This is a genomic window from Frigidibacter sp. RF13 (assembly GCF_026626305.1).
GTDB lineage: Bacteria > Pseudomonadota > Alphaproteobacteria > Rhodobacterales > Rhodobacteraceae > TMP-24.
Window position 1 is genome coordinate 112,337 of sequence record NZ_JAPNUE010000005.1, and the last position, 55,339, is coordinate 167,675.

The window sequence follows — 55,339 nt, forward strand, 5'->3', positions numbered from 1 at the left end:
CCCAGATAGCGGCGCATGAGTCAGTCGTAGCTGCGCTTGTCCTCGATCACTTTGCCATCGTTCGGCAGGCTGCCGGGCGGCACCAGTTCCACCCGCGCGCGCATCTTCAGCGTTTCTAGGATGCTACCGTCGTAGAGTGCCGGATTGGTGGCGCGGGTCTCGATCTGCACGGTCATCACATCCCTCTCGCCGTCGCGGGTGGCGATCACCCGGGCGCGGCCGACCTCGGCGTGGCGCCTGACGAAAGCGGCAACCTGTTCGGGGCGGACGAACATGCCCTTGATCTTCGTCGTCTGGTCGGCGCGGCCCATCCAGCCCCGGACCCGCCGCCCCGTCCGCCCGCAGGGGCTTTGGCCGGGCATGATGGCCGACAGATCGCCGGTCGCAAAGCGCGTGAGCGGATAATCCGGGTTCAGCGTCGTGACGACCACCTCCCCCACCTCGCCATCCGGGACCGGATCGCCGGTGCCGGGACGGACGATCTCGACCAGCACACCTTCGTCAAGGATCATCCCCTCCATCGCGGGGCTCTCATAGGCGATGTTGCCAAGGTCGGCGGTCGCATAGCACTGAAGGCAGAAAATGCCGCGATCCTTATATTCCTGCCTCAGGCTCGGGAAGAGCGCGCCACCCGAGACGGCGGCGCGGGCGATCTTCAGCCGTTCGCCCATCTCGTCGGCTTTGTCGAGGATCACCTTCAGATAGTCCGGCGTGCCTGCATAGGCGGTCGTGCCGATATCGGCGGCGGCGCGGACCTGCAACTCGGTCTGGCCGGTGCCCGCAGGCAGGACCGAAGCGCCCACGGCACGCGCGCCGTTTTCAAAGATCATGCCTGCGGGTGTCAGGTGGTAGCCGAAGCAATTCTGCACGATGTCGCCGGGCCCGACGCCCAGCGCATGCAGGAAACGCCCCATCCGCCACCAGTCACGGGTGACCCCGCCCGGTTCGTAGATCGGGCCGGGCGACTGGAAATAGTGGACCGCGCCTCCGGGAACGAGGCCACCAAAGGGCGGCTTCGCGCGCTGCATCTCGACCAGCGCCGATTTTCTGAGAACCGGCAGATGCGCGAGGTCCGCGAGGTCGGCAAGCGGCGCCTCGCCCACGCGGGCGCGCAGCGCATTCAACGCCTGAAGCTGGGCGGCGGCGCGGGCATCGGCGCTTCGGGTTTCGAACGCATCGTAATGGCCAGCGGGGGCTTCCGCCGCGACCGACCTTGCCGGGGAAACGGTCATGACAGCCACCTCTTGCGCCGCCGGTAGGATCTTACATCGCGGAAGGAATTGCGGCCCTTGTCGGACACACCGAGATAGAATTCCTTCACATCCGGGTTCTCGCGCAGGTCCCTTGCCGGCCCGTCCATCACCACCCGTCCGTTTTCGAGAATATAGCCGTAATGGGCATAGCGCAGCGCCACGTTGGTGTTCTGTTCGGCCAGAAGGAAGGTCACGCCTTCTTTCTCGTTCACCGCCTTCACGATCTCGAAAATCTGTTCGACGAGCTGGGGGGCGAGGCCCATGGAAGGTTCATCGAGCAGGATCATCTCGGGCCGCGACATGAGCGCGCGCCCGATGGCGCACATCTGCTGCTCGCCGCCCGACGTATAGCCCGCCTGGCTGCGGCGGCGTTCCTTCAGGCGCGGGAAATAGCGGTAGACCATGTCGAGATCGGCGGCGATGGCACCCTTGCCGTCGGTGCGGGTATAGGCGCCGGTCAGAAGATTTTCCTCGACGGTCAGATGGCCGAAGCAATGGCGGCCCTCCATCACCTGGATGACGCCGCGCTTCACCAGATCGGCGGGGCTGAGGTCCTGCACGCGCTGGCCGCGATAGGCGATCGTGCCCTTGGTGACCTCGCCGCGTTCGGAGTGCAGCAGGTTCGAGATCGCCTTCAATGTCGTGGTCTTGCCCGCGCCGTTGCCACCCAGAAGCGCGGTGATCCCGCCTTCGGGCACCTTGAGCGACACGCCTTTCAGGACCAGCACGACGTGATTGTAGATCACCTCGATATTGTTGACCTCGAGAAGCGTCCCGGCCGTCACATCCCCGGGTCTTGCGTCCATGTCGAGCATGGGGCGGGCCTTTCAGATTTGATCCAAAGGACCCCGGCCCTGGTCGGGCCGGGGAAGAGGGTCATGGCGCCTAGTTGCAGCGCTCGGCGATGTTGTTTTCGGCCGCGAAGGCGGCGCTGTCGGCATCGACGAGCGGCTGGATCACCTCTTCATCGGGCGCGATGAAGGGGGTGATCAGGTTCCATTTCTTCGCCGACGCATCCCACTGCTGGATCATCGCCTGGCCGGGGCCGCCGTGATCGGTGCAGCTGGCCGCGAAGGGCTGGCCGAAGTTCGGCAAGCCAAGCTCGGCCATCCGCGCCTCGGTGATTTCCAAGGCCTCGAAGCCGTCGCGCAGTTCGACCGCCGTGATCGCCGCATGGCCGGTCATCTCCTGCGTCTTGCGGATCGCCTCAGAGATCACCATCGCCGCATACATGCCGCGCGAATAGAGCACGGTGCCGACCTGATCGCCCGCGCCGGATGCCTTGCCCGCGCCGACCACGAACTTTTCCAGATCGGCATAGACCGGGTAATCCATCCCCGAGCCGTGCATGGCGAGCGACTTGTAGCCATTCGCCGCATCGCCTGCAGGCAGCACATCGTTCTCAGAGCCCGACCACCAGACACCGATGAAATTTTCCATCGGATAGTTGATGTTGGCGGCTTCCTGGATCGCGACGGCGTTCATCACGCCCCAGCCCCACATCAGCACATAATCAGGCTTGTCGCGGCGGATCTGAAGCCACTGGCTCTTCTGCTCCTGGCCGGGGCTGTCGACGGGCACTTCGATCAGCGTGAACCCGTGCTTGGCCGCAAGCGCGGTCAGGGTCGGGATCGGTTCCTTGCCATAGGCCGAGTTGTGATAGACAAGCGCGATCTTCTTGCCGCTCAGGTCGCCGCCATTCTCGCCCAGAAGATAGCCCACGATGTCGGAGGCGCCGTCCCAGTAATTGGCGGGATAGTTGAAGACCCATTCGAAGATCTTGCCGTTCGCCGCCGAGGTACGCCCGTAGCCGGGGGTATAGAGCGGGATCTTGTCGACCGAGACTTTGGGAATGAGCTGGTAGGTGATGCCGGTCGAAAGCGGGTTGTAAACGAGCGCGCCGTTGCCTTTGGTGGCCTCGTAGCACTCAACCCCCTTCTCGGTGTTGTAGGCCGTCTCGCATTCGGTCACCACGACCTTCTCGCCGCCGATGCCGCCGTCACGCTCGTTCAGAAGCGTGAAATAGTCATTGAACCCGTCGGCATAGGGGATGCCACCCGCCGCGAAAGGGCCGGTGCGGTAGCTGAGGTTGGGGATATTGAGATCGGCGAGCGCGGGCGTGGCGCAGGTCAGCGCCAGGGCCGCGAGAGCTGTCAGTCTTGTCTTCATTGTCTCCTCCCAGAGGTTCGTTGGACGTCAGGTTTCAGGTTCGCTTGTCGGCCGGATGCCGATCTTTTCAGGTTGGGCGGCCCTCAATGCGGGAAGGGCCAGAGCCGGAGTTTCTCTTTCGCAAGCCGCCAGAGCTGCGCGAGCCCGTGCGGCTCGACGATCAGGAACAGGACGATGAGCCCGCCCACGATCATCAGTTCGATATGGGCGGCAAGATCGGTGGGCCAGCCGAGCGTTCCGACGAGCAGGTTCTTCAGCAGGACCGGCATCAGGACGAGGAAGGCCGCGCCCGCGAACGACCCGAAGATCGAACCGAGGCCGCCGATGATCACCATGAAGAGCACGAGGAACGATTTCTGGATGCCGAAGGCCTCGCCCACTTCGGCGGCACCGAGATAGACCGCGAAGAACAGGGCGCCTGCGACGCCGATGAAGAAGGACGAAACAGCGAAGGCGGAAAGTTTGGTGGTAAGGGGGTTCACCCCGATGATCTCGGCCGCGATATCCATGTCGCGGATCGCCATCCATTTTCGCCCGATGGTGCCGCGCGTGAGGTTCCGCGCCAACCAGGCGAGCGCGAAGAGGATCACGAGGCAGAAGAGATATTTCGCGGCCGGCGTCGTCGCGGCGCCGGTGACGGCCTGACCGAAGATCGTGCGTTCGGGCGCATTGATCTGGCCCGAGGCCGAATAGTTGTAGAACCACGGCACCTTGTTGAAGAGCCAAACGAGGAAGAACTGCGCGGCGAGCGTCGCGACGGCGAGGTAGAAGCCCTTGATGCGCAGGGACGGCAGGCCGAAGAGCACCCCCACCAGCGCCGTCACCCCGCCCGCCAGAAGGACATGGATCAGGATCGAGACCTCGGGGAAGGCGGTCATCAGCTTGTAGCAGGCATAGGCGCCCACGGCCATGAAGCCGCCGGTGCCAAGCGAGACCTGCCCGCAATAGCCGGTGAGGATGTTGAGCCCGATCGCGGCGATCGAATAGATCAGGAAGGGCACGAAGACCGCATTCGCCCAGTAATCGTTGATCAGGAAGGGCACGATGCCGAACGCCACCGCAAGCACGGCATAATAGCGCCAGCGGTCGAACCTGATCGGAAAGGTCTGGCTGTCATCGACATAGCGCGTCTTGAAATCGCCTGCCTCGCGGTAGAACATCAGCCTTTCCTCCCGCTGTCGGTCCTATTGCCCCGGCGCCGAGGGCTGCCCGCCCCCGGACCACCGGGGACATTTGCACCACAGTGAAGGGGCATCTGGGGAACAGTCTTCGTCATCGCTGCACCATGCTCAGTCATTCGCGCCCAGCTCCCGTGCGAGATAGGTGTTGCCGGCGCCCACCAGGGCGGCAAGCGCCCAATAGTGGAACAAGTCGCCGAAGGAGCGCATCAAGCCGGTGAGATAGATGACACGCATCTCGGTCATAAGGCTCGCATCCATGCCAGCTCCGGCAGCGGTCGCACGTAGTTCAGCAATATTTGCAATGGTCTGGAGCAGCCCGTAGACCAGCAGCAGCGTAGGAAACGTCCGAAAAATGAGGAATAGTTTCGTCATCATACCCTCTCGATGATTCTTTCACCGAAGAGACCCTGCGGCCGGAATACGAGGAACAGAAGCGCCAGCACATAGGCGAACCAGTTTTCGGTCGCGCCGCCGATCATCGGGCCGATGAAGAACTCGAACAATTTCTCGCCCATGCCGATGATCAGCCCGCCGACGATGGCGCCGGGGATCGAGGTGAAGCCGCCGAGCATCAGGACCGGCAGCGCCTTCAAAGCGATGAGCGAGAGCGAGAATTGCACCCCCGATTTCGCGCCCCACATCACGCCTGCGACGAGGGCGACGATCCCGGCGATGGACCAGACCATGACCCAGATGAAGCGGAGCGAAATTCCGACCGACAGGGCCGCCTGATGGTCGTCCGCCACCGCGCGAAGCGCCCGGCCGTATTTGGTGAATTGCGAGAAGAGCGTGAGCGTGAGGACGAGGAGCGCGGCCACGACCGTCGCCACGATATCCAGCCGGTCGATGAAGAAGCCGTAGCCGAAAAGCCTGTCGGTGACACTTTCGACCGTGTCGGAGATGCCCTGCGGCAGGCCGACGTCCAGCTTCTTGATATCGGCGCCCCACATGATGTCGCCGAACCCTTCGAGGAAATAGGCAAGCCCGATCGTCGCCATGAAAAGGATGATCGGCGCCTGATTGACCAGATGCTTGAGGATCAGCCGCTCGATCAGGATCGCCAGAAGCACCATCACCGCCCCGGTCAGCAGGATCGCCACGACGGCGGGCAGGTGCCAGCCGAACTCATGGATCTGCGTGCCGAAGATGGCGTTGATCAGATGGGCGAAGGGCACCTGACCGTTCTGGAAACCAACAAGCGTCAGCGCCGCGAACAACGCCAGCACCCCTTGGGCATAGTTGAAGATTCCGCTTGCCTTGAAGATCAGGACGAACCCCAGCGCCACCAGTGCATAGAGCACCCCGGCCATCAACCCGTTGAGCCCTGCCTCCGCCGCATAGAGGAGTTGTTCACTCATGGGCGACCCCCAGATAGGCGTTGATCACATCGGGATTGCTGCGCACCTCGTCGGGCGTGCCATCACCGATCTTCTTGCCGTAATCCATCACGACGACGCGGTCGGAGAGATCCATCACCACGCCCATGTCATGTTCGATCAGCGCGATGGTGGTGCCGAATTCGTCATTCACATCGAGGATGAAGCGGCACATGTCTTCCTTCTCCTCGACATTCATGCCCGCCATCGGCTCGTCGAGCAGCAGAAGTTTCGGTTCTGCCGCAAGGGCGCGCGCTAGTTCGACGCGCTTCTTCAGGCCGTATGGCAGGCGGCCGACCGGCGTTTTCCGAATATTCTGAATCTCAAGAAAATCGATGATCTTCTCGACTTTCTCGCGATGTGCGGTCTCTTCCTTCTCGGCGCCGCCCCACCAGATCGCCTGACTGAGGAGCCCCGAGCGCATCAAGGTCAACCGCCCGGTCATGATATTGTCGAGAACCGACATGCCGTCGAACAGCGCGATGTTCTGGAAGGTTCGGGCAATGCCCTGGCGGGCCACCTGATAGGGTTTCATCGGCGGGCGTTTGGCGCCGCGGAACCAGACCTCGCCCTCCTGCGGGACATAGAAACCCGAGATCACGTTCAGCATCGAGGATTTGCCCGCGCCATTGGGCCCGATGATCGCGCGGATCTCGCCTTCACGGATTTCGAAGGAAATATCTGTGATCGCCTTCACGCCGCCGAAGCGCAGCGTGATGTTCTTCATCTCCATCAGGACCGGGCCGATCCTGCGGCCGTCAGCGGCAACGTAGCCTTCGGGGGTCATCACATTCATTCCGCCGCCATCCTTTCCGCACCGCCTGCCACCGCCGCGTCGGCGATGGTGAGCGTGGCCTTGATCGCGCCCTTGCGGCCGTCCTCGTAGGTCACTTCGGTTTCGGTGTAGATCCGGTCCTTGCCGGCATAGAGGGCATCGATCAGATCGGCATATTTCTCGGCGATGATGTTGCGGCGCACCTTGCGGGTGCGGGTCAGCTCGCCGTCGTCGGCGTCGAGTTCCTTGTGCAGGATCAGGAAGCGGTGGATCTGGCAGCCCGACAACATCGGGTCTTCGGCGACCGAGCGGTTCACCTCTTCGACATGGCCGCGGATCGTCTGGTAGACCTCAGGGTGGGCGGCCAGCTCCTGATAGGAGGAATAGGCGATATTGTTGCGCTCGGCCCAGTTGCCGACGGCGTTGAGGTCGATGTTGACGAAAGCGGTGCAGAAGGACCGCCCGGCACCGAAGACCACGGCTTCGAGGATGTTGGGATAGAACTTCAGCTTGTTCTCGACGTACTTGGGCGCGAAAAGCCGCCCGTCGGCCATCTTGCCCACATCCTTGGCCCGGTCGATGATGCGCAGATGCCCGGTACCTTCCTCGAAGAAACCGGCGTCCCCCGTCGCGACCCAGCCCTCGGCATCCTTGGTCGAGGCGGTCGAGGCCTCGTTCTTGTAATAGGAAACGAAGGTTCCGGGCGAGCGGTAGAAGACCTCGCCCGTATCGGCGATCCGCACCTCCACCCCCGGCGAGGGCACACCGACCGTGTCGGACCGGACCTGCCCGTCGGGTTGCTGGGTGATGAAGACCGAGGCCTCGGTCTGGCCGTAAAGCTGTTTCAGGTTGATGCCGAGTGCCCGGTAGAAATCGAAGATCTCCGGCCCGATCGCCTCGCCCGCCGTATAGCCGACGCGGATGCGCGAAAAGCCGAGCGTGTTCTTCAGCGGCCCGTAGATGAACAGGTCACCCAGCGCGTAGGACAGGCGGTCGCCAAGACCAACGGGATTGCCGTCGAGGATCGCGGGACCCACCCGGCGGGCGACCGCCATATAGCGGTGAAAGAGCCAGCGCTTGAAGCGGCCTGCATCCTCCATCCGGATCATCACCTGCGTCAGCTGGCCTTCGAAGACGCGCGGCGGCGCGAAGAAATAGGTCGGCCCGATCTCGCGCAGGTCTGTCATCATCGTCACGGCACTTTCGGGGCAGTTCACGCAGAACCCTGCCCACATCGCCTGACCGATGGAAAAGATGAAATCGCCAACCCAGGCCATCGGCAGATAGGCCAGAACCTCCTCGCGCTGGCTCAGATGGTCGAAGGCGGCGGAGTTCTTCGCCGTTTCGATGATGTTGCGGTTCGACAGAACCACGCCCTTCGGCTTGCCGGTGGTGCCGGAGGTATAGAGCATCACGCAGGTATCGTCGTAACCGATACGCCCGATGCGCGCGGCAAGTTCCGCCTCGAACCGGTTGTGCGCGGCGCGGCCCTCGGCCAGCACATCCTCAAGCGCGTTCAGGCGGGAATGGTCGTATTTCCGCATGCCGCGCTTGTCGACATAGATGACCTGCTCGATATGCTTGAGGCGCTCCTGCACATCGATGACCTTGTCGACCTGTTCCTGATCGCCACAGACGACAAACCGCGCGCCCGCATGGTCGAGCACATAGTCCATCTCTTCGGCGACCGCGTCCTGATAGAGCGGTACGGGCACCGCGCCGCACATCTGCGCCGCGACCATCGACCAGTAAAGCGCAGGGCGGTTGCGGCCGACGATGGCGACATGGTCGCCCGGGTTTAAACCCAGCGCCAGAAACCCCATGGCGAGCGCGCGGGTTTCCTCATGCGCCTCGGCCCAGGTCCAGCTTTGCCAGATGCCGAATTCCTTTTCCCGATAGGCGGGGCGCGAGGCATGACGGCGCGCGTTCAGCGCCATCAGCGCCGGGATGGACCGCCCTTCGGCCGCCGCGTCACTTTCGTTCATCCGTCTCCTCCCCAGGACACCCGTGGCCCGGGTGCCGTCTGTCCGCGTCAGGGCCTGCTCTTGCCGGTCTCCTGCAGCGTGGCGCCGTTTGTGGGCGCCAATGCTTTCTCTACTATTTCGCGAATCTTACGAATTGTTACCGGCCAGGTTTAGGGCTTTTCGTCACGCCGCATCGGGTGCTAGCCAAAGGGCGGAGGACCCAGCATGAAACCGGGCGACGAAACGCTCGCGCAGCTGACGCGGGCCGGGCTCAATCTGATCCAGCAGGCGCTGTCGATCTTCGACAGCGATCTGCGCCTTGTCCTCTGCAACCGCCGCTACCGGGAAATGTTCGATTTTCCGGATGTTTATGTTACGCCCGGCGCCAGCTTTGAAGAGACGGTCCGCTATCTGGTCGAGCGTGGCGAATACGGGCCTGTCGCCGACTCCGAAGAGGCGGTGCGGACACGGGTCGATGCGGCGCTTGCCTTCGTGCCGCACTATCTGGAACGCGCCCGCCCTGACGGACGATGGATCTCGGTCGAGGGGGCGCCACTGGCCCAGGGAGGCTGGGTCACTGTCTATACCGACATCACCGAGATCAAGCTGCAGGAGCAGATGCTGCGCAGCCGGTCCGAGGAACTGTCCGACCGGCTCCTCGCCCATTCCGAGCGCCTCGCAGCCACGAACCGGGCGCTTTCGGCCGCCAACAGCGCGCTTGAAGAGGCCAAGCGCGAACTGACAGAGATGGAGGCGCGGACCCGTCTCACCACCGAGATGATGCCTGCGCACATCGCCCGCGTCGGACCTGACCTGCGCTATACATTCTCTAACCGCAAGCTCAGCTCGGTCATCCCCGGGCGCCCGTCGGATATCATCGGTCTGACCGGGCGCGAGGCGTTGGGCGAGCCCTCCTTCGCCCGGATCGAACCCTATCTCGCCCGCGCGCTCGATGGCGAAGCGAGCGTCTTCGAATTCACCGATGAAGAGTCCGGTCGCCGCATCCGCGCAGCCTTCACGCCCGACCGGACGGGCGATGGGCCGATCCATGGCGTCTATATCCTGTCGATGGATGTGACCGAGGAAACCCAAGCGCGGGCTGCGCTGACGCAGACCCGCAAGCGGGAACTGGCGGCGCAGCTGACCTCCGGCCTCGCCCATGATTTCGCCAATCTCCTGACCATCATCCTCGGCCTGCAATCGCGGCTCGACCGGCTCGACCTGCCGCCCGATGCGTCGGCGCTCGTGGCCTCGACCCGCGCAGCAGCGCGGCGCGGAGGCGCGCTTCTCGACCGGATCGCGACCATCTCGGGCCGAAGGGAACCGCGCCCCGTCGCCACCGACCTTGCGGCCTTCATGGCAGATCTTGGCGCGCTTGCCCGTCCGGCGCTGCCGGAATCTGTCGTGCTGGAGATCACGGCCGACACTTTCGACGCACCCGTGATGCTCGACGCGGGCGGGCTGCAGGATTCGCTCCTGAACCTCATCCTCAACGCGAAGGATGCGATCGGCGACCAGCCCGGCCGCGTTCTGGTTGCGGCGCGCCCGGTGCGTGACACCTGGATCGAGTTCGCGGTCAGCGACACGGGCCCCGGATTTTCCGAAACCGCGCTCGACCGGGCGATCGATCCCTTCTTCACGACCAAGGGCGGCGAAGGCTCTGGGCTCGGCCTCTCCATGGTCTATGACCAGACCTCGCTGTCGGGCGGCACTGTGAAGCTCGAAAACCTGCCGGAGGGCGGCGCCCGCGTCGCCTTGCGGCTGCCCTACAGAAGGGGCTCAAGAAGCCCGCGCACCGGCCTTGTCCTGCTGGTCGAGGATAATGAGGACATCCGCACCAACGTGCGCGAGATGCTTCGCGCCATTGGCCATAGCGTGCTGGAAGCCGCGAGTGCCGACGAAGCGCATTCGCTCATCGCGCTGCCGGGGCTCGACATGGTGCTGACCGACATCACGCTGCCCGGCAAATTGACCGGCGTCGATCTGGCAGAGCAGGTCGCATCCGCCGGGACCGGACCGGCGGTCGGTCTCATGACCTCGCTCCCTCCCGCCAATCCGCTCCGCGCCCGCGCGGCTGCCCGCTTTCCGGTTCTGGCAAAGCCGTTCGATGCGGCGATGCTTGCGACCTTCCTCACCTCGGTGCGGCCATGACCCAGCCTCTGGTCGCCATCCTCGACGACGAGCCCGACATCCGCCAGATGCTGACCGAGGCGCTGACCGAGGCCGGGTTCCGCACCCAGGCTTTCGGGCGGGCGGCGGCGTTCGAGGCGGCGCTGAAACGGATGACGCCCGATGTCTGCCTTGTCGACCTCGGGCTGCCGGACAAGGACGGGCTGGCGCTCGTCCACGGGCTGGCGCTGGAAAGCGGGGCGGCGATCATCATCATCTCGGGCCGCGCGCAGGTGCAGGACCGGGTGACGGGGCTTGAACTCGGCGCCGACGATTATATCGTGAAACCCTTCGATCCGGCCGAAATCGTCGCCCGCGTCCGCGCCCGCCTGCGTCGCCCGAAGGCGGCCAGCGACCGCGCCGCCCAGACCGCCCGCTTCGCGGGCTGGACGGCCGATTTCAACCGCTTCTCGCTGCTGTCTGCCAGTGGCACCGAAGTGCCCTTCTCGAACGCCGAAGGCCAGGTGCTGCGCATGTTCCTTGACAGCCCGAACCGGCTGATCACCCGCGCCCATATGCAGGAAGTGCTCGGCGGCAGTGCGGGCGAAAGCTTCGACCGGGCGATGGATGTCCGCATCTCGCGCTTGAGAACCAAGCTCGGCGAGGATCCGAAGAACCCCGCGCTGATCAAGACGATCTACGGGGCGGGCTATATCTTCCTGGGCGAGGTGACCTGGGCGTGACGCCAGGGTTCGAAAATCCTTCGCGAAGGATTTTCGGCTGCATTGTGGCGACCACGCTCCAAACCGGTGCAGCCGCTGTTCTGTTGTTCGCCCTTGCCTTTCCTTGGCTTTTCGGCCTATAGCGCCCCCGTCGAACAGGCCGGAAGTGCCCTGGGGCTTTTGAGGACGCGCAGGGTCGGCCTACACCGGCCCTGATTGTTTTCGGAAAACCCCATGCCCGGCAAGACCCATGAAAGACCGGCGGAGACAACCGCTTGGCCCGTAACATTGTTGAAAAGGAACTGAAACCGCATGTGCGCTAAGAACGCTATGGAAGAATTCGAAGCCCTCCTGAAGGAAAGCTTCGAGATCGACACGCCCGAAGAGGGTTCGGTCGTCAAAGGCAAGGTCATCGCCATCGAGGCAGGCCAGGCCATCATTGATGTCGGCTACAAGATGGAAGGCCGCATCGACCTCAAGGAATTCGCGAACCCCGGTGAACAGCCCTCGATCAGCGTGGGCGACGAGGTCGAGGTCTATCTCGACCGCGTGGAAAACGCGCGTGGCGAGGCTGTCATCAGCCGCGAGAAAGCCCGCCGCGAAGAAGCCTGGGATCGCCTCGAAAAGGCCTATGCCGCGGAAGAGCGCGTCGATGGCGCCATCTTCGGCCGCGTCAAGGGTGGCTTCACCGTCGATCTGGGTGGCGCTGTCGCGTTCCTTCCCGGCTCGCAGGTTGACGTCCGCCCCGTGCGCGACGCCGGCCCGCTCATGGGCATGAAACAGCCGTTCCAGATCCTCAAGATGGACCGCCGCCGGGGCAACATCGTCGTCTCGCGCCGCGCGATCCTCGAAGAGAGCCGCGCCGAACAGCGCGCCGAGGTTATCGGCAACCTCTACGAAGGCCAGACGGTCGATGGCGTGGTCAAGAACATCACCGAATATGGTGCGTTCGTCGACCTCGGCGGCGTTGACGGCCTTCTGCACGTCACCGACATGGCCTGGCGCCGCGTCAACCACCCGTCGGAAATCCTGTCGATCGGCGAGACCGTCAAGGTTCAGGTCATCAAGATCAACAAGGAAACCCACCGCATCTCGCTCGGCATGAAGCAGCTGCAATCGGATCCGTGGGATTCGGTCGAAAGCCGCTTCCCGCTGGGGTCCGTCCACCACGGCCGCGTCACGAACATCACCGACTACGGTGCATTCGTGGAACTGGAAGCGGGCGTCGAGGGCCTCGTGCACGTTTCGGAAATGTCCTGGACCAAGAAGAACGTCCACCCCGGCAAGATCGTTTCGACCAGCCAGGAAGTCGACGTCATGGTGCTGGAAATCGACAGCGCTAAGCGCCGCGTGTCGCTCGGCCTCAAGCAGACCATGCGCAACCCGTGGGAAGTCTTTGCCGAAACCCATCCCGTGGGCACCGTCATTGAAGGCGAAGTCAAGAACATCACCGAATTCGGTCTGTTCGTCGGCCTCGCCAACGACATCGACGGCATGGTCCACCTCTCCGACCTCAGCTGGGACCAGCGCGGCGAAGAGGCGATCCAGTCCTACCGCAAGGGCGACGTGGTCCAGGCAGCCGTCACCGAGGTCGACGTCGAGAAAGAGCGTATCTCGCTCTCGATCAAGTCGCTCGGCGCCGACACGTTCTCGGATGCGGTTGACGGCGTGAAGCGCGGCTCGGTGATCACCGTGACCGTGACTGCGGTCGAGGAAGGCGGGATCGAGGTGGACTACAACGGCATGAAGTCGTTCGTCCGCCGCTCGGACCTCGCCCGCGACCGCGCCGACCAGCGCCCCGAGCGCTTCCAGGTCGGCGACCATGTCGATGTCCGCGTCACCAACGTCGATTCGAAGACCCGCAAGCTCGGCGTCTCGATCAAGGCGCGCGAGATCGCCGAAGAGAAGGAAGCCGTGGAACAGTACGGTTCGTCCGACTCGGGCGCCTCGCTCGGCGACATCCTCGGCGCGGCGCTGAAGGGCGGCAAGTAAGCCCCAGCGATCCGATTTAGAGGTCGAAATCCCCGCCGCACAGCGGCGGGGATTTTCTTTTCAACCGGTCCATTCCGACAGGCCCGTCACCAAGTCGTCGATGCATCTGGGTCCTGCATCCAGTACCAGCTTTCGCCAAGGGACATCCGGTGGCGTGCAGGCGTTGCGATATTGATCGCGCAGCAGCGAAACGGCTGGATCGCTCCGCCCTTCGTTTCGTAACCAGCGGTCGGTGCCGTCTGATCGGAACATGCCGTAGGCATCTGAAGTTCCAAACTCAACGACAGCGCCGGCCACCCTGCAGTCGGGCAATTCATCCGAGATCGCCTGACACAACAGGCCCTGATAGGCCGGCAGCGCGCCCGCTTTGAATGGCGACCCGTCCACTTCGTCAAGTTTCCACCATTGCATCGCCTGCCTTCGCGCTTCGCTACCTTTTGGCGCACAGACAAGATGCACGACTTCCCCAAATTCACCGACCCCGGTGTGAAAGTCGATGAAGCCGACGTGGCTTGCTTTGCCTGCATGCGCCTGAAGGATGCGCCGAAAATTGGTATTCGCCCATTCCGGCCCTGTCCCCGCATAGTAGAGCCCATCCGGGTGATCAGTTTGCCCGCTGAGTATGTCGTTTTCCAGATGCCAGCCATGGGTATCCAGATAAGCCCGATAACTTCGGTACGCGTTCAGCATCTCTTGGGCATCCATCGGCGAGCAATGCAGAAACTGTGCCAACTCGCGATAGGCAAGATTTTCACGGACCGACCAAGCCGAAAGGAAATTGCGATTCAAGTCCACGTTGTTTTCCGTGGTGCGGGTCTTGAAAGAAAAGCTCCAAGGGTTCACCGCATGGACCAGAGCCACCCCGACACCAGTCGGTAAGGTCGTCCGGCCATCTAGCCAGCGGCACATTATGGCCGAGGCGGCATAGCCTTCGGCCCCATGGGTGCCAGCAATAACCAGGGCCACGTGCGAAGCGTGACGCACACCGAGTTCGGCGACATCGACCGAAAGCACCTCACCGTCCAGCCCGCGGAGATGCGGTTGTGGATATGACTTTATCCTGGCATTTGACCGCTCCGCGGCCTCAAGGAAGTTTTGCCGTGCGCCTTGATAGCTGTCCGCGAAATAGGTCAAAGAGTTTGCTCCCAATCTATTCCGAACGAAGTTTATCGACCCACCTGCAGCCTGTCGATCAAGGCGCGCGAGATCGCCGAAGAGAAAGGGCCGTGGAACAGTGTGGTTCGTCCGGCTAGGGCGCCTCGCTCGGCGACATCCTGGGCGCAGCGCTCAAGGGCCAGAAGTAAGAAACAGGTCTTCGGACCAGCAGAAACCCCGCCCTCCCGGCCGGGGTTTTTGTTTATGGCCCCGATTCGTCCACAGGCCGCTGCTCGCGCTTTCTGCGCAGCGGCATCGGGATGCTGCGCCGCGACAGGCGTGGTTAGGGGCCACGCGAAGCCGAAGATCGGAAAAATCACGCAAAAATCCCCGCCATTACAAAGGCTTTCCTGTTTGTGGCTGGAAGAAATGGCCCTATAGTTCGCCGGACGAAAAAAGCGAGGGCGGGCCGAGTGAACACCGCCACGAGGGGGGATAATGATCCGGTCCGAACTGATTCAGAAGCTGTCTGAAGAGAACCCGCACCTGTTCCAGCGCGATGTGGAGCGGATCGTGAACACGATCTTCGACGAGATCATCGAGGCCATGGCCAAAGGCGACCGGGTCGAGCTGCGCGGCTTCGGCGCCTTTTCGGTGAAGAAGCGCGACGCGCGTGCGGGCCGCAATCCGCGCACCGGAGAATCGGTCGCCGTGGATCAGAAGCATGTCCCCTTCTTCAAGACCGGCAAACTGTTGCGCGACCGCCTGAACGGCGGCTGAACCCGTCATGATCAAGACCCTTCGCTACCTCTTCCTCGCGCTTCTCGCGGTCGTGCTTCTGACCGTCGCATCGGCAAACCGCGAGGTCGTTGCGCTTCGGCTGCTTCCGACAGAGGTCGATACATTCCTCGGCTTCGGCTGGACGATCGAACTGCCGCTCTTCCTGGTGATCTTCGCGGGCATACTCGTCGGCCTCGCTGTAGGCTTCGTCTGGGAATGGCTGCGCGAAGCGCGCATGCGCAGCGAGGCAAGCCAGCACCGGCGTCAGGTCGGGCAGCTTGAGCGCGAGGTCACGAAGCTGCGCGCCGAGAAAGGCGACAAGCCCGACGAGATCCTCGCCCTTCTCGACAATCGCTGAAGCGGCGCCTCTTCGTGCGCTTCGCTTCTCATCGGCCCGGGTTCGAGGAGCACATGAAATGCGACGACGAGTGTCGGTTCCGCCCGGCAGAGAAATGCGCTAGAGCCCGCACATGGACACTCGCGTGAAAATCTGCGGCCTCAAGGAGACCGCCCATATCGCCGCCGCTGCCGAGGCGGGTGCCGCCTATGTCGGTTTCAATTTCTTCGCCCGATCGCCGCGCAGCGTCGCGATCCCGGAAGCGGCGGCACTGGCACTCGCGACTCCTGAAGGCATCGCGAAAGTCGCCCTGACGGTGAATGCAACCGACGCCGAACTGGACGCGATCACCGGTGAGGTCGCGCTCGACATGCTGCAGCTTCACGGAACCGAAAGCCCGGAACGGGTCAGCGAAGTGAAGGCCCGCTATGGCCTTCCGGTGATGAAGGCCCTGGGCGTTGCCGACCGCGCCGACCTTGCCGCCCTCGACATCTACCAGACCGTCGCCGATCAGATCCTGATCGACGCCAAACCGCCCAAAGACGCGGTGCTGCCCGGCGGCAATGGTCTGACCTTCGACTGGACACTGCTGCTCGGCCGGGTCTGGCGCCGGCCCTGGATGCTCGCGGGCGGCCTGAACCCCGCGAACGTCGCATTGGCGATCCGTTCGACCAATGCGCGGCAGGTTGATGTGGCCTCCGGCGTCGAGATCGCGCCCGGCGTGAAGGACGAAGGCCTGATCCGCGCCTTCCTCGCGGCGGCGCGAGGATAGATCTTGAGGCTTTCTTTACCTTGATCGGCTCAGGATCGGTCATGACCGCGACCCTGCCCGCCTTCCTGTCCCCCGAGATCTGGCTGCGCCAGATATTTGCTGCCCGCGCTGCGACCGATGGCGGCATCGTTCGCCGCCAGGTGCGCGATGTCGAACGGATCGTCGGTCGCGCGCGGTTCGAGGCGGAGCTTCGCCACCGTGGCTACCGCGCGGTCGAGAACGCGGGCCAGTTCGTGATTTTCTGCAATCGCGCCCCCGTCCGCTTGATCGAATAGGCTTGCGCCTCCCGCAAATTCCTTCGAAGGAATTTGCCAAAACTCTTCGAATAGTTTTGGACCCGGTCGGAGAGGCAGATGATCCACTTTCGCCCCGCGACAGAAGACGACGTCCCCGCGATTGTCGCGCTGCTCGCCGACGACATCCTCGGCGCCACGCGCGAACGGCGCGAGATCGATGCGTACCTTGCCGCCTTCCGCACCATGGTCGCGGAAGGCAACAACCACCTGATCGTCGGCGACGACGACGGCCGCATCGTCGCCACCTACCAGATCACCTTCATCTCCGGCCTGTCGCTGAAAGCCGCGCGACGGGCACAGGTGGAAGCGGTCCGCGTCGCCTCCACCTTCCGCGGCCGGGGGATCGGCGCCGCGCTGATGGCCGATGCCGAGGCCCGGGCGCGCGCCGCAGGCTGCACGCTGATGCAGCTGACCACCAACAAGACCCGCGCCGACGCTCATCGTTTCTACGAGAGGCGCGGCTTTACCCCAACGCACATAGGTTATAAACGCGATCTGTCTTGAGTGAGGACAGGCATGGCATTGGTAGTCGGATTTTCGAAAGACGATCGCGACCTGAAAGCGGCGCATCCCACAACTTTGGTATGCAAGTATCTGGTCGGGGAGCGCGACGGGAAGAAAATCCTCCAGTTGAACACCTATGGTTCGACTGGGCGCGAGATACCCGGAAAGCTTAGCCAGACACTTCAACTCGACGAGAGCGCTGCGAGACAGCTCTTTCAAGTGCTGCAACGAGAGTTTCGTTTCTAGGAGGCGCCAGATGGCCGAGGACCTGATCAACAGCTTCATGACCGGACCGGACGAGGCAGGCCGTTTCGGCCAGTTCGGCGGCCGGTTCGTGTCAGAAACCCTGATGCCGCTCATCCTCGATCTCGAGGAGCGCTATGAATATGCCAAGACCGACCCGACCTTCTGGGCCGAGATGGACGACCTCTGGAAGCACTACGTCGGCCGCCCCTCGCCGCTTTATCACGCCGCGCGCCTGACCGCACACTTGGGCGGCGCAAAGATCTACATGAAGCGCGACGAGCTGAACCACACGGGCGCGCACAAGATCAACAACGTGCTCGGCCAGATCATCCTCGCCCGCCGCATGGGCAAGACCCGGATCATCGCCGAAACCGGCGCGGGCCAGCATGGTGTGGCGACGGCCACCGTCTGCGCCAAGTTCGGGCTGAAATGCGTGGTCTACATGGGCGCCCATGACGTCGAACGTCAGGCACCGAACGTCTTCCGCATGCGGCTTCTGGGCGCCGAGGTGATTCCCGTCACCTCCGGCCGCGGTACACTGAAGGACGCGATGAACGACGCGCTGCGCGACTGGGTGACGAACGTGCGCGACACGTTCTACTGCATCGGCACCGTCGCCGGCCCCCATCCCTATCCCGCCATGGTTCGCGACTTCCAGTCGATCATCGGCAAGGAAGTGCGCTGGCAGCTTGCCGAGCAGGAAGGCGAAGGCCGGCTCCCCGACACGGTAATCGCCGCGATCGGCGGCGGGTCGAACGCCATGGGCCTTTTCTACCCGTTCCTCGACGACCCCACCGTCCGCATCATCGGCGTCGAAGCGGGCGGCAAGGGCGTAGACGAACGCATGGAACATTGCGCCTCGCTGACCGGCGGGCGCCCCGGCGTTCTGCACGGCAACCGCACCTACCTTCTCCAGGACGATGACGGTCAGATCCTCGAAGGTTTCTCGATCTCGGCGGGCCTCGACTATCCCGGCATCGGCCCCGAACATGCCTGGCTGCATGACAGCGGTCGCGCCGAATATGTCTCGATCACCGACAAAGAGGCGCTGGAGGCCTTCCAGCTGTCCTGCAAGCTCGAAGGAATCATCCCCGCACTCGAACCTTCGCACGCGCTTGCCCATGTGATGAAGATCGCCCCTACCCTTCCACGCGACCATATCATCGTGATGAACATGTGTGGCCGCGGCGACAAGGACATCTTCACCGTGGCCAAGCACCTTGGCTTTGACATGAAGATCTGAGACCGCGCCGGTTCAGTACGACTGCATCAGGCCGGGCCGATCAGCCCGGCCTTTCCCTTTCGTCTCAGCGAATAAACCACAAGCCCCCGCGCCTAAACTCAGGTTTAGGCCGCTTTCGCCCAAGGTTTACAGACGCCGGTCTAAACTTCAGGCAAATTTCCCTTGATGCGGCCAGATGCTTTTCTGGTCTTGCGTCGGTCACGGCGCGCAAAACCAAGGGAGACCGCACAATGAAACGGACAGTTCTGATTGCAGGTTGCGCCATTGCGCTGGCCGGGACCGCCACCACCGCTTTCGCGGATCGGGGTGAACCGCTGGTGATGCCGTATGGAGAGTTCCAGGCTGTCGGCCAGATGGCCGATTGGGTCCTGCCGGGCGATCTTCTCGCCCGTCGTGGCCGTGGCGCCGACGATCCGGCGGGCGATGATCGTGGCCGCGGTGGGCATGGCGCGGACGACGGGCCGAATCACACTCTGCTCGAAACGCCGACCCTCCTGACCCCCGAACTTCTTGCGCGCCGGGGCGCCGACGACCCGGCGGGCGACGACCGCCGCGGACGCGGGCGTGGGACCGACGATGGTCCGGGGCATACGTTCAACACGACGCTTCCGGAAATGCTCCAGATGGCGAAGAACGGTGCCGATGACGGCCCCGACCATGATCAGGATGACGATCATGGCGGCCGTGGCGGCGATGACGACGACGATGACAACGGCTCGGGCTCGGGCCGCGACAAGCCGCGCATTCCGGGTGGGTCCGGTTGCGACGACGCCGGCGATGTCGCCGAACATGCCGCGTGCAGAGGCTAAGAGCCTCTCACCCGGTGCCGCGCCCCGTAAACGCACGCCGTAAACGCACCCCGGGGCGCGGCAGACAGAAGGTCGGCGGCAATCCCGCCCCGGCCGACACAATGGGGCGCCGCGCGCCCCGCGACGGAGAACAGAATGAACCGCATCGCCATTCTTGCCGCAGCTTTTGCGCTCAGCACCGGCATCGCCCTTGCACAGGATGCGCTGGACGGCACGATTGCCGATCTGCAGGCGCAGGGTTTCACCCGGATCGAGGCCAAGCACGGCCCCACCCAGACCAAGATCGAAGCGATCAACGGCGACGTGAAGGTCGAGATCGTGATCGACAATGCGACCGGCACAATCCTGAAGCGCGAGACCGAAGCGGTCCGGCCCGGCGAAAACACCGCGCCCGGCGTCTTCATTCGCGAGCGCAGCAAAGATTTCGTCGACGGAAGCGGCGATGACGATGATGACAACTCCGGCAGCGACGACGACGACGACGACGATGATGACGATGACGACGATGACAACTCCGGTCATGGCAGCGACGACGACGATGACGACAACTCCGGCCATGGCAGCGGTGATGATGATTGAGTAGCGAGCTTTCCCTTGCGGGCCTGCGCGTTTACCCGGATAGTCCGGGGAAACCGGCCCGCGGCCACGGGGGCGACATCATGAAACAGTCTATCTTCGCGATCCTATTCTCACTCACAAGCGTCTCGGCGGGCATGTCCATGGCCGCCGATTTTGTCGACACGATCATGAGTGAACTGCGAGAGCAGGGCTACTACGAGATCGAGGTGAGCCGGACGCTCCTCGGCCGAACCCGCATCGAAGCCGAGAGTGCCGCCTATCATCGCGAGATCATCGTCAATCCGGGGACCGGAGAGATTCTGCGCGATTATTGGGAGCTGATCGGGGCTGGCGGAAGTACGGCAAGTAACGGGCCGCTGCCGGGCCCGGTCTCCCCGGGCGTGACCGGCACGTCGAGCGGCAGCAACAGCGGCACAGGCAGCAGCAGTTCGGGCAGCAGCAGTTCGGGCAGCGGCAGTTCCGGCAGTGGCTCCGGGAGCAACAGCGGCAGCAGCGGCTCTGGTAGTAATAGCGGCAGCGGCGGTTCGGGCAGCAGTGGCGGCTCCGGAGGCGGGGATGATGACGACGATGACGATGACGATGATGACGATTGACCGCCGCGCGATCGCCGCGCCGTCGTGTGTCTGACCCTGTGTCGGGCCGAATTCTCATAATCCTCGTTCTGGCGGCGCAGGCGCTTTGTACGCTCTTCTTCGTGTCCGATATCCTGTTTTCGGTCTTCGGCATCTATGCCCGGCCGATCGCCTGGCAGACACGCGAACTCCTGGAACTAGGTGCCGCGCTCGGCCTTGTCCTCGGCGTCATCCTTGGCGCGGCCGCGCTGCACCGCATGGCGCGTGACCGCAGACGCGCCGAGGAAAAGCTGCGCCGCGCCTCGGGCGCCTTCATGGACCTCCTGGAAGAACGGCTTGAAGAGTGGGGCCTGACGGCCTCGGAACGCGATGTCGCGCTCTTCGCGATCAAGGGCATGACGACGCAGGAAATCGCGACTCTCCGCAATACGGCCGAAGGCACGGTCAAGGCCCAGACCAATGCCATCTACCGCAAGGCAGGCGTCAGCGGGCGACCGCAACTCCTTAGCCTCTTCATCGAGGATCTGATGGAGGACCGGCCGGGCGATCCGGCGCCTTTGCGCAAGGTCGGTTGAGAACTGTCAGACCGCGTAGGGTCTCAAGACATCAAGCGGCGCGATGTCTGTTGCGCGTGCGTGGGTCGCTTCCAACCGCACTTTCGGCGCGCACCCCTCGTCATGGGCCTGCATGAAACGGGCCGCACAGAGGCACCAGCGGTCGCCGGGCTTCAGGCCGGGAAAGTGGAACTCCGGGCGCGGGGTGGACAGGTCGTTGCCCACATATTTCGAATAGGCCAGGAACTCGGCGGTCATCACCGCGCAGACCGTGTGGCTGCCACTATCCTCGGCGCAGGTATTGCAATGCCCGTCGCGGAAGAACCCGGTCAAGGGCGCGGTCGAGCAGGGTTCAAGCGGGCCGCCCAGGACATTGACCGATGGCTCCTTCTTCATTTTCTACTCCGTTGCCCGGTCGGCAATCGCCTGCAACATGGCGACATTCGCCGCGTCCACTCCGGGCTCCTCGAAGCCCCGGTCGGCGGAATTGACCGCGATGACCACGCCGCGCCGGGGCGAGACATAGATATACTGCCCGTAGATACCATGCGCCATGAAATCTCCCGGTCCGTTTTCCGGGATCCACCATTGATAGCCGTAAAGTGCCCCGCCCGGCGCCGAAGGCCTGGTCGAGGCGGCGATCCAGTCGGCGGGCACCAGCTGCTGGCCCCGCCATTCGCCGCCCTGCAGGATCATTTGACCGAACCTTGCATAGTCGCGGGTCCTGAGATTGAGCCCGCCAAGGACGAAGGCTGTGCCTTCGCCGTCGGTCAGATAATAGGGCGCCGCCTCCAGCCCCAGCGGCTGGATGATCCGCTCATCCAGCAGATCGGCCGGGTCGCGGCCCGTCGCGCCTGCGATCACCATGCCAAGGACATGGGTATCTATCGAGACATAATGCCAGCGTGCGCCCGGTTCCGCCGCGCGTTCCTTCATGCCTGCCGCGAACCCGTCCATCGACCCGCCCAGCGCCAGTACCCGGCCCATCCGGTTGATGTCGGACCAGAAGTCCAGATAATCCTCGTTGAAAGCCACGCCCGAGGCCATGTTCAGCACCTGCCGGATCGTCGCGCCGTCGTAGGCCGACCCTTGCAACTTCGGCGCATATTTGACGACCGGATCGTCGAGCGAGGCGATCTTGCCCTCTGCCACCACCGTTCCGAACAAAGCCGAGAGGAAGCTCTTGGCAACCGACCAGCTGATCCTGAGATCATCCGGTCCCGTCCCGAGATAATAGCTTTCATGGACGATCTGTCCGTCCTTCAGAACCACGATCGCCGTAACCGCCCGGTCGCGGATCCAGTCCTCTGCGCCTTCGGGCAGGTTGATTGGCGCGCCCATCGGGAGAGGCGAAACCGGCCCGTCGCCGCGCGACAGAGGCCTTGTCCAGAACAGCCGGTCCATATGACTGAAGTTGCCGACGATCTTCTCGGCGTTGAACAGCGAATTAACCGCCATCAGCCGCACGATTTCGGCGCGCTTCCAGACCGCGAGGACCGCCAGCACAAGAGCGAGGACCAGAAGTCCCTTCAAGGTGATCCGCATGAGGCGCTTCATGTTTCCTCCGTCATCTGGCAGACAGCAAACCCCGCGCGCTCGCCTCAGACAAGAGTGACGCAACGGCAGGTCAATCAGGCTGCAGGCGCCCAGTCGATCCAGCGCCCGTGAAAATCGACGCGGCCGAGCGCGATCCTCTCGCCGCCGGGCCAGAGGTCGACCGTCAGCGCGGCGCCCGGCCCTTGACCGTCCGTCTCCATCGACAGCCGCGCCAGCGGCGCATCCGAACGCGCCGCAGCCCCAGCGGCTGCGAGAAGCGCCTCGCCCCGCGCCTGCGACTCGGCCGGGAAATATTGCCAGGCAACCGTGTGATAGACGAGGTGCAGCGCGCCCTCGAAGCGCCCGGAAAGGCGGCTCTCCAGCCAGGCGACCGCATCACCCGCCTCGACAAGCCGCGGGCCGACGGCAACCGCATCGAGCGCCTTGGCCGTGCGCTCCAGCCGCTCGGGCTGATCGGGCCAGAGATAGGCAATGAGCCGGTCACGCCCCGCGACCGGGTCGACGGGCCTCAGATCGACGCCCGCCCGGGCGAGGACCGGCGGATGCGGAGCAGCAGCCGGGAGGCGCCCGCGCCAGTCGGGCGCGAGCGTGAGAAGCGGATCGCCCGGTCCAAGCCGCCGCCCTTCGGCCATCAAAGCATAGCTATCCCAGATCAGGTTCAATCCGGCGCTGGCGCCTAGTTCCGACAGGACCAGCGGCAGCGGGTGTCGGGCCCGCAGCCAGTGCGCGGCGGCGATGATCGCCACCGACCGGCGCAGTTCATTGGTCTGCGGCGGGCTTTCAATGAAGTCCAGAACGAAAACCTCTTCGCGCCCCAGAACTGCCGCCGCGGTCTCCAGAAGCCGCTCATCGCTCGTCAGGTCGATCGAGCCGTAGCAGTCCGCCAGATCGGGCGCACGCCCGGCCCGCACCAGCGCATGCAGCGCCCCCGCGATACGCAAGGGAACCGAGTGACCGGAACTTGACAGATCGCCCTCCCAGCCCTCCAGCCGCGCGGCCAGTGCGCCCTCGGGCAGCCAGCCTGTGCCCAGCAGACGCATCAGCCGTTCCATCAGGGGCGAGCCCAGCGAAGCGCAACTGCGCGACTGGCTGGCGAAAGCCTCGGACAGGTCGGCGCGCATCCTCACCCGAACCGGTCCAGAAGCCGCTGCAGCGCCGATTTCGGCGCCTCCGGCGCCTTCGGCGCGTCGGGGGCAGGCATTTCTTCCGGTTTCGCCTTCGCCGCGCCGGTCGAAGAACGCGGCGGCGCCGTCCGCAGCGCCACGGCATTCATGAAGCGCGCCTCGTCACCCTCGGCCAGCGCCACGGCGCCGTCCGACAGGCCGCGCATCAGGTCATCGAGCCAGTCCTGATCCGCCTTGGCGAAGTCCGACAGCACGTAGGGCGCAACCCGGTCCTTGTGGCCCGGATGGCCGATCCCCAGGCGTACGCGGCGGTAAGCATCGCCGATATGGGCGTGGAGTGATCGAAGCCCGTTGTGCCCCGCATGTCCGCCGCCGGTCTTCAGTCGCATCTTGCCGGGGGCAAGGTCCAACTCATCGTGAAAGACCACCACGTCTGACGGTTCGATCTTGTAAAACCGCACGGCCTCGCCCACCGACTGGCCCGAAAGGTTCATGAAAGTTTCGGGCTTTAGAAGCGCCACGCGCTCCGCCCCGAGCCGCCCCTCGGACAGGAGCCCCTGGAACTTGGCGCGGAAGGTCGGAAAGCCGTGATCGACGGCGATCCGGTCGAGCGCCATGAAGCCGATATTGTGGCGGTTGCCCGCATATTTCGCCCCGGGATTGCCGAGACCGACAAAAAGCTTCATCGCGCGCCTTCCTTGCGTGGCCCGCAGGTTAGTGGCGCGCAGCGCCGGTTGCAATGTATGGGGGCCCGCCGGGCCGCTCATCGTCGGACTTCGTCCGCTCTTCGCGGCGGGGTCGGGGCTGGGCGCCCCTTGGAAAGGCCCTGCCCCAGCGAAGAGCGGACGCAGTCCGGCGATGAGCGGCCGCCGAAAAGAAAACGCGGGGCCTTTCGGCCCCGCGCTCAAACCATCGATCCGGGAAGGATCAGGCCTCCGCAGCCGCTTCTTCGTTCTCGGCCGAGACAAAGCCCGACGGCGCGCCGATGTTGGCGATGACGAAATTGCGGTTGATCGTGGGCTTGGCGCCCGACGGCAGCACGACATCGTTGATATGGATGACGTCGCCGATTTCGCGACCCGAAAGGTCGACCGTGATGTGATCGGGGATGTCGCCCGCCATCACTTCCAGTTCGACTTCCGGACGCACGATGGTCAGCGCGCCGCCCCGCTTCAGCCCCGGTGCCTTGTCGTGGTTCTCGAAGGTCACGTGGATGAAGAGGTTGATGCGGCTTTCGTCGTGGATGCGCATGAAGTCGACATGCGTCGGCAGGTCCTTGACCACGTCACGCTGCACGCCGCGGCAGATGACATGGACATCCTCCTGGCCTTCGACCTTGAGGTTGAAGAGGCGCTGCTTGAAGCGGCCCGCCTTGAGGAATTTCAGGAGGTAGTAGTATTTCATGTCGATCGCGAGCGGCTCTTTGCCGTCGCCATAGACGATGCCAGGTACGTTCCCGTCACGACGGGATTGACGGGCGGCCCCCTTGCCTGTCCCCGTCCGTACCGTGGCGATGAGATCGGTGATCTTACCAGCCATGGGTCTCTCCATAAGTTAAGGGCATCCTCCAAGGGTGCATGCCCGAGGCGGGTGCTATAGAGGGGAATCGGCAGGAAGGAAAGCCAAAAAGCACGCTTGATGCGCCCTGTTGCACGGGTCTGGCGCGCGCTGCGCAGCCGTGATAGATCATTCTGACTTCTCAGTCAAAAAGACTTCCATGACCCTCTTCAGACAGATCCGGGTGGCGCGAGCGACCGTGGTGGCCTTTGCGGCGATGGGTGCCCTTTGGGGCTCCTATGCCGCGCTCATCCCAGACACCAAGGCGATGCTTGGTGTTGGCGATGCCGCCTTTGGCTCGCTCCTGCTCGCCACGCCGCTCGCGGCGGCGGCTTCCATGCTCATCGCGCCCCGGGTCGCGCCCCTGTTCGGACGCCATGTGCTGCCGCTCGCGGTGCTTGGCGTAGCGTTGGCCTTTGCCGCGCCGGGATGGCTTGCCGCCCCTGCCTTCTTCGCCCTCGCGATGGTCTTCGTCGGCATGACGAACGGCTTTCTCGACGTCACGATGAACGCCCGCGTTAGTGCGCTCGAGGCTGAACGCGGCCTGCATCTGATGAACCTCAACCATGCCGCCTATTCCTTCAGCTACGCGGGTGCCGCGATTCTCACCGGCTTTGCCCGTGACGCCGGTCTTGGGCCGGGGCCGGTCATGACCTTGGTCGCACTCGCGGTTGGCCTTGCCGCCTTCATCGCGATCGAGGCCGGACCGGACGTGAACGGTTTTTCCGGGGCGAAAGGCCCGCGCGGGCGGCTCGGGTCACTGCCACTTTGGGGCGGGCTGATCGTGCTTGTGGCCTTCGTGGCGGAGAATGCCTCGGAAAACTGGTCGGCACTGCATATCGAGCGGACGCTCGGCGGCTCGAAACATCAGGGCAGCTTCGGCCCGGCGGTGCTGGCGCTGACCATGGGCTGCGGGCGCCTGGCCGGGCAGATCGTCGCGGCGCGCATCCATGAAAGCACGCTCATCCGGCTTGGCACGATCATCGCAGCGACGGGCACGGCGGTGGTCGGCCTCGCGCCGTCACCTCTGGTGGCCTATGCAGGGTTAATCACCGCCGGGCTCGGTGCCTCGGTGATCGCGCCCACGGCCTATTCGCTGATGTCGCGGCTCGCCGCGCCCTCGGCCCGCGCGCATGTGATCGCACGGGCCACCGCACTTGGCTATATGGGCTATTTCTTTGGCCCGCCCGCGCTTGGCTTTGCCTCCGAACTCCTCGGGCTCGACCGTGCCCTCGTCGCGATGGCGGCGTTCATCCTGACGGTTCTGGCCCTCTACCCGCGGCTCGTGGCCGCGGGCAGGAAGACAGAGGCGCTCAGCGCGGTGTGACGCCGCGCAGCCGCTCCGACCGGCGCCTTAGCAATTCGACCGTTGTCAGCAATAGGATCGACACGATCACCAGGATGGTCGCGACGGAAAGGATCGCCGGGCTGATCTGTTCGCGGATGCCGTTGAACATCTGACGCGGGATGGTCTGCTGCTGCGGCCCGGCGATGAAAAGGACCGCCACCACCTCGTCGAACGAGGTGACGAAGGCAAAAAGCGCACCAGAGATGATGCCTGGCAGAATCAGGGGCATGATCACCCGGAAGAAGGTGGTGCGCGGGTTTGCCCCGAGGCTTGCAGACGCCCGGATCAGCGACTGGTCGAACCCGGTCAGCGTCGCCGTCACCGTGATGATCACGAACGGGATGCCCAGGGTGGCGTGCGCCATGATCACGCCCAGATCGGAGTTCGCCAGACAGCCCTTGTTCGACAGGATCGGCGCGAGAAGCGCCCCGATGCCCGAATCCGGCGCGAGGCAGGCCTTGGCATAGAAGAACGACATGCCCACGGCGGTGATGATGATCGGCACGATCATCGGCGAGATGAGGATCGCCATGATCGTGCGGCGGAACGGCATTTCCGGGCGGCTGAGGCCAAGGGCCGCCAGCGTGCCGAGGAAGGTCGCAAGGATCGTCGCCCAGAAGCCGATCCAGAAGGAGTTTTTCGCGGCATTGATCCAGGTCGAGGTCTCCCATGCGGTCGACCACCAGCTGCCGTCGCGTACGCCATCCGGCGCAGCATGGCCGAAAGTCAGGAGCGTATCATACCAACGGGTCGAATAGCCCGCCGGATCGAAATGCAGCATCTTCTCGGTGAAGGTGAAGTAAGGCTCCGCGTTGAACGACAGCGGCAGGATCACCAGGATCGGTGCGATCAGGAAGATGAAGATCGCCGCACAGATCACCAGATAGGCATAGTGCCAGATCCGTTCGAGGGGCGAGGCATGGGTGGGAAGGGCCATATCTGTCGTCCTCTCAGCCGAGTTTCAGCCGGTCGATGCCGATCAGCCGGTCATAGAGCCAGTAAAGCACAATCACCGCGACCAGAAGCATCGCGGCAAGCGCCGCCGCCAGCGACCAGTTGGCCTTCGCCATGTGGAACTGGATCATGTTCGAGAAAAGCTGCCCATCGGCGCCGCCGACAAGGGCAGGCGTGATATAATAGCCGACCGCGAGGATGAAGACGAGAAGCGAGCCAGCCGCGATCCCCGGCAGGGTCTGTGGCAGATAGACCCGCCGGAAGGCGGTCCAGCTTGTGGCGCCGAGCGACCGGGCCGCACGCACGTAGGAGGGCGGGATCGTCCGCATCACCGAGAAGAGCGGCAGGATCATGAAGGGCAAAAGCACATGGGTCATGGCGATGATCGTGCCGGTCTGGTTGTTGATCATCACCAGCCGCCCGCTGTCGTCGATCAGCCCCATCGCCACAAGGATCGAGTTGACCACGCCTTGCTGCTGCAAAAGCACGATCCAGGAAGTCGTCCGCACCAGTAGCGATGTCCAGAAGGGCAGAAGCACAAGGATCATCAGAAGCGAGGATTTCGACATCGGCAGCGTTGCCAGCAGATGCGCGACCGGGAAGGCCAGAAGCAGGCAGGTGAAGGTGATGACGCCCGACAGGATGAAGGTCTTGATGAAGAGGTAGAGATAGATCCTCTCCTTGTCGGTGCCGCGCTGGAACGCTCCGTCCTCGGCGCGCTTCTGGTCGACCGCGACATGGTAGAAGTCGGTCGTGTAGGGCGAAGCCGCATCGCGCATGGCAGCCCAGAGTTTGGGTTCGCCCCACTCCTTGTCCACGGCCAGAAGCGCCTCCTTGAAGGGCGGCTGCATGTCCTCGGCCTTGCGCGCCGCGCCCTTGAAGAGGCTGATCGTGCCGGGCACCGTATAGTTGATCCGCGTGCCCGCCTGACCAGGCGTCTTGTCCTTCTGCATCTGGGCAAGGTCGGCGACGAGCGCGGAATAGGCCTCTTCGGTGATCTCCGACCCTTCGGGGTTGGCCTCGAACCAGGCGGCAAGGTTCGGCGCGGTCGAAGAAAAGCCGTCATGTTCGAACGACCGTTTCAGCATATAGCCGATCGGGACCACGAATGTGATCAGGACGAAGGCCAGAAGCGGCACCACAAGCAGGAAGGCCCGGCGCCGCGCGCGCGCCTGAGCCGTGGCCAGCGCTGCTTTCAGCGGCCTTCCGTCAGCGGTCAGTAGCGGGCCTGAAACGACCTCGGTCATAGATCATCCTCTCCAATCGGCGCGAGTATCGCCTCGATCTGCGCGCGCTCTTCATTGGCCAGTTGCGGCAAGATCACACGGGTCGTGTAGGACCCGTGCAGCTTGCCGTCGGCGCCCCAGTAGGCCCAGTCCGATACTTCTGCCGTCGCGAAACTCACCGGATCGCCTACTGCGCCCTCGAACCCGGCCGGCTGGTTCGCCAGCACGCCCGACAGCCTGTCTCCGTCGATCTGCAGTAACGTGACCCAGATATGTTCCGTATCGGCCGAACCGCCCGAGACCGGCGCGGCATATTTGACAGAATAGGCTCCCGATCCGAGATCCTGCCGCGCCGCGTAGCCAAGAAACGCATCCAACCGGCTCCGTGCCGTGTCGATCGCGGAATTCATCTCGGCATCGTCGGTGGCGAAGTTCACGACCCGGTCCTGCGCGATTGCTGCCGGTACGCAGAGCGCCGTCGCGCCAAGGAACAGCGCAAGCAGAAGGGCCCGTGGTCGCATCTCGTCCTCGAAAACGGCCGGGCGCGAAGGGGCGCGCCCGGCCAATCCTTGATCAGTTCGACGCCAGCCAGGCGTTGAAGCGCTCGTTCAGTTCTGCGTCATGGTCGACCCAGAATTCATAGGACGAAGCGAGCGCGTTGCCGAGGTTGGCTTCGGCCGTCGGCATGTAGGGACCCATCTCGGTCTTGCCGTCCTGATAGAGGCCGACGAGCGGGCCCGAGGACTTGCGGGCCGGACCATAGCTGATCCATTTGGCCTGATCGGCAAGCGCCTGGGTCGAGGTCGAGAACTTCACGAACTCCATCGCCTGCTCGAGGTTCGGCGCACCCTTCGGCACGACAAACAGGTCATATTCATAGACCTGACCATCCCAGACGGTGTTGAACGGCTTGCCCTCGGCCACCGCCGCCGCGAAGATACGGCCGTTGTAGGCGGTGGTCATCGCGACTTCACCATCGGCCAGAAGCTGCGGCGGCTGGGCGCCCGCTTCCCACCAGATCGTGTCGGCCTTGATCTTGTCGAGCTCGGCAAAGGCCTTGTCCACACCTTCGGGCGTGCCCAGAACCTCATAGACTTCGGCCGCGGGAACACCCGCACCCATCAGCGCCATTTCGAGATTCGCCTTCGCGCCCTTGCGCATGCCGCGCTTGCCCGGGAACTTCTCCAGGTCGAAGAAATCGGCGATCGTGGTCGGGCCTTCGGGGAACTTCGTCGTGTCATAGGCAAAGACGGTCGAGAAGACGATGGTCGACACGGCGCAATCGGTCAGCGCGCCGGGCAGGAAGTCGTCGACCGCGGCAGTGCCGTCGGGCGCCGGCGGCAGGGTCGAGGCATCGATTTCCTCAAGCATGCCGTCGTCGCACAGACGGATCGCGTCGGCATACTCGACGTCGGCGACATCGACGGTGACGTTGCCCGCCTCGACCATCGCCTTGACCGCCGGGGCCGGGTTGTCGCTGTCCACCGACACGACATTGATGCCGGTCGCCGCGGTGAAGGGCTTGTGATAGGCCTCGACCTGGCTCTGCGTATAGGCGCCGCCCCAGGACATCACGGTCACGTCGGCGTGCGCCGCGAAGGCGACCGCCGTCAGCGCGGTGGAAAGTGTCAGGATTCTCTTCATATCAATCTCCCGGTTGATGGTTTCTTCTTTTCAGTCCGTCCAGCCGGGCTTTGCCCGGCGCGGGCGTCACATCGGATCAAGGGCGCGGGCGTCCTGCGGATGCCAGCCGACCTTGAGCTTCTGTCCGTTCGCAAGCCGGGTCTGCCCCAGCGTGTTGCGCATCTTCATCACGAAATCGTCCGATCCCGCGACCTTGAGGCGGGCGCGCAGGATGTCACCCATATAGATGACATCCACGACCTCGGCCTCGATCGTATGGGCGCCCGGCGGCATCATCTCGGGCTTGAACTCGACACGTTCGGGCCGGATCGAGACAAGGGTTTTCTGGCCCTTTTCCTTCACGTTCACCGCCGTCGCGTCGATCAGCTCGCCGGTCGACAAACGCACCAAGGCCTTGTCGCCCGACAGTTCCTCGATCGTGCCCGGCAGCTTGTTGTTCTCGCCGATGAACTGGGCGACGAAGCTGTTTTCCGGCCGCTCATAGAGGTCGGCAGGCGGGGCGAGCTGCTGGATGACGCCGTCATTGAAGACCGCAACGCGGTCCGACATGGTCAGCGCCTCGCCCTGATCATGGGTCACATAGACGACGGTGATCCCCAGTCGTTCGTGCAAAGCCTTGATCTCGAACTGCATATGTTCGCGCAATTGCTTGTCGAGCGCGCCCAGGGGTTCGTCCATCAGCACAAGCTCGGGGTCAAAGCACAGGGCCCGCGCCAGCGCGATCCTTTGCTGCTGGCCGCCCGACAGTTGCGCAGGGCGGCGGTTCGCGAACTTGCCCATCTGCACCATGTCGAGTGCGCGGGCGATTTTCGCCTCGCGGTCGGCCTTGCTCATCCCACGCACTTCAAGCGGGAAGGACAGATTCTCGCCCACCGTCATATGGGGGAACAGCGCATAGTTCTGAAACACCATGCCGATACCGCGCTTGTGCGGCGGCACCTGGTTGATGTTGCGCCCGTTCAGTCTGATCTCGCCGTTCGTTGCGGTCTCGAACCCGGCCAGCATCATCAGGCAGGTGGTCTTTCCCGACCCCGACGGCCCGAGCATCGTCAGGAACTCGCCCTTCGGCATCGTCAGATTCAGGTCTTTGACGACAAGCGTCTGCCCGTCATAGCTCTTCTGGACGCGGTCGAATTCGACGAACGCCGCGTCCGCGGCACTGGTGGCAGAGGTCAACTCTCGCTCCCCGTTTGTTTTTTTTGGCTCCCCAAGGCCGAGCTAAGCTCATAGCCCACACATTTTCAACCGGATTCTCGGCGCATTGTGCGAACGTATAGATGGCGCTTTATGCCGCGAGGGAAGGTCAGAAAGCGACATGAATATTTCTGCAAGCGACATGTCGCGCATGAGACGGGGATATCGGCGCAAAAACTCCCAAGCCCAATAGCCTGCGTCGCAGCATATCGCCGGGAAAAGCGTCGCGGATTCAAAATATATTTATAAATCAGACGGTTGGAGTGGTGCGGTTGAGAAGACTCGAACTTCCACGGGGGTTAGCCCACAGCGACCTCAACGCTGCGCGTCTACCAATTCCGCCACAACCGCACTCCAAATCGGGCACTGCCGACTGAGGTGGCGTGCTTCTAGCCGAGAGGTTTGGGAAAGGGAAGCGGTTTTTCTGCCGCTTTCGCCAATATTTTTGCCCGTGTCGCGCCGGGTCGTCGTACACGGCAGGCCGGTTGCGAACCGCGCTCCCGTTGATTCCCTCAAGGGCCGTTCTTCACCCTCATACCGGCCGATGTTCGTGGCAGATTTGGGTCGTCTCATCGGCAGAAAGCGCGAGATCGAGAAGCGCACAAAAGGGGCCGGGCCGGTGATGGCGGCAGGTTGAGCAAAGCCCGAATGTCCGCCCTTCTCCGACCATCCGGGCCAGCAGCGCCGACAACGTGCGCTCAAGCCGGGTGCGGTCTTCGTCTTCCAGCGCCGCCAGGGGCGCAGCCAGCGCCGACCCTGGCAACAACGCCCGACCATTGGCCGTGACGCGGTAGCTGACCGAGCGGCGATCGGCGGGATCGGGTTCCGCCTCGACCAGCCGCTTTCTAGCCAATGCCTGCAGGGTCTGCGAGGCGGTCCCGCGTGTCGTCCCCAGATAGTCCGCGACATGGGACGGAGCGCGGGAGAAACGGTTTGCCCGGGAAAGATAGTCGAGCGCGCCTCTCTGGGCCGGGTTCAGGCCGGCCGCCCAGCCCGCCGCCTGCGACAGGCGCGCCAGCCGTTCCAGAAGGAAATGCGCGTTGCTCATGCGGTATTGATATCGACTCGATATTTTCCTTGCAAGGCCGTGACGACTGCTCCAGAACAATGTAATAGCGACTCGCTACTATAGGAGAATTCATGACCCGCCCGTATCCCTCCCTCATCCTCGCGCTCCTTCTCGTCCCGATCGCGGCCACCGCCGAGATCAGGTCGCCCACCGATCCGACAAAAACGCCCGCCTTCGACATACTCAGCGCCCGCATACTGCGCGCCGAAGACGGCCTCAGCTTCTCGATGAAGCTTGCCGGAAGCGCAGGCAGTGCTGCGCCCGATCCCACCGGCGCACTCGCCGGGGCGCCGGTCTGGTCCTATGTCTGGCCCACCTCGCTCGACCCCGCGACGGTAGGGTTCGAAGGTGGAACCGGCATCCTCGCGCTTGCCGCCACCGCACACCCCGACTTCGATGACACGCCGCTGGCGGATGAAAACGGCGACGGTGACGCTGCGAACGACGGCGCGGGCTGGCACAGCCATTGGGTTGTCCTGACCCCGAACGACGCCTGCGGCACGGGCGCGCTCTCTGTCCGCGACATCGCCGAGGGCGAAAGCCCGAAACTGCCGGAGACCTGGCCCGGCCTGCCGCTGTTCATCGACAGTCCGGGCTTTGCACCTGCCCTGACCGACAGCGAGATCACGATCAACGTCCCTCTGCCCGCAGACACCGACCTCACCGCCTTCCGTTTCGACGGCGTCACCTCGGCGCTGCGCGTCAACCAGACGGTTCACGCGCCGCTCCTATGTGTTACGGATGTCTGGGATGTCGCCTCGGGCGATTTGTCCCTGCCCGGAGAAGCGGAGTGAGCATGGTCGAGATCATCGCCTCGGACTGGCTGAATACGCCCAATCCCCTCTCCCTTGCCGCCTTGCGCGGCAAGGTCGTGGCGCTCGAAGCCTTCCAGATGCTCTGCCCCGGCTGCGTCAGCCACGGCCTGCCGCAGGCCCAGTCGATCCGCCGCATCTTCCCCGAGGAAGATGTGGCGGTCATCGGCCTCCATTCGGTCTTCGAACATCACGCGGCGATGACGCCGGTCGCGCTCCGCGCCTTCCTGCATGAGTACCGGATCACCTTTCCCGTCGCCATCGACAGCCCGGGCGAAAGCGGCCCGCTGCCCAGGACGATGGAAGCGCTCGGGCTTCGCGGCACGCCGTCGCTTCTGCTCTTCGACCGGGCGGGCGAGCTGCGCGCCCATCATTTCGGGCAGGTCCACGACATGGTGATCGGCGCCGAGATTGCAGCACTTCTGGCCGAGCCGCCCGCCTAGCCGGCTGTTACAACCCGATATCGCGCCGCAAGTGATCGGTGAGATGTTCGGGGTTAATGTCGGACATGCGCCTGCAGCGCTCCCTCTGGCGCCCCACCCAAATGGCCCGCCAGAGGCCTGAAATGCGCCGCAGGAAACCGACCCGAATCGTCCGCTCGACTATCTGCTGCAGCCCTGCCTCAAAGCTCGCCATCGTCCTGCCTCTCTTGCCTTTCGCGAATCGTCTTGTAATTTCTCAAGTGAACTTGAGATCAAGGACCAATCATGTCCCGTCAGGGCCTGACCATCGGCGACCTCGCCGCCCGCACTGGCCTCGCCGTTTCGGCGATCCGCTTCTATGAGACGCACGGCATCGTCCGCCCCCTGCGCAATCAGGGCGGCCACAGGCGCTATGGCGGGGCGGATCTTCGGCGGCTGTCTTTTGCGATGATCGCCCAGCGCCTGGGCTTTCCGCTCGCCGAAATCGCGGGGCACCTCGCCGCGCTGCCCGCCGACCGCGCGCCGACACGGAGGGATTGGGCGCGAATTTCCAAGGGCTTCCGCGCTGGCATCGACGCGCGGATCGCGCAGCTGCAGGCGCTCGGCGACACGCTCGACGGCTGTATCGGCTGCGGCTGTCTGTCGCTCGACAGATGCACGCTCTATAACGCCGGGGACAGGGCCGCCCGAAAGGGTCAGGGCCCGCGCTATCTGATGGGCGACGAACCGGAGGTGTGACGGAAGCGATGGTCGAATGGATCACATCCCCGGGGCTCGTACCCTATGAAGAGGCTCTTGCCTTCATGGAGACCCGCGTCGCAGCCATCGCCGAAGGGCAGGCCGGGGAGTGTATCTGGCTTCTGGAACATCCACCGCTTTACACCGCAGGCACGTCAGCCCGGCCCGAGGATCTGACCGACCCGGACCGCTTTCCCGTCTATGAGGCGCGGCGCGGCGGGCAATATACCTATCACGGGCCGGGCCAGCGCGTGGCCTATGTGATGCTCGACCTCAACCGCCGCGGCAAGGACGTCCGGCGGTTTGTCGAGCGGCTGGAACATTGGGTCATCGCCGCGCTCGCTGAGTTCAACGTGCGGGGAGAGATCAGGCCCGGCCGCGTCGGCGTCTGGGTCACGCGCCCCGACAGGGCACCGAACCCAGACGGGTCGGTCCGCGAGGACAAGATCGCGGCCATCGGTGTCCGGCTCAGGAAATGGGTTAGTTTCCATGGCATCTCGGTCAATGTCGAACCGGACCTTTCACATTTCGACGGAATCGTCCCCTGCGGCATCCGCGACCATGGCGTGACAAGCCTTGTCGATCTTGGCCTGCCCGTGACGATGGAGGATCTCGATCTGGCGCTGAAGACCTGCTTCGAGCGGAGCTTCAGCTGACAGGCTGACGACAGTCAGAGCGAAAAGTTTTCCCGAAAACTTTTCGCGCCCAGGACGGGCCGCGAAGGATTTTCGGGACAATCCTTCGCTCCCCCCACCTGCCCGAGACAATATTTCGCGCCCCGCCCCCCGTTTCTTTCATTGCCCATCCGCGGATCGCCAATTATTACGGGGCCGGACACCCGGTACGGACGAGATTCCGGCCGGTTCTTAAGGAATGGGAGAACAGCATGGCCGACGCAGCCGTTCATGGCCACGAGGCGCACGGACACCCCGGGTTCTTCACCCGCTGGTTCATGTCGACGAACCACAAGGACATCGGGATCCTCTACCTCTTCACCGCCGCGGTCGTCGGCTTCATCTCGGTGGCGCTGACCGTCTACATGCGCCTCGAACTGATGGAACCCGGCGTCCAGTACATGTGCCAGGAAGGTGCGCGTTTCGTCGCCTCGGGTGATGTCTGCACACCAAACGGCCATTTGTGGAACGTGATGATCACCTATCACGGCGTCCTGATGATGTTCTTCGTCGTCATTCCGGCGCTCTTCGGCGGGTTCGGCAACTATTTCATGCCGCTCCATATCGGTGCGCCGGACATGGCCTTCCCGCGGATGAACAACCTCTCCTACTGGCTCTATGTGGCGGGCACCTCGCTCGGCGTGGCCTCGATGCTTGCCCCGGGTGGCAACGGCTCGCTGACCTCGGGTCTGGGCGCCGGGGCCGGCGTTGGCTGGGTGCTTTATCCGCCGCTGACCACCACGGCCGAGGGCGGCTATGCGATGGACCTTGCGATCTTCGCCGTCCACGTCTCGGGCGCCTCCTCGATCCTCGGCGCGATCAACATGATCACCACTTTCCTGAACATGCGCGCACCCGGCATGACGCTGCACAAGGTGCCTCTGTTCGCCTGGTCGATCTTCGTCACCGCCTGGCTGATCCTTCTGTCGCTGCCGGTTCTGGCGGGCGCGATCACCATGCTTCTGACCGACCGAAACTTCGGGACGACCTTCTTCACCGCCTCGGGCGGGGGTGACCCGATCCTCTATCAGCACATCCTGTGGTTCTTCGGCCATCCGGAAGTCTATATCATCATCGTTCCGGGCTTCGGTATCATCAGCCATGTGATCGCGACCTTCTCGCGGAAACCGATCTTCGGCTATCTGCCGATGGTCTATGCGATGGTGGCGATCGGGGTTCTGGGCTTTGTCGTCTGGGCGCACCACATGTACACCGTCGGCATGTCGCTGACCCAGCAGAGCTACTTCATGCTGGCTACGATGGTCATCGCGGTGCCCACGGGCGTGAAAGTGTTCAGCTGGATCGCCACGATGTGGGGCGGCTCGATCGAGTTCAAGACGCCGATGCTCTGGGCTTTCGGTTTCCTCTTCCTCTTCACCGTGGGCGGCGTCACCGGCGTGGTCCTTTCCCAGGCGCCGGTCGACCGTGTCTATCACGACACCTATTATGTCGTGGCGCACTTCCACTATGTGATGTCCTTGGGTGCGGTCTTCGGCATCTTCGCGGGCATCTATTACTGGTTCAGCAAGATGTCTGGCCGCCAGTATCCGGAATGGGCGGGCAAGCTGCATTTCTGGGCGATGTTCATCGGTGCGAACCTGACCTTCTTCCCGCAGCACTTCCTTGGCCGTCAGGGCATGCCGCGCCGCTACATCGACTATCCCGAGGCCTTCGCCTACTGGAACAAGATCTCCTCGATGGGCGCCTTCCTGTCGTTCGCCTCGTTCGTCTTCTTCATCGGCGTGATGTTCTACGCGCTTCTCTGGGGCAAGCGCGAGACCCGGTCGAACTACTGGAACGAATATGCCGACACGCTGGAATGGACCCTGCCCTCACCGCCGCCCGAACATACGTTCGAGCAGCTGCCGAAGCAGTCGGACTGGGACAAGGGCCACGCCCACTGATCCCGCGAAATGACCAAGGGCCCCGGAGCGATCCGGGGCCCTTTTTCATTGATGAGCTAAACTAGCCATCCTGCCGAGAGCTGTTGACGGCACGAATGCGACACCTGACCTACTGCGACAGCGTCAGCTAGTCGCTCCCGGGCCAGCGCCCGACTGGCTGACTAACAGTAGGGCGTCCTCATAGCCGCCGCCAAAATCCAATCGATAGATGGCGTCTGTCGGCAGATCGACGGGCGCTTCGTCCCAAGCGGCCTCCGTATCCAGGCACAAGACGCTCGTCGATAGCTCGTCGCACGACAGAGCTTTTCCGATGTAGGCGACATTTTACAGGTCGTCGAGGACTGGATCATTGAACGATGCGTGCAATGAAACGAGCAGTCCAAGCTTCCGCACTGACTCAATTGCGCTCCGCAGCGATGTCAGGTCTAGCACTGGCACGGGCGCGCGTTGCAGGCCACGCAAGCGAACTACCTTCTCTAGAAACGCTTCCCTAGTTGACGGGCATTCGCTTTCGTCAACATCGGCATAGCGCAAGCACGAGAAGCCATTCAACCGGATCGTCTCGTCAAATACCTCGAGAAGAAAGCACTCAGTACCAGCTTCAACAACGTACCCATCGACGCAGCCCGGGTCGACTGCGTGATGAATTCTGACCAATTGGCCCATCTTCTGGGCCGCCTGAATTCGCGCCTTGTGTATCATCTTGGTAGCCCTGAAGGTATCGAGTAGTGGGTGCATAGTCGCGGTCTATTCAACCGTTACGGTCAAGGATAGAGTAGGCGGACGTGTGATCGGTAGGCCCACTGGCTTAGACGAACGCGCCCCTCCCCCGGCCCCCCTCGGACCCATTTCGTGCCGCCTCGTTGCCTGCCGGAAGCCTTCCTCTCTCCTGCAAAACCTGTAGCATCCCGCGCAACCGTTCAAGGAGCACGTCATGCTGAAAATCTGGGGCCGCACCGATTCCTCCAACGTCCAGGCGCTGATGTGGTGCGTGGGCGAGCTTGGCCTGCCTTTCGAGCGCACCGACGCGGGCCACCGGTTCGGGGTGAACGACACGCCAGAGTTCCTCGCGATGAACCCCAACGGCACCGTCCCGGTCCTGCAGGACGGCCCCAACCCGCCGTTGTGGGAAACCGGCGCAATCCTGCGCTATCTCGCGAACCGTTATGCCAGCGCCCCCTTCTGGCCCGAGGAGCTTCTCGCCCGGACCGAGGTCGACCGCTGGGCGGAATGGTCGAAGATCAACGTGGCGCTCGGCTTCACCGTTCCGGTCTTCTGGCACGTGGTGCGGACACCCGCGGCCGAACGCAACCCGGCCCAGATCGCCCGCGCGGTGACCGCCCTCGAAAGGGTGCTCAGGATCGCCGAAGACCGGCTCGCCCGCCACGACCACCTCGTCTCGGACGACTTCACCCTCGCCGACATCCAGTTCGGCCATGTGCTCTACCGTTACTACGACATCGACATCGCGCGCGGCCCGCTGCCCGCTCTCCGCGCCTATTACGACCGCCTGACCGCGCGCCCGGCCTACCGGACGCATGTGATGCTCTCCTACGACGCGCTCCGCGCCTGAGCGGGCCGCATGCCCTACGCCTGGACAACCGATCCCGACGATCCGACCCGGCGCAGCCTGCGCCTCTGGCCGCACCGATCGCTGACGCCGGGCGGTTTCGTCACCTTCTTCGCGGCTTCCGCCCTGCTGCTCACCCTGCCGATCCTCGCCCTTCTCGGTCAGCCCGCCCTCTGGTTCGTCCTCGCCTTCGCGGCGCTCGCCCTCTGGGGCGCCTGGCGGGCCATCATCCGCAACAGCGCCGAGGCCCGCCGGGGCGAACATCTCAGCCTGACCCGCGACCGCATCACCCTTACCCACGATCTGAAGCCCGGCCCGCCGCTCATCTGGGAGGCCAATCCCTACTGGGTCACCATCCATATCCGGCCCGAGGGCGGCCCGGTAGCGGATTATCTGACGCTGAAGGGCAACGGCCGCGAGGTCGAACTGGGCGCCTTCCTCGCGCCTGAGGAGCGTCGGGCCTTGGCCGACGATCTCGGCGACCGGCTGGCGGCGCTGCGCTGAGGCCCGCCTCGTCGAGCATTTCATGCACTCCTCGGGCGCCCGCGCGAAGAGTGCACGCAGTGCTCGATGAGCACCCTCTAACCCTTCAGCCGCGCCATGAAGAGCGCGTCGACGAACCGCCCGTCGCGATAGGCATAGGCCCGCCCCAACCCCTCGCGTTCGAACCCGTGGCGTTCGTAGAGCCGGACCGCCGGCTCATTGTCCGCCCAGACCGTCAGTTCCAGCCGGGTCAGCGTCAGCCAGCGGTCGGCATGGTCGACAACGGCCGACAGAAGCGCGGTGCCGCAGCCCTGACCCTGGAAATCGTCACGCACCGCCATGCCGACGGACCCCACATGCGCCCGGCGGTTCGCCTCGCGCGTCAGGCTGATGATGCCCACGATCCGATCGCCCGCCAGCGCCACAAGCTGCAGTTCGGGATGGAACGCCTCTGACCGTCGTCGGCGTTCCGCGACCGAGGTGAAAGGCCGTTGCATCGTCCCCCAGACGACACGCGGCTGGTTCAGAAGATCGGTCAGCGCAGGCGCATCCTCGGGCTCGTAAGCGCGCAGGGTGAAGTCTTTCGGGGCCATCTTTCTCTCCGGCTCTCTGGCCCGGACAGTTCCAGAAACCGCACCGGCCCCGGGGACTGCCCCGGGCGGGTGGTTGGGTTCTCGCGTGATCTCAGCGCGCCATGACCCGACCGTCCCCGCCCGAAGGGCTGGTCTTTAGGACGGTTACGAGGGTCATCGCGAAGCGCATGGCGCAACCTTGTGGGGAATGATCCGGTCCGTCAAGACCGGGCGCCGCGCCCGTCAGCCCCTTACGAACGCCAAGAGATCGGCGTTGATCACCTCGGGATGTGTCGCGAACAGCCCGTGCGAAAGGCCCGGATAGGTCTTGAGCGTCCCATTGCGCAAAAGCCCAACGGCCTTCCGGGCGGAAGTGTCGATGGGCACCGCCTGATCGTCCTCGCCGTGCATCAGAAGTGTCGGAACCGTGATGGCCCGCAGATCTGCGGTGAAATCCGTTTCGGAATATACCGCGATACAATCGTATTGCGCCTTGATCCCGCCCGCCATCGCTTGCCGGAAGAAGTTCCGCACAAGCCCCTCGTTGATGACAGCGCCCGGGCGGTTGAAGCCGTAGAACGGCCCGCTCGCCAGGTCGAGGAAGAATTGCGCGCGGTTGGCCGCGACCGCTGCCCTGACCCCATCGAACGCGGCAAGCGGTATGCCGTCTGGGTTCGTGGCCGACTGGACCATCACCGGCGCCACCGTCCCGATCAGCACCGCCTTGGCGACTCGCCCCGCCTCGGCCCCAGCGACATAACGCGCGACCTCGCCGCTGCCGGTCGAATGGCCGATGTGGATCGCATCGCGAAGGTCGAGCGCCTGCACGAGGTCGGTCACATCGGTCACGTACGTGTCGATGTCGTTGCCGGTATCGGTCTGGTACGATCGCCCATGCCCACGCCGGTCATGGGCGATGACGCGGTAGCCACACGACAGGAAGAACAGCATCTGGCCGTCCCAGTTGTCTGCCGACAAGGGCCAGCCATGATGGAACACCACCGGCTGTGCCGTCTTCGGGCCCCAGTCCTTGTAGAGGATGGTCGTACCGTCACGCGTCGTGATCATTGGCATCCTGAACTCTCCTTTTGCGGGAGTGTTCGCAGGGTCCGGCGAGAGGGTCAAGGCGACGCCGCGGGATGCCTTCCCTCGTGGGGCTGGGGGAGGTGGGCGGTCCAGACCAGCAGGCCGTTGCCGACCGGCGCCTCAAGGCACGCAAAAAAGAGCGTAGCCGCAAGCTTGTCTGGAATGCCGTTGGAATAGGTGAGGCATACCCGCCGCCCCAGGCCGCCCGGTCAGCGCCGCCGCCAGGCGAAGAGCCGCTGCCAGAGCCGCGCCTCCCAGACGAGCGCGCGGATCGCCCATTCGGGCAGCCCGTCCCGACGCGCCCGCGCCTCGACCTCCGATGCGGCATCCGCGCCGCCTATGACGGCGCGGATCAGCACGATCACCAGCGCCAGCTCGCCCGCCATCAGCGCCGCCACCGCGACCCAGCGCAGCGGTTCCAGCCAGTGCAGCAGCTGCTGGGCCGGACGGGGCACCAGATGGCCCGCGATCCACACGCCCGCGCAAGCGAGGGCCAGACCACGCAGCGCCAAGGCGCGGCCTGCGGGCCGGTAGCACAGGAAATGGAGCAGGGGCAGAAGCAGGATCAGATCAGCCAGAATTGCGGGCTCGCCATATGCGGATGCCCGCCAGTCCTCACTCTGCGCGAAAACCCAGTCACCAAGGATCACCAGCGCCGCCGCACCTGCAAACCAGTGCGCCTTCAGCCACCGGGCAGTCCCGAACGTTCCCGTCACTGGCGCCCCTCCGGCTTGACCGACCTATCCCAGCCGCGCCTTGATCAGCGCGCCCACCGCACCGAAATCCATCTGGCCGGTGTACTTGGCCTTGAGGACGCCCATCACCCGGCCCATGTCCTTGATCGACTGGGCGCCCACCTCGGCAATCGCCGCCGCCACCGCCGCCTCGACCTCCTCTGCCGATAGCGCCTTCGGCAGGAAGTCCTCGATCACCTTGATCTCGGCCAGTTCCTTTTCGGCCAGTTCCGGGCGCCCGCCCTCTTGATAGACCTTCGCGCTTTCCTGCCGCTGCTTGACCATCTTGCCCAGAAGCGCCAGCACATCCGCCTCGCCGAGTTCCGCCCCGGCGGTCCGCTGTGCGATCTCGCGGTCCTTCACCGCAGCAAGGATCATGCGCACGGTCGACAGACGGCCCATGTCCTTGGCCTTCATCGCTTCTTTCTGCGCGCTCTGGATGCGGTCGATCAGGTCCATCTTCAGTCTCCGTTCTTGCGAGCCCGACCCTATCCGTTCACCCATTCCGCCGCAACTGGCAGACGGTCCGTTTAACTTGTTGAAAAGATAGAAATTTCAATTTCACCCGCCCCCTTGACCGCGCCTCCCCGCCCCCTTAGGTTCCGCCAAATTCTGCACATCGGGAGTCGCGCCATGACCGGGGAAGCCCAGCCAAAGCCCACCGCATGCCTTGCGCTGGCCGACGGGACGGTCTTTTACGGGCGGGGCTTCGGCGCCACGGGCGAGACGGTGGCGGAACTCGTGTTCAACACCGCGATGACCGGCTATCAGGAAATCATGACCGATCCCTCCTACGCGGGCCAGGTCGTGACCTTCACCTTCCCCCATGTCGGCAATGTCGGCGTGACGCCCGAGGATGACGAAAGTGCGGAACCCGTCGCTGCCGGCATGGTGGTGAAATGGGACCCGACCGAGCCGTCGAACTGGCGCGCTGCCGAGGAGCTGACGGGCTGGCTTTCAAAGAAAGGCCGGATCGGTATCGGCGGCATCGATACCCGCCGCCTGACCCGCGCGATCCGCCAGCAGGGCGCGCCGCATGTGGCCTTGGCCCATGACCCCGAGGGCAAGTTCGACCTCGCGGTCCTTGTGAAGAAGGCGCGTGACTGGTCGGGCCTTGTGGGCCTCGATCTGGCGAAGGACGTGACCTGCGCGCAAGGCTACCGCTGGAACGAAACCCGCTGGGCCTGGCCCGACGGCTACGGCGAACGCACCGGCGCTGGCTTCAAGGTCGTGGCGATCGACTATGGCGCCAAGCGCAACATCCTGCGCTGCCTCGCCACCGTCGGCTGCGACGTGACCGTGCTGCCCGCCACTGCCACGGCCGAAGAGGTCATGGCCCACAATCCCGACGGCGTCTTCCTCTCGAACGGCCCCGGCGACCCGGCCGCGACCGGTGCCTATGCCGTGCCGATGATTCAGGGTGTGCTCGAACATGACGTGCCGCTCTTCGGTATCTGCCTCGGCCATCAGATGCTGGCGCTCGCGCTCGGGGCGAAGACCATCAAGATGAACCACGGCCACCATGGCGCGAACCATCCGGTGAAGGATGTCGAAAGCGGCAAGGTCGAGATCACCTCGATGAACCACGGCTTTGCCGTTGACAGCCAGACCCTTCCGCCGGGCGTCGTTGAAACCCATGTCAGCCTCTTCGACGGCTCGAACTGCGGCATACGCATGAAGGACCGCCCGGTCTTTTCGGTGCAGTACCACCCCGAGGCGAGCCCCGGGCCGCAGGACAGTTTCTACCTGTTCGAGCGGTTCGCCGCCGCAATGGCTGCCCGCAAGGCGGCCTGAGGGACTATTTTCATGAACGGCGGGCCGCGGTTAACGGCCCGTTAACCATGCGCGCGGAAGGCTGGTCCGGCCTTTCGTGAGTGCTGCCGCCATGTCACCCCCGCCCGCCGCGTCGCATCTGCGCCTCGTCACCGCCGACTTCGTGCCGGTCGCGGGCCTGCCGGGGCGCGAGCCGCGCCCGGCCGCCCGGTCCGTGGCGCCGCGCCGCAAGCCGCTTGGCCAGATCCTGATGGACATGAAGGCGGTAGATCCCGGCGACATGCTGAAGGCGCTCGCCCTGCGTGACCGGCAGGAGGTGGGGCTGGGCGACATCCTTCTTGCGCATGGCTGGGTCACCGAGCCTGCATTGATGGCGGCACTCGCGAACCAGTGGGGCGCCCGTATCCTCGACCTCGCGACGGAACCGCCGGACGCAAGGCTGATCGACGCGCTCGGCCCCGATTTCTGCCTAAAGGAAGCGGTCCTGCCCTGGCGGCGGATCGGCGCGGCGACCGTGATCGCCACGGCGCGGCCCGATGAGTTTGCCCGCCTGCGCACCCGCCTGCCGGAAGGCTACGGTCCGGTGGTGATGGCGCTCGCGTCCGAGCGCGACATCCATGCGGCGATGATCTCCTCGCGCCAGACCCGCCTCATACGCCGGGCCGAAACCCGCACCGATGCCGGCGAAAGCTGCCGCACGCTCGACATGGCCCGCGCCGGGCGCGTCGCGACGCTGGGCCTCGCCATGCTTGCCGGCCTGATGGTGCTGGCTCCGGCCGCCGGTTTCCTTGCGCTTCTCGGCTGGGCCTGCCTGACGCTCCTCCTTTGCATGGGCCTGAAGGCGGCCGCCTTCCTGTCGGAACTCAGGGCGCAGGTCAGCGCCCCGCCACAGGCCGAACCGCCCGCCATCGCGCGCCTGCCGGTCGTGTCCATCATGGTGCCGCTCTTCGACGAAGACGATATCGCGCCCCGCCTGATCGAACGGCTCGGGCGGCTCGATTATCCCAAGGAGTTGATCGACATCCTCCTCGTGGTCGAGGAGGAAGACCGACGTACCCGCACGGCGCTCGCCCGCCGCCGCCTGCCGCGCTGGATGCGAGTCGTCACCGTGCCCGCAGGCCCGATCCGCACCAAGCCGCGCGCGCTGAACTATGCGCTCGATTTCTGCAAGGGCGCGATCGTCGGCGTCTATGATGCCGAAGATGCGCCCGATCCCGGCCAGATCCGCACGGTTGTCCGCCGCTTCCATGAACGCGGGCCAGAGGTCGCCTGCCTGCAGGGCATCCTCGATTTCTACAACTCCCGCCACAACTGGCTGACCCGCTGCTTCACCATCGAATATGCCGCCTGGTTCCGGGTGATGCTGCCCGGCATTGCGCGTCTGGGCTTCGTCGTGCCGCTTGGCGGCACCACGCTTTTCTTCCGCCGCGCGGCGCTTGAGGCGCTTGGCGGCTGGGACGCGCATAATGTGACCGAGGATGCCGACCTTGGCGTGCGCCTTGCGCGCCACGGCTACCGGACCGAACTGATCCCAACCGTGACCGAGGAAGAGCCGAACGGGCGGGCGCTGCCGTGGGTCAAGCAACGCTCACGCTGGCTGAAGGGCTATGCGATGACCTGGGCCGTCCATATGCGCGATCCGGCGCGGCTCTGGCGGCAGCTCGGGCCGCGGCGTTTTGCCGGTTTCCAGATCATGTTCCTCGGAACGCTGTCTCAATTCGTGCTGGCGCCGGTTCTCTGGTCCTTCTGGGGCCTCGCCTTCGGCCTCGGCCATCCGCTGGCCGCGCATATGCCGGTCTGGGGCCTCGCCGCGCTCGGCGGCCTCTTCGTCCTCTCGGAAAGCCTTAATATCGCGGTCGGCATGTGGGCTGTGCGCGGGCGCACTCACCGCCATCTGATGCCCTGGGTGCCGACGCTCTGCCTCTATTTCCCGCTCGGCGCGCTCGCCTCCTACAAGGCTTTGTGGGAAATGGTGCGCGCGCCCTTCTTCTGGGACAAGACCCGCCATGGCGTGCTGGACATGGCGGGGGCCATAGTCGCGGAACCCGCCCTGCCGTTTCTGGTGCTGACAAATCCTGCTCTTCCGGCGCGCGATGGCGCGGCAACCATCCTGCCGCTTCGCCGCCGCAGGCTCATCTGGTCGCATCCGGCACCGCGATTCTATGAACCGCCGCCCGCCCCGCCCGAGGGCGCGGCGGCCCTAGCCGTCGCGTTCGCGCCGGGCAGCACCGGCATCGAGTTTCAGCCGCGTTTCGAAGGCTTTTGAGATATGCGCCTTGAGCGCGCTGGCAGCGCCCTCGCCATCGCCAGCCGCAATCGCCGCAACGATGGCCGCGTGTTCATCCAGCGCCGCCGTTCCCCGGCCTTCGGCTGCAAGCGAGGTGGTGGCCAGAAGCGCCATCGACCGGTGGACGAGGTCAAGCTGGCTGACCAGATGGCGATTGTGAGAGGCCAGATGGATCTGCTTGTGGAACCTTTTGTTGGCCCGCGACAGCGCCTCGGGATTACCAAGATGGGCGCGGTCTTCCTCGACCATCTCGGTCAGGACCCGCACCTCCTCGGGACTTGCATGTTTTGCCGCGAGCCGCGCGGCAAGGCCCTCCAGCTCGGCCCGCACCACGTAAAGTTCAGCCAGCTGGTTATGGTCGAGCGAAGCGACGATCAGCGAGCGGCCGTCGCGCGCCAGCATCGACTGGGTTTCCAGCCGCTGCAGCGCCTCGCGCACCGGCGTGCGCGACACGCCGAACCGTTCGGCGAGATCGGATTCCACCAGCCGATCGCCGGGCCGGTAGTCGCCCTGCTCGATCGCCTCCAGAATAAGCGTGTACGCGTCTTTCTGCATCCGTCCCTCCCGCCGGAGCGCGAGCCTAAGGCCGCAGCGCCCCCCTTGGCAAGCGGCCCGGTTGCGGCGCGTTGCGAACGCCCCTGCGCCGCTATAGGGTCCTGCCCATGCCGCGCGCCCATTTCCAGCATGTCACCACCTGGGTCTTCGACCTCGACAATACGCTTTACCCGCCCGAAGTGCGGCTTTTCGACCAGATCGAGGTCAGGATGACCGATTATGTGATGCGCACGATCGGCGTCGACCGGGCCGAGGCTGACCGGCTGCGTTCGCACTATTGGGCGACCTACGGCACCACGCTTGCCGGGCTGATGCGCGAACATGGCGCTGACCCCGGCCCCTATCTGACGGATGTGCACGAAATCGACTTCTCCGTTCTGTCTCCGGATGCGGGGCTGGCCGACGGTATCGCCCGCCTGCCCGGCCGCAAGATCGTCTATACCAACGGCTGCGCGCCCTATGCAGAACAGGTGATCGCAGCGCGCGGGCTTTCGGGGCTTTTCGACGCGGTCTACGGGATCGAACATGCGGGCTTCCGCCCGAAACCCGAACAGGCAGCCTTCGAGACGATCTTCGCCATCGACGGCACAGACCCCGCCCGCGCCGCAATGTTCGAGGATGATCCGCGCAACCTCGCCGCGCCCCATGCGATGGGCATGCGCACCGTCCATGTCGCGCCCGCCCCCGAGCCGGCCGACCATATCCAGTTCCACACCACGGATCTCGCCGCCTTCCTCGCCCGTCTTTCCGCACCCGCGCCATAGTGCCGCAGGCACATCCTGTCGCATGGTCCGCGCCCCATGCGAAGCATAGCTACGCACCCGCGAACAGGAAAGGTTGTCTCATGACCGACATGACAGGCGCGGCCGCCCCGCGCCACTGGTTCTACGCCATCCCGCTTCTGGGCTGGATCGCCCGCGACATCGCCCATGGCGACGAGGACAACATCTATTACGCGCTGGTGATCCTGCTCACCGCGCTTGTCCTCATCTTCAAAACCTGGGGTCTTGCGGGCATCACCATGGTCTGCCTCGCGGCCGTGCCGCTGGTCTTCCTGATGCTGATCCTCATCACGCTCGGCAAATAGTCCAGGCGCGGCCCCCGGGGCAGAATGCCGCTTGGACCCGCCCGGCGCGCTGGGATAGGGTGCACCCCGAAGAAGGGGGCGCCATGGCACGCGAAACGGTCGATATCCTTGTCTCCGGCGGCGGGGTCGCGGGCCTGACGGCGGCTGCAGCCTTCGGCAGCATGGGGTTTTCGGTCGCCTGCGTCGATCCAGCCCCCCCGGTGACGGATGGCGAGGCCGAGGGCGCCGACCTGCGCACCACCGCCTTCCTGCAACCCGCACGCCAGCTGCTTGAAGAGGCCGGCCTCTGGCCGCGCCTCGTGCCCCATGCCGCCGCCCTTCAGGTGATGCGGATCGTCGATGCGGGCGGCGAGGCGCCCGAGCCACGCATCGTGAAGGATTTCGTGGCCTCCGAAATCTCGGACGAGCCATTCGGCTGGAACCTGCCCAACTGGCTTTTAAGGCGCGAGATGGTGGCGCGCCTTGCCGACCTGCCGAACGTCAGCTTCCGGCCCGGCACCGCGACGAAATCGGTCCTGACCCGCGAAAGCGCGGCACTTGTCACCTTCTCGGACGGCGCGACCATCGCCGCGCGGCTACTGATCGCCGCCGACGGCCGCGACAGCCCGGTCCGCCATGCGCTCGGCATCGACGTTCACACCACCCGCTACGGGCAGAAGGCGCTGGCCTTTGCCGTCACCCATGACCGCCCGCATGAGAATGTCTCGACCGAGGTTCACCGCTCCGGCGGCCCCTTTACCCTCGTACCACTGCCCGACCGCGACGGGCGCCCCTCTTCCGCCGTGGTCTGGATGGAAACGGGGCCCGAGGTGGCGCGGCTCGCCGCCCTGCCCGTCCCGGAATTCGAAGCCGAGATGACCGCACGCAGCGCCGGACTTTATGGTCCGCTCACACTCGTGACGAGACGTTCGGTCTGGCCGATCATCAGCCAGACGGCGGCACGGATGGCAGGTGAACGGACCGCGCTGATGGCAGAGGCAGCGCATGTGGTGCCGCCCATCGGCGCGCAGGGGCTGAACATGTCGCTGGGCGATCTCCGCTGCCTTCTCGACCTCGCCCGCGAGCGCCCCGACGGGCTCGGCGACCGCACGATGCTCGCCGCCTACGAACGCCGCCGCTGGCCCGAGGTCAAGGCGCGCGCCGCCGGGATCGACCTTCTCAACCGCGCCTCGATGATCGAAACACGCGCGCTCCGCGACCTGCGCGCGGGCACGTTGAACGCCCTCTATTCGATGGCGCCGGTCCGCAAGACACTGATGAAAGCCGGTCTCGGCATGAACCCGGCGCGCCCGAAAGGTTGAGAGCTTTCGCACGCCTCGCCGGGGCCCGATCTCAGTTCTTCATGAAGTCCGGGAAATTGGTCGGAGCGAGAGGATTCGAACCTCCGACCCCCTGCTCCCGAAGCAGGTGCGCTACCAGGCTGCGCTACGCTCCGACCGATGGCGGGGAGTTACCGAGTCGCGGCAGCTTTTGCAAGCAGATAGAGGCGGGGCTGGCGCACCGGTTTGACAGGACCTCCTCGAGCACTGCGTGCACGCGTCGGAAGGCGGGCGCGAGGCGTGCATGAAGTGCTCGACGAGCCTCCGATCCAGAAAAACAGCCGCCGCACGACCGGCCTCACCGCCCGCCGCGGCCGGGGTGCAGCATGCGGCCAAGAAGGCCCGAGCGCGGCGTGGTGATCGTCTCGTTCCGCCCGCGCGCCTCCAGCACCGGCTGGTTGCGCGAGGCACCCGAGCGCGTCTCGCGCAGGACGATATAGATGCCCGACAGGATGATCACGGCCGAGCCGATCAGCGTCCAGCGGTCGGGACGTTCGTCGAAAAGCATGTAGCCATAGGCCACCGCCCAGATCATCTGGCTGTACTGCATGGGCGCCGCGATCACCGCCTCGGCCATCCGGTAGGAGAGGATCGACAGAAGCGTCCCCGCCATGCCCATCGCCGCGATCACCCCCATCAGCCCCAGATGCCCGACCGGCATCGGCTTGTAGACGAAGGCAAGCAGCGCGCCGGTCACAAGGAAGTTGCCGAGGATCGGGTAAATCAGCAGCACGGCGGGCCGTTCGTCATTGCCGAGCTTGCGCACGATGATCGAGGTCAGCGCGCCGGAAAAGGCCGCGACCAGCGCTGCGAGATGGCCAAGCGACAGGTCGGCCTGCCCCGGTCGCAATACGATCAGAACGCCGATCAGCCCGACCAGAACCGCCATCCAGCGGCGGAGCCGCACGGTTTCACCTAGGATCGGCACCGACAGGATAGTGATGATCAGCGGGATCGCGAACAGCATCGCATAGGTCTGCGCGAGCGGCAGATGTCCGAAGGCATAGAAGGCCGAGATGCCGGTGATCACCGCGGTCAGGCTGCGGAAGGCGACCCAGCCCGGGTGCACGGGCACAAGGCTACCCCCCGACCGGTCCTGCAAGATGAAGACCGAAAAGAGCGGAAAGGACAGAAGTGCGGCGAAGAAGATGATCTGGATCGCGGAATAATCGGCGCCCAAAGTCTTGACCACAACGTCATGGGTCGCGAAGACGCCCATCGCCGCCAGCGCCGTCAAGGCACCCTTCAGATTCTGACTGCCCGGCTCTGACATGGACACTCCGTTACCGCTAGCGCTCCTTTGCGCCAACGGCGGGCGGAAGACAAGTCAGCCGCGCCGCACACGCTCCAGCAGCGGCATCAGCTCGGCCATTTCCGGCCCGCTCTTCTCGCCCGTCAGCGCCAGGCGCAGCGGCATGAACAGGCCTTTGCCCTTGCGTCCGGTCGCCGCCTTGACCGCTTCGGTCCACTCGGCCCAGGTCGTCTCGGAATAAGGCGGCTCGGGCAGCAAGGCCAGCGCCTGAGCGACGAAGTCGCGATCCTCGTCGGCGATCATCGGTTCCGCCCCGTCGCGGCAGAGCGTCCACCAATGGGCAAGATCGTCGAGCTTCACGATATTCTTCGAGGCCACGGCCCAGAACCGTTCCGCCTTCTCCGCCGGCACGCCCAGCCCCGCGATCCGCTCCTGCACCTCAGCGAAGGGCAGGCGCTGGTTGCGCTCGCGCGTGAGCGGCCACAGGTCCTCGGCGTCGAACTTCGTCGGCGCCGCACCGAACTGCGACAGGTCGAACCCGTCGGCGATCTCATCCAGCGACATTTTCAGTTCGACCGGCTGGGAAGAGCCAAGCCGCGCCATCAGGCTCAGAAGCGCCTCTTTCGCCACGCCCGCCGCGCGCAGGTCGCGCAGCGAAAGCGTGCCCAGACGTTTCGACAGCCCCTCGCCCTGCGCCCCGGTCAGAAGCGAATGGTGCGCGAAGGCGGGCGGGGTGCCACCCAGCGCCTGCATGATCTGAACCTGGGTCGCGGTATTGGTCACATGGTCGGCGCCGCGCACGATATGTGTCACGCGCATGTCAACGTCATCGACCGAGGAAGCGAAGGTATACAGGATCTGCCCGTCCGCCCGGATCAGCACCGGGTCGGAGACCGAGGCGGTATCGATCGAGACCGGCCCGAGAATGCCGTCATTCCATTCCGTCCGCTTCTGGTCGAGGAGAAACCGCCAATATCCCGGCCGTTCCCCGCGCAGCGCGTCCTTCTCGGCGTCCGACAGCTTCAGCCCCGCGCGGTCATAGACCGGCGGCTTGCCCATGTTCAGGAGTTTCTTGCGCTTGAGGTCCAGCTCCGTCGGGCTTTCGAACACCTCGTACAGATGCCCGCCCTTGCGCAGGCCGTCTGCCGCCTCGCGGTAACGGTCGAGCCTCAGCGACTGCTTCTCGATCCGGTCCCAGGTAAGGCCGAGCCATTCGAGATCTTCCATGATCCCGTCGGCATATTCCTGTTTCGAGCGTTCCTGATCGGTATCGTCCAGCCGCAGGATGAAGGTGCCGCCGGTTTTGCGGGCGATCAGATAGTTCATCAGCGCCGTGCGGAGGTTTCCGACATGGATATATCCGGTGGGCGAGGGGGCGAAACGGCAGACGGTCATGGAAAGGCTCCTGTTCGCCTGTCCTCTTTCACAGGCAGGCGTTTTTGTCCAGTTGGCGCCTCTTTCCGTCAACGCGCGCTGAGATTCCAGAGCCGCCCGCGCAGAAGAAGATAGCCCACAAAGAGAAGGACGGCGCCGCAATCCAAGAGGACCGCCTGGCGCAGGCCCACCACCTCGACCAGCCAGCCGAGCGCCGCCGTCCCGATCGTCGCAAGCCCCCAGATCGCGGTCTGATCGACCCCGATCAGAAAGGCGCGGTCGGCGGTGGGCGCATCGCTCAGATAATGGCCATAGATCATCGCCTTTCCCACGGAATTGCCGCCGAGCAGGAAGAGAATGGCGAGGAAAGCCCAGAAACTGCCGACTAGAACCGTGCAGAAGAAAAGCAACGCCGCCAGCGCCCAGACCAGCATCGCCCAGCGCCCCGGATGCTGAAGGCGCGAGGCGAAACGCACGGCCAGCCCCGATGCGAGGATGGCGCCCACCCAACCGACCGCCCCGGTCACGCCAAAAAGCGCCGCCCTGTCCGGAAAATGCTCGCGCATGATCATCGGATGAAAGATGTAGTAGGCCGGGATGACGAAGGCGCCCAGCATCACGCTGCCCAGAAAGATGTCGAAGCTTTCGGGAAAGGCACGGAAATGCGCCGCCACACGGTGCGGGCTTGGCGGTTGCCACTTGGGGCGCACAGTGATGGTCGGCGCGTTGGTATGGGCCCGCAGGCGCAGGACGCTCAGCGCCATCAAAAGCCCGTTCACGACAAAGCCGCCCAGCGCCGACAGAACCGGCAACAGGAGCGTGGCGAGATTTCCCGACAGTTTCGCCGCATTATGCACGGTGGCGGCAAGAAGGGCGTTATCGGTGGCCGGGCGCGGCGTTGCCTCGGGGATGAATGTGTCGATCGCCGGGTTGGAAATGGCGCTGAAGATGCCGCTGAACAGGCAATAGGCGCCGAAGGCCCAGGGGCTGAACCCGACCGCCGCCTCGGCCAGCCCGTAAAGCCCGAGCGTCAGCGCAAAAAGCCCGGTCGAGACGCTGTAGGAGAGCCGCGCACCCAGACGGTCGGTCAGGCTGCCGCCTAGGGCGGTCAGGATCAGGAAGGGCAGAAGCTGCAGCGACTGGTAGAAACCGATCTCTGCCGCCGTCAGACGGGCATGGAACGCCATGTACCACATCATCAGGATGGTCTGGAAACCCTCGCCCGCGTGCCAGAACCCATAGGCCTGGAAATACCGGCTGGAAAACAATCGCCCCTCCCATCCGGCACGTCGCTTTCGGCGGGCAGGCTGCCCCACCCAAGCGCGCTGGTCGCACAACCCCTTCCATAGGGCACTGCTTTTGTCCATATGAAGCGCCTGAACCGGAGAATGCGATGAACGACTGGCTGGGCCGCGCGGCCCCCGACCTTGAGGCGATCGAAAGCATGGCGCGGGCGACGCTCGCCGACCTGCCGCCGCAGTTCGCCCCCGCCGCGCAGGGCATCCTTCTGCGCGTCAGCGATTTCGCGCCCGAGGAACTGCTCGAGGACATGGGGATCGAGGACCCGTTCGAACTGACCGGGCTCTACGACGGCATTCCGATGATCGAGAAATCGGTGATGGATGTGGTCGACCGGCCCGACATGATCTGGCTCTTCCGCCGCCCGATCCTCGACGAGTGGGCCGAACGCGGCGACGTGACCTTGGGCCAGCTCGTCGCCCATGTGACGATCCATGAACTTGCCCATCATTTCGGCTGGTCCGACGAGGAGATTGCCGAGATCGACCGCTGGTGGGAATGACGAGGGCGGCCACGCCAGGCGCGGCCGCCGCTGCGCTTTAGAGAGACCCTTCGTTGGTCAACGACATGGGCGTCGTGGTTGCACCGTCACGATAGCCGATGCACTGCCATCTGGCCTGCTGCGGACCTACACCAGCGATGACTTCGGTGCCTGCTTCAGAGAAGCTCGAACTCAGCAGAACAACGTCGGGATTGTTGGTTGTCTGGCTGATCGCGCGCAGACAGGCCTGAGTCTCGGGTGACGGAGAGGTCGTCGTGATGGCCGATGATTCCTCGACACAGCCCGCCAAGCCTGCGACGAAAAGAACCGCGATACCGAATTTGAAATTCCTATTCATGTTTTGCCCCCTGTTTGCAGTCGTTTGTCAATTCCAAACCCATTCACTTTATACGCAGCAAAATCTGATAGTTGATGGTCGCATTGCTTCGGTTGATCACTTCCACTATGTGATCGCCGGACTGCCACAACTGGCCGCGATAGTCTTTTGCCACATTGATCTGCTCCAAAAGGAAGGAGCGGTCCGGATTGAAGATCTGATAGCTCAGGTCCAAAGAATTCCCGGCTATAGCCACATCCAGAAACTGCCCGTTGCGCGCCCCGAGGACGTAACTGCGGGACTCGCCTGGCGCGAGTGTTCCCGAATAGTTGGCTTCGCTGGCGCCCGGCGCGAACTTGACATGCACTGAACCGCTTCCTTCACCACCCGCCGCGGGCATTTCGGGAAGTTGTGTTGCGGCGCCCGATCCCTCCACGAGGTAATCGCCCGCCGCCCAACCCTCGTACCCGGGATCGGCGAGCGTGGCGACGCGGCACCAGCGTCGCCCTTCCGACATTCTGCAGCCGAGGTTGCGCAACTGTGTGCGGTTGGGCACCGCTTTGACGACCGAGGAACCCGCAGAGGGCTGCGAGCGCAGGTTCAACGGCCCGCCGCTTGTGCTGACCGCCAGATAGTCCGGCCCTCCGGCAAGCCCGTCAGCGAAGTCGCCCGTAATCACCTCACCCATCGCACCGCTGATCGAAATACCTAGCGAATAGTCCGACCTCTCGTTCCGACGGGCGGCTGAGCGCATCAAATAGACGGAAATCGTGTAGTCGCCCGAAGCGGGCAGAACACCCTCAAAACGGTTTATGTCGAACACGCCTTCCCCAAGGAAGCCGCTGCTCGCAAGCGCCTCGTCCCCCGGCCCTCGTCCGGGTCTGTATATGTTGAAATAGGTCGCCCCATTTGACGGGAACAGGTCGACGGACATGCGCTGCCCGGCTTCGGCCCCAACTACATACAGGACGGATTCATATCCGACGATTGTATCTTTGATGGTCTTGCCCGAACTGCCGGCAGGAAAATGCACCGCCACGGTGCGCTCTTCTTGTGCGCCAGCGATAAGCGGGAAAGACAGAAGAATGGCAATGACCAAAGCTACTCGAAAACGCATCTTCCGAACTCCACAAATCAGGTGGTCACAGGGCGTCGTTTGTCGATTTGACCAAATGTTAGGCAGCGAAATCGAATCGGCCAACCAATTTCCTGCCGAAGGCGCTGGCCTGCCGAGGTCTCGACGCCCCGCTGGTCTGCCCGTCCCAACACACAATCGTGATTCCGGTCCGCGATCGTCACTGGTTAGCATTCCAGCCTTCAACCAAGGGGGAAGCTGTAATGAAAGACCTGACCCGCCGCCAAAGCATTACCCTTAGTCTTGCTGCACCGGCCATTGCGCTTGCCGCAGCACCGGTCTCGGCCAAGGCCCCGATCCAGGGCCCCTCCGCCGCGCTCTATCAGCGCTTCATGCTCGGCGATCTCGAAGTGACAGCGCTTCTGTCGAACAATCGCACCGTGGAAAAACCGCATGAGATTTTCGGCCTGAATGCTTCGGACGAAGACTTTGCTGCCGTCTCCG

The 55,339-nt window shown here is 64.4% G+C and carries 59 protein-coding genes and 2 tRNA genes (1 of these 61 only partly in view); 29 read left to right on the forward strand and 32 right to left on the reverse strand.

Going from position 1 to position 55,339, the window contains the following annotated elements:
• Positions 1-20: 20 nt before the first annotated feature.
• From OU426_RS11730 to OU426_RS11765, 8 genes are all read right to left on the reverse strand, one after another.
• The gene (locus OU426_RS11730; RefSeq protein ID WP_267634197.1) at positions 21-1,232 is read right to left on the reverse strand and encodes a phenylacetate--CoA ligase family protein; all 1,212 of its coding nucleotides are present in this window, start codon (positions 1,230-1,232) and stop codon (positions 21-23) included.
• Positions 1,229-2,068: an ABC transporter ATP-binding protein gene (locus OU426_RS11735; protein ID WP_267634199.1), complete on the reverse strand. Its 840-nt coding sequence runs from the start codon at positions 2,066-2,068 to the stop codon at positions 1,229-1,231. The genes OU426_RS11730 and OU426_RS11735 overlap by 4 nt, the downstream gene beginning before the upstream one ends.
• Before the next feature lie 70 nt (positions 2,069-2,138).
• The gene (locus OU426_RS11740; protein ID WP_267634201.1) at positions 2,139-3,422 is read right to left on the reverse strand and encodes an ABC transporter substrate-binding protein; all 1,284 of its coding nucleotides are present in this window, start codon (positions 3,420-3,422) and stop codon (positions 2,139-2,141) included.
• An 83-nt stretch (positions 3,423-3,505) separates the two neighbouring features.
• Entirely contained in the window at positions 3,506-4,582 is a 1,077-nt protein-coding gene (locus tag OU426_RS11745; protein ID WP_267634204.1) for a branched-chain amino acid ABC transporter permease, read from the reverse strand.
• Between the two features lie 129 nt (positions 4,583-4,711).
• A complete protein-coding gene (locus tag OU426_RS11750) occupies positions 4,712-4,975 on the reverse strand; it encodes a hypothetical protein (RefSeq protein ID WP_267634205.1) in 264 nt (87 codons plus the stop codon).
• Positions 4,975-5,961: a branched-chain amino acid ABC transporter permease gene (locus OU426_RS11755; RefSeq protein ID WP_267634206.1), complete on the reverse strand. Its 987-nt coding sequence runs from the start codon at positions 5,959-5,961 to the stop codon at positions 4,975-4,977. Before OU426_RS11755 ends, OU426_RS11750 begins: the two co-directional genes overlap by 1 nt.
• The gene (locus OU426_RS11760) at positions 5,954-6,775 is read right to left on the reverse strand and encodes an ABC transporter ATP-binding protein (RefSeq protein WP_267634208.1); all 822 of its coding nucleotides are present in this window, start codon (positions 6,773-6,775) and stop codon (positions 5,954-5,956) included. The genes OU426_RS11755 and OU426_RS11760 overlap by 8 nt, the downstream gene beginning before the upstream one ends.
• Positions 6,772-8,739: a long-chain fatty acid--CoA ligase gene (locus tag OU426_RS11765; protein ID WP_267634210.1), complete on the reverse strand. Its 1,968-nt coding sequence runs from the start codon at positions 8,737-8,739 to the stop codon at positions 6,772-6,774. Before OU426_RS11765 ends, OU426_RS11760 begins: the two co-directional genes overlap by 4 nt.
• Before the next feature lie 204 nt (positions 8,740-8,943).
• Between OU426_RS11765 and OU426_RS11770 the strand changes: the two genes are divergently transcribed.
• From OU426_RS11770 to rpsA, 3 genes are all read left to right on the forward strand, one after another.
• A complete protein-coding gene (locus OU426_RS11770; protein ID WP_267634212.1) occupies positions 8,944-10,869 on the forward strand; it encodes a PAS-domain containing protein in 1,926 nt (641 codons plus the stop codon).
• On the forward strand, positions 10,866-11,570 hold the full coding sequence (locus tag OU426_RS11775) for a response regulator transcription factor (protein ID WP_267634213.1): 705 nt from the start codon (positions 10,866-10,868) through the stop codon (positions 11,568-11,570). Before OU426_RS11770 ends, OU426_RS11775 begins: the two co-directional genes overlap by 4 nt.
• 291 nt (positions 11,571-11,861) lie before the next feature.
• Positions 11,862-13,541, forward strand: coding sequence for a 30S ribosomal protein S1 (gene rpsA / locus OU426_RS11780; protein ID WP_267634214.1), 1,680 nt, complete (start codon positions 11,862-11,864; stop codon positions 13,539-13,541).
• A gap of 60 nt (positions 13,542-13,601) precedes the next feature.
• Here rpsA and OU426_RS11785 read toward each other — a convergent pair whose 3' ends face one another.
• The gene (locus OU426_RS11785) at positions 13,602-14,675 is read right to left on the reverse strand and encodes a DUF2817 domain-containing protein (RefSeq protein ID WP_267634215.1); all 1,074 of its coding nucleotides are present in this window, start codon (positions 14,673-14,675) and stop codon (positions 13,602-13,604) included.
• Positions 14,676-15,134: 459 nt separating this feature from the next.
• Between OU426_RS11785 and ihfB the strand changes: the two genes are divergently transcribed.
• The 11 genes from ihfB (at position 15,135) to OU426_RS11840 (ending at position 21,349) form a co-directional block, all read left to right on the forward strand.
• The gene (gene ihfB, locus OU426_RS11790) at positions 15,135-15,416 is read left to right on the forward strand and encodes an integration host factor subunit beta (RefSeq protein ID WP_267634216.1); all 282 of its coding nucleotides are present in this window, start codon (positions 15,135-15,137) and stop codon (positions 15,414-15,416) included.
• A 7-nt stretch (positions 15,417-15,423) separates the two neighbouring features.
• Positions 15,424-15,774 (forward strand): lipopolysaccharide assembly protein LapA domain-containing protein, encoded by a 351-nt coding sequence (locus OU426_RS11795; RefSeq protein WP_324289813.1) that lies wholly within the window; start codon positions 15,424-15,426, stop codon positions 15,772-15,774.
• 112 nt (positions 15,775-15,886) lie between these two features.
• Complete coding sequence (locus OU426_RS11800) at positions 15,887-16,525, forward strand: phosphoribosylanthranilate isomerase (protein ID WP_267634217.1); 639 nt, start codon at positions 15,887-15,889, stop codon at positions 16,523-16,525.
• A gap of 41 nt (positions 16,526-16,566) precedes the next feature.
• Complete coding sequence (locus tag OU426_RS11805; RefSeq protein WP_267634218.1) at positions 16,567-16,800, forward strand: N-(5'-phosphoribosyl)anthranilate isomerase; 234 nt, start codon at positions 16,567-16,569, stop codon at positions 16,798-16,800.
• A gap of 78 nt (positions 16,801-16,878) precedes the next feature.
• Positions 16,879-17,325, forward strand: a complete 447-nt coding sequence (locus tag OU426_RS11810; protein WP_267634219.1) for a GNAT family N-acetyltransferase — start codon at positions 16,879-16,881, stop codon at positions 17,323-17,325.
• Positions 17,326-17,337: 12 nt separating this feature from the next.
• A complete protein-coding gene (locus OU426_RS11815; RefSeq protein WP_267634220.1) occupies positions 17,338-17,571 on the forward strand; it encodes a hypothetical protein in 234 nt (77 codons plus the stop codon).
• 10 nt (positions 17,572-17,581) lie between these two features.
• Positions 17,582-18,814, forward strand: a complete 1,233-nt coding sequence (trpB, locus tag OU426_RS11820; protein WP_267634221.1) for a tryptophan synthase subunit beta — start codon at positions 17,582-17,584, stop codon at positions 18,812-18,814.
• 230 nt (positions 18,815-19,044) lie between these two features.
• A complete protein-coding gene (locus OU426_RS11825; protein ID WP_267634222.1) occupies positions 19,045-19,623 on the forward strand; it encodes a hypothetical protein in 579 nt (192 codons plus the stop codon).
• 135 nt (positions 19,624-19,758) lie between these two features.
• Complete coding sequence (locus OU426_RS11830) at positions 19,759-20,202, forward strand: PepSY domain-containing protein (protein WP_267634223.1); 444 nt, start codon at positions 19,759-19,761, stop codon at positions 20,200-20,202.
• Between the two features lie 80 nt (positions 20,203-20,282).
• Entirely contained in the window at positions 20,283-20,795 is a 513-nt protein-coding gene (locus tag OU426_RS11835) for a hypothetical protein (protein ID WP_267634224.1), read from the forward strand.
• Positions 20,792-21,349, forward strand: a complete 558-nt coding sequence (locus OU426_RS11840) for a helix-turn-helix transcriptional regulator (protein WP_267634225.1) — start codon at positions 20,792-20,794, stop codon at positions 21,347-21,349. Before OU426_RS11835 ends, OU426_RS11840 begins: the two co-directional genes overlap by 4 nt.
• 6 nt (positions 21,350-21,355) lie before the next feature.
• Here the strand turns inward: OU426_RS11840 and OU426_RS11845 are convergent, their stop codons facing one another.
• From OU426_RS11845 to OU426_RS11865, 5 genes are all read right to left on the reverse strand, one after another.
• The gene (locus OU426_RS11845) at positions 21,356-21,724 is read right to left on the reverse strand and encodes a DUF2237 family protein (protein ID WP_267634226.1); all 369 of its coding nucleotides are present in this window, start codon (positions 21,722-21,724) and stop codon (positions 21,356-21,358) included.
• A 3-nt stretch (positions 21,725-21,727) separates the two neighbouring features.
• A complete protein-coding gene (locus OU426_RS11850) occupies positions 21,728-22,885 on the reverse strand; it encodes a serine hydrolase domain-containing protein (RefSeq protein WP_267634227.1) in 1,158 nt (385 codons plus the stop codon).
• Positions 22,886-22,959: 74 nt separating this feature from the next.
• Positions 22,960-24,006, reverse strand: coding sequence for a DUF2332 domain-containing protein (locus OU426_RS11855; protein ID WP_267634333.1), 1,047 nt, complete (start codon positions 24,004-24,006; stop codon positions 22,960-22,962).
• A 2-nt stretch (positions 24,007-24,008) separates the two neighbouring features.
• Entirely contained in the window at positions 24,009-24,695 is a 687-nt protein-coding gene (gene pth / locus OU426_RS11860) for an aminoacyl-tRNA hydrolase (protein WP_267634228.1), read from the reverse strand.
• 241 nt (positions 24,696-24,936) lie between these two features.
• Positions 24,937-25,548 carry a 50S ribosomal protein L25/general stress protein Ctc gene (locus tag OU426_RS11865; RefSeq protein ID WP_267634229.1) on the reverse strand — a complete coding sequence of 204 codons (612 nt, stop codon included), beginning with the start codon at positions 25,546-25,548 and terminating at the stop codon, positions 24,937-24,939.
• A gap of 178 nt (positions 25,549-25,726) precedes the next feature.
• On the opposite strand from OU426_RS11865, the gene OU426_RS11870 reads away from it, so the two are divergent.
• Positions 25,727-26,893: an MFS transporter gene (locus OU426_RS11870; protein WP_267634230.1), complete on the forward strand. Its 1,167-nt coding sequence runs from the start codon at positions 25,727-25,729 to the stop codon at positions 26,891-26,893.
• Here OU426_RS11870 and OU426_RS11875 read toward each other — a convergent pair.
• The 7 genes from OU426_RS11875 to OU426_RS11905 all read right to left on the reverse strand — a co-directional run bounded on the left by OU426_RS11875 (position 26,880) and on the right by OU426_RS11905 (position 32,980).
• Positions 26,880-27,851: an ABC transporter permease gene (locus OU426_RS11875; RefSeq protein ID WP_267634231.1), complete on the reverse strand. Its 972-nt coding sequence runs from the start codon at positions 27,849-27,851 to the stop codon at positions 26,880-26,882. The two genes, OU426_RS11870 and OU426_RS11875, sit on opposite strands and share 14 nt — an antisense overlap.
• Before the next feature lie 13 nt (positions 27,852-27,864).
• The gene (locus tag OU426_RS11880) at positions 27,865-29,115 is read right to left on the reverse strand and encodes an ABC transporter permease (RefSeq protein ID WP_267634232.1); all 1,251 of its coding nucleotides are present in this window, start codon (positions 29,113-29,115) and stop codon (positions 27,865-27,867) included.
• Complete coding sequence (locus OU426_RS11885) at positions 29,112-29,615, reverse strand: DUF2314 domain-containing protein (protein ID WP_267634233.1); 504 nt, start codon at positions 29,613-29,615, stop codon at positions 29,112-29,114. Before OU426_RS11885 ends, OU426_RS11880 begins: the two co-directional genes overlap by 4 nt.
• A 52-nt stretch (positions 29,616-29,667) precedes the next feature.
• The gene (locus tag OU426_RS11890) at positions 29,668-30,738 is read right to left on the reverse strand and encodes an ABC transporter substrate-binding protein (RefSeq protein WP_267634234.1); all 1,071 of its coding nucleotides are present in this window, start codon (positions 30,736-30,738) and stop codon (positions 29,668-29,670) included.
• 66 nt (positions 30,739-30,804) lie between these two features.
• A complete protein-coding gene (locus OU426_RS11895) occupies positions 30,805-31,914 on the reverse strand; it encodes an ABC transporter ATP-binding protein (protein WP_267634235.1) in 1,110 nt (369 codons plus the stop codon).
• 282 nt (positions 31,915-32,196) lie between these two features.
• A tRNA-Leu gene (locus OU426_RS11900) sits at positions 32,197-32,283 on the reverse strand.
• Positions 32,284-32,464: 181 nt separating this feature from the next.
• Complete coding sequence (locus tag OU426_RS11905) at positions 32,465-32,980, reverse strand: MarR family winged helix-turn-helix transcriptional regulator (RefSeq protein ID WP_267634236.1); 516 nt, start codon at positions 32,978-32,980, stop codon at positions 32,465-32,467.
• A 92-nt stretch (positions 32,981-33,072) separates the two neighbouring features.
• Here OU426_RS11905 and OU426_RS11910 point away from each other — a divergent pair, with 92 nt between their 5' ends.
• From OU426_RS11910 to OU426_RS11940, 7 genes are all read left to right on the forward strand, one after another.
• Positions 33,073-33,795, forward strand: coding sequence for a hypothetical protein (locus OU426_RS11910; protein WP_267634237.1), 723 nt, complete (start codon positions 33,073-33,075; stop codon positions 33,793-33,795).
• Positions 33,796-33,797: 2 nt separating this feature from the next.
• The gene (locus tag OU426_RS11915; RefSeq protein WP_267634238.1) at positions 33,798-34,256 is read left to right on the forward strand and encodes a redoxin family protein; all 459 of its coding nucleotides are present in this window, start codon (positions 33,798-33,800) and stop codon (positions 34,254-34,256) included.
• A gap of 264 nt (positions 34,257-34,520) precedes the next feature.
• Complete coding sequence (soxR, locus tag OU426_RS11920; protein ID WP_267634239.1) at positions 34,521-34,973, forward strand: redox-sensitive transcriptional activator SoxR; 453 nt, start codon at positions 34,521-34,523, stop codon at positions 34,971-34,973.
• Between the two features lie 8 nt (positions 34,974-34,981).
• Positions 34,982-35,629, forward strand: coding sequence for a lipoyl(octanoyl) transferase LipB (gene lipB, locus OU426_RS11925; protein ID WP_267634334.1), 648 nt, complete (start codon positions 34,982-34,984; stop codon positions 35,627-35,629).
• A gap of 230 nt (positions 35,630-35,859) precedes the next feature.
• The gene (locus OU426_RS11930; RefSeq protein WP_267634240.1) at positions 35,860-37,551 is read left to right on the forward strand and encodes a cytochrome c oxidase subunit I; all 1,692 of its coding nucleotides are present in this window, start codon (positions 35,860-35,862) and stop codon (positions 37,549-37,551) included.
• Between the two features lie 934 nt (positions 37,552-38,485).
• The gene (locus OU426_RS11935; RefSeq protein ID WP_267634241.1) at positions 38,486-39,124 is read left to right on the forward strand and encodes a glutathione S-transferase family protein; all 639 of its coding nucleotides are present in this window, start codon (positions 38,486-38,488) and stop codon (positions 39,122-39,124) included.
• 9 nt (positions 39,125-39,133) lie between these two features.
• Positions 39,134-39,625, forward strand: coding sequence for a DUF2244 domain-containing protein (locus OU426_RS11940; protein WP_267634242.1), 492 nt, complete (start codon positions 39,134-39,136; stop codon positions 39,623-39,625).
• 77 nt (positions 39,626-39,702) lie between these two features.
• Here OU426_RS11940 and OU426_RS11945 read toward each other — a convergent pair whose 3' ends face one another.
• The 4 genes from OU426_RS11945 to OU426_RS11960 form a co-directional block, all read right to left on the reverse strand.
• On the reverse strand, positions 39,703-40,197 hold the full coding sequence (locus OU426_RS11945; protein ID WP_267634243.1) for a GNAT family N-acetyltransferase: 495 nt from the start codon (positions 40,195-40,197) through the stop codon (positions 39,703-39,705).
• Between the two features lie 222 nt (positions 40,198-40,419).
• Positions 40,420-41,250, reverse strand: a complete 831-nt coding sequence (locus OU426_RS11950; protein ID WP_267634244.1) for an alpha/beta fold hydrolase — start codon at positions 41,248-41,250, stop codon at positions 40,420-40,422.
• A gap of 221 nt (positions 41,251-41,471) precedes the next feature.
• Positions 41,472-41,978, reverse strand: a complete 507-nt coding sequence (locus tag OU426_RS11955; RefSeq protein ID WP_267634245.1) for a hypothetical protein — start codon at positions 41,976-41,978, stop codon at positions 41,472-41,474.
• Between the two features lie 24 nt (positions 41,979-42,002).
• Positions 42,003-42,455, reverse strand: a complete 453-nt coding sequence (locus OU426_RS11960) for a GatB/YqeY domain-containing protein (protein ID WP_267634246.1) — start codon at positions 42,453-42,455, stop codon at positions 42,003-42,005.
• A 174-nt stretch (positions 42,456-42,629) separates the two neighbouring features.
• Here OU426_RS11960 and carA point away from each other — a divergent pair, with 174 nt between their 5' ends.
• Positions 42,630-43,790, forward strand: coding sequence for a glutamine-hydrolyzing carbamoyl-phosphate synthase small subunit (carA, locus tag OU426_RS11965; RefSeq protein ID WP_267634247.1), 1,161 nt, complete (start codon positions 42,630-42,632; stop codon positions 43,788-43,790).
• 91 nt (positions 43,791-43,881) lie between these two features.
• Positions 43,882-46,035, forward strand: coding sequence for a glycosyltransferase (locus OU426_RS11970; protein ID WP_324289815.1), 2,154 nt, complete (start codon positions 43,882-43,884; stop codon positions 46,033-46,035).
• On the opposite strand, the gene OU426_RS11975 is transcribed toward OU426_RS11970, so the two are convergent.
• A complete protein-coding gene (locus tag OU426_RS11975) occupies positions 45,970-46,611 on the reverse strand; it encodes a GntR family transcriptional regulator (protein ID WP_267634248.1) in 642 nt (213 codons plus the stop codon). The genes OU426_RS11970 and OU426_RS11975 overlap by 66 nt on opposite strands.
• A 107-nt stretch (positions 46,612-46,718) precedes the next feature.
• Between OU426_RS11975 and OU426_RS11980 the strand changes: the two genes are divergently transcribed.
• The 3 genes from OU426_RS11980 to OU426_RS11990 all read left to right on the forward strand — a co-directional run bounded on the left by OU426_RS11980 (position 46,719) and on the right by OU426_RS11990 (position 48,999).
• Positions 46,719-47,375 (forward strand): pyrimidine 5'-nucleotidase, encoded by a 657-nt coding sequence (locus tag OU426_RS11980; RefSeq protein ID WP_267634249.1) that lies wholly within the window; start codon positions 46,719-46,721, stop codon positions 47,373-47,375.
• An 80-nt stretch (positions 47,376-47,455) separates the two neighbouring features.
• A complete protein-coding gene (locus OU426_RS11985; RefSeq protein ID WP_267634250.1) occupies positions 47,456-47,698 on the forward strand; it encodes a hypothetical protein in 243 nt (80 codons plus the stop codon).
• Positions 47,699-47,781: 83 nt separating this feature from the next.
• Entirely contained in the window at positions 47,782-48,999 is a 1,218-nt protein-coding gene (locus OU426_RS11990) for a UbiH/UbiF family hydroxylase (protein ID WP_267634251.1), read from the forward strand.
• A gap of 57 nt (positions 49,000-49,056) precedes the next feature.
• Here OU426_RS11990 and OU426_RS11995 read toward each other — a convergent pair.
• The 4 genes from OU426_RS11995 to OU426_RS12010 all read right to left on the reverse strand — a co-directional run bounded on the left by OU426_RS11995 (position 49,057) and on the right by OU426_RS12010 (position 52,911).
• Positions 49,057-49,133, reverse strand: a tRNA-Pro gene (locus tag OU426_RS11995).
• Between the two features lie 182 nt (positions 49,134-49,315).
• Positions 49,316-50,290, reverse strand: a complete 975-nt coding sequence (locus OU426_RS12000) for a DMT family transporter (protein WP_267634252.1) — start codon at positions 50,288-50,290, stop codon at positions 49,316-49,318.
• A 54-nt stretch (positions 50,291-50,344) separates the two neighbouring features.
• The gene (gltX, locus tag OU426_RS12005) at positions 50,345-51,664 is read right to left on the reverse strand and encodes a glutamate--tRNA ligase (protein ID WP_267634253.1); all 1,320 of its coding nucleotides are present in this window, start codon (positions 51,662-51,664) and stop codon (positions 50,345-50,347) included.
• A 68-nt stretch (positions 51,665-51,732) separates the two neighbouring features.
• Positions 51,733-52,911, reverse strand: a complete 1,179-nt coding sequence (locus OU426_RS12010) for an MFS transporter (protein WP_267634254.1) — start codon at positions 52,909-52,911, stop codon at positions 51,733-51,735.
• Between the two features lie 125 nt (positions 52,912-53,036).
• Between OU426_RS12010 and OU426_RS12015 the strand changes: the two genes are divergently transcribed.
• Entirely contained in the window at positions 53,037-53,444 is a 408-nt protein-coding gene (locus OU426_RS12015; protein WP_267634255.1) for a metallopeptidase family protein, read from the forward strand.
• A gap of 37 nt (positions 53,445-53,481) precedes the next feature.
• Here the strand turns inward: OU426_RS12015 and OU426_RS12020 are convergent, their stop codons facing one another.
• Complete coding sequence (locus OU426_RS12020) at positions 53,482-53,781, reverse strand: hypothetical protein (RefSeq protein ID WP_267634256.1); 300 nt, start codon at positions 53,779-53,781, stop codon at positions 53,482-53,484.
• A gap of 43 nt (positions 53,782-53,824) precedes the next feature.
• Positions 53,825-54,877: an SH3 domain-containing protein gene (locus OU426_RS12025; protein ID WP_267634257.1), complete on the reverse strand. Its 1,053-nt coding sequence runs from the start codon at positions 54,875-54,877 to the stop codon at positions 53,825-53,827.
• Between the two features lie 221 nt (positions 54,878-55,098).
• On the opposite strand from OU426_RS12025, the gene OU426_RS12030 reads away from it, so the two are divergent.
• Positions 55,099-55,339, forward strand: partial view of an MBL fold metallo-hydrolase gene (locus OU426_RS12030; RefSeq protein WP_267634258.1) — the 5' portion only. The gene runs 677 nt beyond the window's last position; only the first 241 of its 918 coding nucleotides appear in the window; the start codon lies at positions 55,099-55,101; its stop codon lies beyond the right edge, outside the window.

Coding starts and splice junctions, on each gene's coding strand:
- OU426_RS11730 (WP_267634197.1), bottom strand. CDS start 1,232: ATGACCGTTTCCCCGGCAAGGTCGGTCGCGGCGGAAGCCCCCGCTGGC.
- OU426_RS11735 (WP_267634199.1), bottom strand. CDS start 2,068: ATGCTCGACATGGACGCAAGACCCGGGGATGTGACGGCCGGGACGCTT.
- OU426_RS11740 (WP_267634201.1), bottom strand. CDS start 3,422: ATGAAGACAAGACTGACAGCTCTCGCGGCCCTGGCGCTGACCTGCGCC.
- OU426_RS11745 (WP_267634204.1), bottom strand. CDS start 4,582: ATGTTCTACCGCGAGGCAGGCGATTTCAAGACGCGCTATGTCGATGAC.
- OU426_RS11750 (WP_267634205.1), bottom strand. CDS start 4,975: ATGACGAAACTATTCCTCATTTTTCGGACGTTTCCTACGCTGCTGCTG.
- OU426_RS11755 (WP_267634206.1), bottom strand. CDS start 5,961: ATGAGTGAACAACTCCTCTATGCGGCGGAGGCAGGGCTCAACGGGTTG.
- OU426_RS11760 (WP_267634208.1), bottom strand. CDS start 6,775: ATGAATGTGATGACCCCCGAAGGCTACGTTGCCGCTGACGGCCGCAGG.
- OU426_RS11765 (WP_267634210.1), bottom strand. CDS start 8,739: ATGAACGAAAGTGACGCGGCGGCCGAAGGGCGGTCCATCCCGGCGCTG.
- OU426_RS11770 (WP_267634212.1), top strand. CDS start 8,944: ATGAAACCGGGCGACGAAACGCTCGCGCAGCTGACGCGGGCCGGGCTC.
- OU426_RS11775 (WP_267634213.1), top strand. CDS start 10,866: ATGACCCAGCCTCTGGTCGCCATCCTCGACGACGAGCCCGACATCCGC.
- rpsA (WP_267634214.1), top strand. CDS start 11,862: ATGTGCGCTAAGAACGCTATGGAAGAATTCGAAGCCCTCCTGAAGGAA.
- ihfB (WP_267634216.1), top strand. CDS start 15,135: ATGATCCGGTCCGAACTGATTCAGAAGCTGTCTGAAGAGAACCCGCAC.
- OU426_RS11795 (WP_324289813.1), top strand. CDS start 15,424: ATGATCAAGACCCTTCGCTACCTCTTCCTCGCGCTTCTCGCGGTCGTG.
- OU426_RS11800 (WP_267634217.1), top strand. CDS start 15,887: ATGGACACTCGCGTGAAAATCTGCGGCCTCAAGGAGACCGCCCATATC.
- OU426_RS11805 (WP_267634218.1), top strand. CDS start 16,567: ATGACCGCGACCCTGCCCGCCTTCCTGTCCCCCGAGATCTGGCTGCGC.
- OU426_RS11810 (WP_267634219.1), top strand. CDS start 16,879: ATGATCCACTTTCGCCCCGCGACAGAAGACGACGTCCCCGCGATTGTC.
- OU426_RS11815 (WP_267634220.1), top strand. CDS start 17,338: ATGGCATTGGTAGTCGGATTTTCGAAAGACGATCGCGACCTGAAAGCG.
- trpB (WP_267634221.1), top strand. CDS start 17,582: ATGGCCGAGGACCTGATCAACAGCTTCATGACCGGACCGGACGAGGCA.
- OU426_RS11825 (WP_267634222.1), top strand. CDS start 19,045: ATGAAACGGACAGTTCTGATTGCAGGTTGCGCCATTGCGCTGGCCGGG.
- OU426_RS11830 (WP_267634223.1), top strand. CDS start 19,759: ATGAACCGCATCGCCATTCTTGCCGCAGCTTTTGCGCTCAGCACCGGC.
- OU426_RS11835 (WP_267634224.1), top strand. CDS start 20,283: ATGAAACAGTCTATCTTCGCGATCCTATTCTCACTCACAAGCGTCTCG.
- OU426_RS11845 (WP_267634226.1), bottom strand. CDS start 21,724: ATGAAGAAGGAGCCATCGGTCAATGTCCTGGGCGGCCCGCTTGAACCC.
- OU426_RS11850 (WP_267634227.1), bottom strand. CDS start 22,885: ATGAAGCGCCTCATGCGGATCACCTTGAAGGGACTTCTGGTCCTCGCT.
- OU426_RS11855 (WP_267634333.1), bottom strand. CDS start 24,006: ATGCGCGCCGACCTGTCCGAGGCTTTCGCCAGCCAGTCGCGCAGTTGC.
- pth (WP_267634228.1), bottom strand. CDS start 24,695: ATGAAGCTTTTTGTCGGTCTCGGCAATCCCGGGGCGAAATATGCGGGC.
- OU426_RS11865 (WP_267634229.1), bottom strand. CDS start 25,548: ATGGCTGGTAAGATCACCGATCTCATCGCCACGGTACGGACGGGGACA.
- OU426_RS11870 (WP_267634230.1), top strand. CDS start 25,727: ATGACCCTCTTCAGACAGATCCGGGTGGCGCGAGCGACCGTGGTGGCC.
- OU426_RS11875 (WP_267634231.1), bottom strand. CDS start 27,851: ATGGCCCTTCCCACCCATGCCTCGCCCCTCGAACGGATCTGGCACTAT.
- OU426_RS11880 (WP_267634232.1), bottom strand. CDS start 29,115: ATGACCGAGGTCGTTTCAGGCCCGCTACTGACCGCTGACGGAAGGCCG.
- OU426_RS11885 (WP_267634233.1), bottom strand. CDS start 29,615: ATGCGACCACGGGCCCTTCTGCTTGCGCTGTTCCTTGGCGCGACGGCG.
- OU426_RS11890 (WP_267634234.1), bottom strand. CDS start 30,738: ATGAAGAGAATCCTGACACTTTCCACCGCGCTGACGGCGGTCGCCTTC.
- OU426_RS11905 (WP_267634236.1), bottom strand. CDS start 32,980: ATGAGCAACGCGCATTTCCTTCTGGAACGGCTGGCGCGCCTGTCGCAG.
- OU426_RS11910 (WP_267634237.1), top strand. CDS start 33,073: ATGACCCGCCCGTATCCCTCCCTCATCCTCGCGCTCCTTCTCGTCCCG.
- OU426_RS11915 (WP_267634238.1), top strand. CDS start 33,798: ATGGTCGAGATCATCGCCTCGGACTGGCTGAATACGCCCAATCCCCTC.
- soxR (WP_267634239.1), top strand. CDS start 34,521: ATGTCCCGTCAGGGCCTGACCATCGGCGACCTCGCCGCCCGCACTGGC.
- lipB (WP_267634334.1), top strand. CDS start 34,982: ATGGTCGAATGGATCACATCCCCGGGGCTCGTACCCTATGAAGAGGCT.
- OU426_RS11930 (WP_267634240.1), top strand. CDS start 35,860: ATGGCCGACGCAGCCGTTCATGGCCACGAGGCGCACGGACACCCCGGG.
- OU426_RS11935 (WP_267634241.1), top strand. CDS start 38,486: ATGCTGAAAATCTGGGGCCGCACCGATTCCTCCAACGTCCAGGCGCTG.
- OU426_RS11940 (WP_267634242.1), top strand. CDS start 39,134: ATGCCCTACGCCTGGACAACCGATCCCGACGATCCGACCCGGCGCAGC.
- OU426_RS11945 (WP_267634243.1), bottom strand. CDS start 40,197: ATGGCCCCGAAAGACTTCACCCTGCGCGCTTACGAGCCCGAGGATGCG.
- OU426_RS11950 (WP_267634244.1), bottom strand. CDS start 41,250: ATGCCAATGATCACGACGCGTGACGGTACGACCATCCTCTACAAGGAC.
- OU426_RS11960 (WP_267634246.1), bottom strand. CDS start 42,455: ATGGACCTGATCGACCGCATCCAGAGCGCGCAGAAAGAAGCGATGAAG.
- carA (WP_267634247.1), top strand. CDS start 42,630: ATGACCGGGGAAGCCCAGCCAAAGCCCACCGCATGCCTTGCGCTGGCC.
- OU426_RS11970 (WP_324289815.1), top strand. CDS start 43,882: ATGTCACCCCCGCCCGCCGCGTCGCATCTGCGCCTCGTCACCGCCGAC.
- OU426_RS11975 (WP_267634248.1), bottom strand. CDS start 46,611: ATGCAGAAAGACGCGTACACGCTTATTCTGGAGGCGATCGAGCAGGGC.
- OU426_RS11980 (WP_267634249.1), top strand. CDS start 46,719: ATGCCGCGCGCCCATTTCCAGCATGTCACCACCTGGGTCTTCGACCTC.
- OU426_RS11985 (WP_267634250.1), top strand. CDS start 47,456: ATGACCGACATGACAGGCGCGGCCGCCCCGCGCCACTGGTTCTACGCC.
- OU426_RS11990 (WP_267634251.1), top strand. CDS start 47,782: ATGGCACGCGAAACGGTCGATATCCTTGTCTCCGGCGGCGGGGTCGCG.
- OU426_RS12000 (WP_267634252.1), bottom strand. CDS start 50,290: ATGTCAGAGCCGGGCAGTCAGAATCTGAAGGGTGCCTTGACGGCGCTG.
- gltX (WP_267634253.1), bottom strand. CDS start 51,664: ATGACCGTCTGCCGTTTCGCCCCCTCGCCCACCGGATATATCCATGTC.
- OU426_RS12015 (WP_267634255.1), top strand. CDS start 53,037: ATGAACGACTGGCTGGGCCGCGCGGCCCCCGACCTTGAGGCGATCGAA.
- OU426_RS12020 (WP_267634256.1), bottom strand. CDS start 53,781: ATGAATAGGAATTTCAAATTCGGTATCGCGGTTCTTTTCGTCGCAGGC.
- OU426_RS12025 (WP_267634257.1), bottom strand. CDS start 54,877: ATGCGTTTTCGAGTAGCTTTGGTCATTGCCATTCTTCTGTCTTTCCCG.